57 protein-coding genes and 1 pseudogene (1 of these 58 running past the window's edge) are annotated in these 57,671 nt (G+C 39.3%); 33 read left to right on the top strand and 25 right to left on the bottom strand.

Translation table 11 applies throughout. The annotated features are described in order from the left end of the window. Nucleotides 1-85 precede the first annotated feature (85 nt). Nucleotides 86-655 carry a hypothetical protein gene (locus I6F49_RS04980; RefSeq protein ID WP_197178840.1) on the bottom strand — a complete coding sequence of 190 codons (570 nt, stop codon included), beginning with the start codon at nucleotides 653-655 and terminating at the stop codon, nucleotides 86-88. Nucleotides 656-901: 246 nt separating this feature from the next. Between I6F49_RS04980 and I6F49_RS20315 the strand changes: the two are divergent. Next, nucleotides 902-1,039: pseudogene (locus I6F49_RS20315) on the top strand (DUF6363 domain-containing protein); the annotation flags it as partial. Between the two features lie 9 nt (nucleotides 1,040-1,048). On the opposite strand, the gene I6F49_RS04985 reads toward I6F49_RS20315, so the two are convergent. Genes I6F49_RS04985 through I6F49_RS04995 form a run of 3 tightly spaced genes read right to left on the bottom strand, consistent with a single transcriptional unit; the run spans nucleotide 1,049 to nucleotide 3,170 of the window. Next, nucleotides 1,049-1,294 carry a hypothetical protein gene (locus I6F49_RS04985; RefSeq protein ID WP_197178842.1) on the bottom strand — a complete coding sequence of 82 codons (246 nt, stop codon included), beginning with the start codon at nucleotides 1,292-1,294 and terminating at the stop codon, nucleotides 1,049-1,051. Next, on the bottom strand, nucleotides 1,291-2,886 hold the full coding sequence (locus tag I6F49_RS04990) for a PepSY-associated TM helix domain-containing protein (protein ID WP_197178844.1): 1,596 nt from the start codon (nucleotides 2,884-2,886) through the stop codon (nucleotides 1,291-1,293). Before I6F49_RS04990 ends, I6F49_RS04985 begins: the two co-directional genes overlap by 4 nt. Beyond that, entirely contained in the window at nucleotides 2,883-3,170 is a 288-nt protein-coding gene (locus tag I6F49_RS04995) for a hypothetical protein (RefSeq protein WP_197178846.1), read from the bottom strand. Before I6F49_RS04995 ends, I6F49_RS04990 begins: the two co-directional genes overlap by 4 nt. Before the next feature lie 236 nt (nucleotides 3,171-3,406). On the opposite strand from I6F49_RS04995, the gene I6F49_RS05000 reads away from it, so the two are divergent. The 5 genes from I6F49_RS05000 (at nucleotide 3,407) to I6F49_RS05020 (ending at nucleotide 7,463) form a co-directional block, all read left to right on the top strand. Continuing rightward, nucleotides 3,407-4,177 carry an undecaprenyl-diphosphate phosphatase gene (locus I6F49_RS05000; RefSeq protein ID WP_166421771.1) on the top strand — a complete coding sequence of 257 codons (771 nt, stop codon included), beginning with the start codon at nucleotides 3,407-3,409 and terminating at the stop codon, nucleotides 4,175-4,177. A gap of 15 nt (nucleotides 4,178-4,192) precedes the next feature. Next, entirely contained in the window at nucleotides 4,193-4,414 is a 222-nt protein-coding gene (locus I6F49_RS05005; RefSeq protein ID WP_165729518.1) for a penicillin-binding protein, read from the top strand. A 215-nt stretch (nucleotides 4,415-4,629) separates the two neighbouring features. Beyond that, entirely contained in the window at nucleotides 4,630-6,651 is a 2,022-nt protein-coding gene (locus I6F49_RS05010) for a GAF domain-containing hybrid sensor histidine kinase/response regulator (RefSeq protein WP_197178848.1), read from the top strand. A 38-nt stretch (nucleotides 6,652-6,689) separates the two neighbouring features. Continuing rightward, nucleotides 6,690-6,950 carry a hypothetical protein gene (locus I6F49_RS05015; protein WP_197120134.1) on the top strand — a complete coding sequence of 87 codons (261 nt, stop codon included), beginning with the start codon at nucleotides 6,690-6,692 and terminating at the stop codon, nucleotides 6,948-6,950. Between the two features lie 57 nt (nucleotides 6,951-7,007). Continuing rightward, nucleotides 7,008-7,463, top strand: a complete 456-nt coding sequence (locus I6F49_RS05020; RefSeq protein WP_197178850.1) for a PH domain-containing protein — start codon at nucleotides 7,008-7,010, stop codon at nucleotides 7,461-7,463. A 126-nt stretch (nucleotides 7,464-7,589) separates the two neighbouring features. On the opposite strand, the gene ahpF is transcribed toward I6F49_RS05020, so the two are convergent. Both ahpF and ahpC read right to left on the bottom strand, forming a co-directional pair. Further along, complete coding sequence (gene ahpF / locus I6F49_RS05025) at nucleotides 7,590-9,170, bottom strand: alkyl hydroperoxide reductase subunit F (protein WP_197178852.1); 1,581 nt, start codon at nucleotides 9,168-9,170, stop codon at nucleotides 7,590-7,592. 154 nt (nucleotides 9,171-9,324) lie between these two features. Next, nucleotides 9,325-9,894, bottom strand: coding sequence for an alkyl hydroperoxide reductase subunit C (gene ahpC / locus I6F49_RS05030; protein WP_007581822.1), 570 nt, complete (start codon nucleotides 9,892-9,894; stop codon nucleotides 9,325-9,327). Nucleotides 9,895-10,176: 282 nt separating this feature from the next. On the opposite strand from ahpC, the gene I6F49_RS05035 reads away from it, so the two are divergent. The 3 genes from I6F49_RS05035 (at nucleotide 10,177) to I6F49_RS05045 (ending at nucleotide 11,881) form a co-directional block, all read left to right on the top strand. Then, entirely contained in the window at nucleotides 10,177-10,596 is a 420-nt protein-coding gene (locus I6F49_RS05035) for a DUF3429 domain-containing protein (protein WP_197178854.1), read from the top strand. Nucleotides 10,597-10,663: 67 nt separating this feature from the next. Then, entirely contained in the window at nucleotides 10,664-11,062 is a 399-nt protein-coding gene (locus I6F49_RS05040; protein WP_197142305.1) for a hypothetical protein, read from the top strand. A 3-nt stretch (nucleotides 11,063-11,065) separates the two neighbouring features. Continuing rightward, nucleotides 11,066-11,881 carry a class I SAM-dependent methyltransferase gene (locus tag I6F49_RS05045; protein ID WP_197178856.1) on the top strand — a complete coding sequence of 272 codons (816 nt, stop codon included), beginning with the start codon at nucleotides 11,066-11,068 and terminating at the stop codon, nucleotides 11,879-11,881. A gap of 27 nt (nucleotides 11,882-11,908) precedes the next feature. On the opposite strand, the gene I6F49_RS05050 is transcribed toward I6F49_RS05045, so the two are convergent. Next, a complete protein-coding gene (locus I6F49_RS05050; RefSeq protein WP_197119663.1) occupies nucleotides 11,909-13,513 on the bottom strand; it encodes a GMC family oxidoreductase in 1,605 nt (534 codons plus the stop codon). Nucleotides 13,514-13,615: 102 nt separating this feature from the next. On the opposite strand from I6F49_RS05050, the gene I6F49_RS05055 reads away from it, so the two are divergent. The 4 genes from I6F49_RS05055 to I6F49_RS05070 all read left to right on the top strand — a co-directional run bounded on the left by I6F49_RS05055 (nucleotide 13,616) and on the right by I6F49_RS05070 (nucleotide 18,200). Next, the gene (locus tag I6F49_RS05055) at nucleotides 13,616-14,635 is read left to right on the top strand and encodes an AraC family transcriptional regulator (protein WP_197178864.1); all 1,020 of its coding nucleotides are present in this window, start codon (nucleotides 13,616-13,618) and stop codon (nucleotides 14,633-14,635) included. Nucleotides 14,636-14,930: 295 nt separating this feature from the next. Continuing rightward, nucleotides 14,931-15,917: a Gfo/Idh/MocA family protein gene (locus I6F49_RS05060; protein WP_165725025.1), complete on the top strand. Its 987-nt coding sequence runs from the start codon at nucleotides 14,931-14,933 to the stop codon at nucleotides 15,915-15,917. A gap of 443 nt (nucleotides 15,918-16,360) precedes the next feature. After that, nucleotides 16,361-17,104 carry a FadR/GntR family transcriptional regulator gene (locus tag I6F49_RS05065; RefSeq protein WP_024591884.1) on the top strand — a complete coding sequence of 248 codons (744 nt, stop codon included), beginning with the start codon at nucleotides 16,361-16,363 and terminating at the stop codon, nucleotides 17,102-17,104. Nucleotides 17,105-17,336: 232 nt separating this feature from the next. Then, nucleotides 17,337-18,200 (top strand): EamA family transporter, encoded by an 864-nt coding sequence (locus I6F49_RS05070; protein WP_197178866.1) that lies wholly within the window; start codon nucleotides 17,337-17,339, stop codon nucleotides 18,198-18,200. 73 nt (nucleotides 18,201-18,273) lie between these two features. On the opposite strand, the gene I6F49_RS05075 is transcribed toward I6F49_RS05070, so the two are convergent. Then, nucleotides 18,274-19,470 (bottom strand): MFS transporter, encoded by a 1,197-nt coding sequence (locus tag I6F49_RS05075; protein WP_197178868.1) that lies wholly within the window; start codon nucleotides 19,468-19,470, stop codon nucleotides 18,274-18,276. A 73-nt stretch (nucleotides 19,471-19,543) separates the two neighbouring features. Next, nucleotides 19,544-20,638, bottom strand: coding sequence for an NADH:flavin oxidoreductase/NADH oxidase (locus I6F49_RS05080; RefSeq protein ID WP_166421440.1), 1,095 nt, complete (start codon nucleotides 20,636-20,638; stop codon nucleotides 19,544-19,546). A gap of 477 nt (nucleotides 20,639-21,115) precedes the next feature. On the opposite strand from I6F49_RS05080, the gene I6F49_RS05085 reads away from it, so the two are divergent. After that, on the top strand, nucleotides 21,116-23,539 hold the full coding sequence (locus I6F49_RS05085) for a TonB-dependent receptor (RefSeq protein ID WP_197178869.1): 2,424 nt from the start codon (nucleotides 21,116-21,118) through the stop codon (nucleotides 23,537-23,539). Nucleotides 23,540-23,642: 103 nt separating this feature from the next. After that, complete coding sequence (locus tag I6F49_RS05090; protein WP_197178871.1) at nucleotides 23,643-25,226, top strand: tetratricopeptide repeat-containing sulfotransferase family protein; 1,584 nt, start codon at nucleotides 23,643-23,645, stop codon at nucleotides 25,224-25,226. Nucleotides 25,227-25,695: 469 nt separating this feature from the next. Here the strand turns inward: I6F49_RS05090 and I6F49_RS05095 are convergent, their stop codons facing one another. From I6F49_RS05095 to I6F49_RS05110, 4 genes are all read right to left on the bottom strand, one after another. Further along, on the bottom strand, nucleotides 25,696-26,949 hold the full coding sequence (locus tag I6F49_RS05095; RefSeq protein ID WP_197142318.1) for a winged helix-turn-helix domain-containing protein: 1,254 nt from the start codon (nucleotides 26,947-26,949) through the stop codon (nucleotides 25,696-25,698). Nucleotides 26,950-27,005: 56 nt separating this feature from the next. After that, on the bottom strand, nucleotides 27,006-27,386 hold the full coding sequence (locus I6F49_RS05100; RefSeq protein WP_165728946.1) for an MmcQ/YjbR family DNA-binding protein: 381 nt from the start codon (nucleotides 27,384-27,386) through the stop codon (nucleotides 27,006-27,008). 81 nt (nucleotides 27,387-27,467) lie between these two features. Beyond that, nucleotides 27,468-27,860 (bottom strand): hypothetical protein, encoded by a 393-nt coding sequence (locus I6F49_RS05105; RefSeq protein WP_197178873.1) that lies wholly within the window; start codon nucleotides 27,858-27,860, stop codon nucleotides 27,468-27,470. A gap of 119 nt (nucleotides 27,861-27,979) precedes the next feature. Then, complete coding sequence (locus tag I6F49_RS05110; RefSeq protein ID WP_165728948.1) at nucleotides 27,980-28,588, bottom strand: TetR/AcrR family transcriptional regulator; 609 nt, start codon at nucleotides 28,586-28,588, stop codon at nucleotides 27,980-27,982. Nucleotides 28,589-28,741: 153 nt separating this feature from the next. On the opposite strand from I6F49_RS05110, the gene I6F49_RS05115 reads away from it, so the two are divergent. The 7 genes from I6F49_RS05115 to I6F49_RS05145 all read left to right on the top strand — a co-directional run bounded on the left by I6F49_RS05115 (nucleotide 28,742) and on the right by I6F49_RS05145 (nucleotide 34,076). Next, complete coding sequence (locus I6F49_RS05115; protein ID WP_165728949.1) at nucleotides 28,742-29,122, top strand: hypothetical protein; 381 nt, start codon at nucleotides 28,742-28,744, stop codon at nucleotides 29,120-29,122. A gap of 67 nt (nucleotides 29,123-29,189) precedes the next feature. After that, nucleotides 29,190-30,101, top strand: a complete 912-nt coding sequence (locus I6F49_RS05120; protein ID WP_110924242.1) for a haloalkane dehalogenase — start codon at nucleotides 29,190-29,192, stop codon at nucleotides 30,099-30,101. A gap of 10 nt (nucleotides 30,102-30,111) precedes the next feature. Next, nucleotides 30,112-30,852 carry an SDR family oxidoreductase gene (locus I6F49_RS05125; protein WP_165728950.1) on the top strand — a complete coding sequence of 247 codons (741 nt, stop codon included), beginning with the start codon at nucleotides 30,112-30,114 and terminating at the stop codon, nucleotides 30,850-30,852. An 80-nt stretch (nucleotides 30,853-30,932) separates the two neighbouring features. Beyond that, nucleotides 30,933-31,577 (top strand): SDR family oxidoreductase, encoded by a 645-nt coding sequence (locus I6F49_RS05130; RefSeq protein WP_165741145.1) that lies wholly within the window; start codon nucleotides 30,933-30,935, stop codon nucleotides 31,575-31,577. Between the two features lie 79 nt (nucleotides 31,578-31,656). Continuing rightward, nucleotides 31,657-32,355, top strand: coding sequence for a DNA alkylation repair protein (locus I6F49_RS05135; protein WP_165728952.1), 699 nt, complete (start codon nucleotides 31,657-31,659; stop codon nucleotides 32,353-32,355). Between the two features lie 20 nt (nucleotides 32,356-32,375). Beyond that, nucleotides 32,376-33,275, top strand: a complete 900-nt coding sequence (locus I6F49_RS05140) for a haloalkane dehalogenase (RefSeq protein ID WP_165728953.1) — start codon at nucleotides 32,376-32,378, stop codon at nucleotides 33,273-33,275. A 393-nt stretch (nucleotides 33,276-33,668) separates the two neighbouring features. Beyond that, complete coding sequence (locus tag I6F49_RS05145; protein ID WP_165742160.1) at nucleotides 33,669-34,076, top strand: hypothetical protein; 408 nt, start codon at nucleotides 33,669-33,671, stop codon at nucleotides 34,074-34,076. Nucleotides 34,077-34,456: 380 nt separating this feature from the next. Here the strand turns inward: I6F49_RS05145 and I6F49_RS05150 are convergent, their stop codons facing one another. After that, nucleotides 34,457-35,002, bottom strand: a complete 546-nt coding sequence (locus I6F49_RS05150; RefSeq protein WP_197178875.1) for a DUF7010 family protein — start codon at nucleotides 35,000-35,002, stop codon at nucleotides 34,457-34,459. Between the two features lie 57 nt (nucleotides 35,003-35,059). Next, complete coding sequence (locus I6F49_RS05155; RefSeq protein WP_197178877.1) at nucleotides 35,060-35,476, bottom strand: hypothetical protein; 417 nt, start codon at nucleotides 35,474-35,476, stop codon at nucleotides 35,060-35,062. Between the two features lie 202 nt (nucleotides 35,477-35,678). On the opposite strand from I6F49_RS05155, the gene uvrA reads away from it, so the two are divergent. Beyond that, a complete protein-coding gene (uvrA, locus tag I6F49_RS05160; RefSeq protein ID WP_197178879.1) occupies nucleotides 35,679-38,243 on the top strand; it encodes an excinuclease ABC subunit UvrA in 2,565 nt (854 codons plus the stop codon). 52 nt (nucleotides 38,244-38,295) lie between these two features. Here the strand turns inward: uvrA and I6F49_RS05165 are convergent, their stop codons facing one another. Further along, nucleotides 38,296-38,787, bottom strand: a complete 492-nt coding sequence (locus I6F49_RS05165) for a DUF2798 domain-containing protein (protein WP_197178881.1) — start codon at nucleotides 38,785-38,787, stop codon at nucleotides 38,296-38,298. A gap of 302 nt (nucleotides 38,788-39,089) precedes the next feature. Here I6F49_RS05165 and I6F49_RS05170 point away from each other — a divergent pair, with 302 nt between their 5' ends. From I6F49_RS05170 to I6F49_RS05190, 5 genes are all read left to right on the top strand, one after another. After that, entirely contained in the window at nucleotides 39,090-40,157 is a 1,068-nt protein-coding gene (locus I6F49_RS05170) for a hypothetical protein (RefSeq protein ID WP_166420349.1), read from the top strand. A 54-nt stretch (nucleotides 40,158-40,211) separates the two neighbouring features. Beyond that, nucleotides 40,212-41,048, top strand: coding sequence for a TonB-dependent receptor (locus I6F49_RS05175; protein ID WP_231615040.1), 837 nt, complete (start codon nucleotides 40,212-40,214; stop codon nucleotides 41,046-41,048). A gap of 67 nt (nucleotides 41,049-41,115) precedes the next feature. Continuing rightward, nucleotides 41,116-41,901, top strand: a complete 786-nt coding sequence (locus I6F49_RS05180) for an ETEC_3214 domain-containing protein (RefSeq protein ID WP_166420351.1) — start codon at nucleotides 41,116-41,118, stop codon at nucleotides 41,899-41,901. Nucleotides 41,902-41,910: 9 nt separating this feature from the next. After that, nucleotides 41,911-43,209, top strand: coding sequence for a transglycosylase SLT domain-containing protein (locus tag I6F49_RS05185; RefSeq protein ID WP_166420352.1), 1,299 nt, complete (start codon nucleotides 41,911-41,913; stop codon nucleotides 43,207-43,209). Continuing rightward, complete coding sequence (locus tag I6F49_RS05190) at nucleotides 43,199-43,759, top strand: LPP20 family lipoprotein (protein ID WP_166420353.1); 561 nt, start codon at nucleotides 43,199-43,201, stop codon at nucleotides 43,757-43,759. Before I6F49_RS05185 ends, I6F49_RS05190 begins: the two co-directional genes overlap by 11 nt. A gap of 61 nt (nucleotides 43,760-43,820) precedes the next feature. On the opposite strand, the gene I6F49_RS05195 is transcribed toward I6F49_RS05190, so the two are convergent. The 3 genes from I6F49_RS05195 to I6F49_RS05205 form a co-directional block, all read right to left on the bottom strand. Then, on the bottom strand, nucleotides 43,821-44,438 hold the full coding sequence (locus I6F49_RS05195) for a LysE family translocator (protein WP_197178883.1): 618 nt from the start codon (nucleotides 44,436-44,438) through the stop codon (nucleotides 43,821-43,823). Nucleotides 44,439-44,509: 71 nt separating this feature from the next. Continuing rightward, nucleotides 44,510-44,782 (bottom strand): alpha/beta hydrolase family protein, encoded by a 273-nt coding sequence (locus I6F49_RS05200; RefSeq protein ID WP_197178885.1) that lies wholly within the window; start codon nucleotides 44,780-44,782, stop codon nucleotides 44,510-44,512. Beyond that, nucleotides 44,783-47,245, bottom strand: a complete 2,463-nt coding sequence (locus I6F49_RS05205; protein WP_197178887.1) for a S9 family peptidase — start codon at nucleotides 47,243-47,245, stop codon at nucleotides 44,783-44,785. A gap of 166 nt (nucleotides 47,246-47,411) precedes the next feature. Between I6F49_RS05205 and I6F49_RS05210 the strand changes: the two genes are divergently transcribed. From I6F49_RS05210 to I6F49_RS05220, 3 genes are all read left to right on the top strand, one after another. After that, nucleotides 47,412-48,407: a LacI family DNA-binding transcriptional regulator gene (locus tag I6F49_RS05210; RefSeq protein ID WP_197178889.1), complete on the top strand. Its 996-nt coding sequence runs from the start codon at nucleotides 47,412-47,414 to the stop codon at nucleotides 48,405-48,407. Beyond that, nucleotides 48,404-49,633 carry a glycosyltransferase gene (locus tag I6F49_RS05215; protein WP_197178891.1) on the top strand — a complete coding sequence of 410 codons (1,230 nt, stop codon included), beginning with the start codon at nucleotides 48,404-48,406 and terminating at the stop codon, nucleotides 49,631-49,633. The genes I6F49_RS05210 and I6F49_RS05215 overlap by 4 nt, the downstream gene beginning before the upstream one ends. Before the next feature lie 116 nt (nucleotides 49,634-49,749). Next, nucleotides 49,750-50,976 carry a threonine/serine ThrE exporter family protein gene (locus tag I6F49_RS05220; RefSeq protein WP_197178893.1) on the top strand — a complete coding sequence of 409 codons (1,227 nt, stop codon included), beginning with the start codon at nucleotides 49,750-49,752 and terminating at the stop codon, nucleotides 50,974-50,976. A gap of 321 nt (nucleotides 50,977-51,297) precedes the next feature. Here I6F49_RS05220 and I6F49_RS05225 read toward each other — a convergent pair whose 3' ends face one another. Both I6F49_RS05225 and poxB read right to left on the bottom strand, forming a co-directional pair. Then, nucleotides 51,298-51,645, bottom strand: coding sequence for a hypothetical protein (locus tag I6F49_RS05225; protein ID WP_166420360.1), 348 nt, complete (start codon nucleotides 51,643-51,645; stop codon nucleotides 51,298-51,300). 233 nt (nucleotides 51,646-51,878) lie between these two features. Continuing rightward, nucleotides 51,879-53,603, bottom strand: a complete 1,725-nt coding sequence (poxB, locus tag I6F49_RS05230) for a ubiquinone-dependent pyruvate dehydrogenase (protein WP_197178895.1) — start codon at nucleotides 53,601-53,603, stop codon at nucleotides 51,879-51,881. A gap of 320 nt (nucleotides 53,604-53,923) precedes the next feature. Between poxB and I6F49_RS05235 the strand changes: the two genes are divergently transcribed. Continuing rightward, nucleotides 53,924-55,579: an RluA family pseudouridine synthase gene (locus I6F49_RS05235; RefSeq protein ID WP_197178897.1), complete on the top strand. Its 1,656-nt coding sequence runs from the start codon at nucleotides 53,924-53,926 to the stop codon at nucleotides 55,577-55,579. Between the two features lies 1 nt (nucleotide 55,580). Here I6F49_RS05235 and I6F49_RS05240 read toward each other — a convergent pair whose 3' ends face one another. Genes I6F49_RS05240 through I6F49_RS05250 form a run of 3 tightly spaced genes read right to left on the bottom strand, consistent with a single transcriptional unit; the run spans nucleotide 55,581 to nucleotide 56,398 of the window. Continuing rightward, entirely contained in the window at nucleotides 55,581-55,799 is a 219-nt protein-coding gene (locus tag I6F49_RS05240) for a DUF6500 family protein (RefSeq protein ID WP_166420362.1), read from the bottom strand. 29 nt (nucleotides 55,800-55,828) lie between these two features. Then, a complete protein-coding gene (locus I6F49_RS05245) occupies nucleotides 55,829-56,083 on the bottom strand; it encodes a hypothetical protein (RefSeq protein WP_197178899.1) in 255 nt (84 codons plus the stop codon). Between the two features lie 60 nt (nucleotides 56,084-56,143). Further along, nucleotides 56,144-56,398, bottom strand: a complete 255-nt coding sequence (locus I6F49_RS05250; protein WP_197178901.1) for a hypothetical protein — start codon at nucleotides 56,396-56,398, stop codon at nucleotides 56,144-56,146. A gap of 331 nt (nucleotides 56,399-56,729) precedes the next feature. Between I6F49_RS05250 and I6F49_RS05255 the strand changes: the two genes are divergently transcribed. After that, nucleotides 56,730-57,155: a hemerythrin domain-containing protein gene (locus I6F49_RS05255; RefSeq protein WP_197178903.1), complete on the top strand. Its 426-nt coding sequence runs from the start codon at nucleotides 56,730-56,732 to the stop codon at nucleotides 57,153-57,155. A gap of 116 nt (nucleotides 57,156-57,271) precedes the next feature. Here I6F49_RS05255 and I6F49_RS05260 read toward each other — a convergent pair whose 3' ends face one another. Further along, on the bottom strand, nucleotides 57,272-57,671 hold the 3' end of the coding sequence (locus tag I6F49_RS05260; RefSeq protein ID WP_197178905.1) for a plasma-membrane proton-efflux P-type ATPase. The gene runs 2,117 nt beyond the window's last position; only the last 400 of its 2,517 coding nucleotides appear in the window; its start codon lies beyond the right edge, outside the window — the gene reads right to left on this strand; it ends in the stop codon at nucleotides 57,272-57,274.

Here is a 57,671-nt window from a genome sequence, read left to right on the forward strand (position 1 = left end):
ATCAACGGATATTACAACAACGTTAGGCCGCATCATTATAATGCCGGTTTAGCGCCAAATGAATCTGAGGTTAGATATCAAGATTCTAAAACTGTGGCCAAATTTTATTGACCACTACAATCATATGCCAACCAAGTTCGCGTACTTTACTATACCAAGGCGTAAGAAAGCCGCCGTCTGTTACAATATAGACACTAGGATGTCGTCCAAGCACTTCATAAAGTTCATCTAAAAACAGGCTGTTGGTTGCTGGGCTATCAAAATCCTTCTGCTCAACAATCATGTTATAAATCACGATAGAGCGCCCATCCACAAGTAAGCTTGCTCTCAGTAAGTGATAGTCGTGACCACAGGCACCGCTCCAGTCAACGGCAATTGCAAGCATGGGTAAAGAGTCAATAATAGGATGAGCTAATGCTTTATAGATAGCGACCCTTTCATTGTAGAGGTGAGTATTTTTTAAGAAGCGATCAACGCGTTTTATTTTATGTTTTACATCCACAGCGCCAGACAAATTTCTGCCGATTTCAGTTAAGGTAAGTTTATTGCCCGAAATTAATGCATTGCTGCAGCTTAGTAATGTTTTTACTCTAGCATTATTGAATGGCGCTAATGCATGTTTAAAGTACTTATGGCAAACTGATGTCTCAGGCATAGCAGTTGTGACTTATGTGGGTTGTGGTGATTTACATAAGATCATAAATTGCTGTGCCTGTCACGTTTTGGGGATTCGTCAGCCCAAAGGGTTCTTTCTAGGGACGATTAACTCTTTGTTGCTCGGTTTTTACTTAGCCCACTAGGTTACAAACCTCGCGCCGCGATTTAATCGCCCCTAGATTGAACAAATTTCAATCCACAAAGATCAACACGCCCTAGTGACTGCTAAATCAATATTATTGCACCACCGGCNGACTGCTAAATCAATATTATTGCACCACCGGCTAATTTTAAAGTTGGGCGTACCACTAAAAAGTTTGAAATACTCAATAGTGGTTACAACATAGGAGTTGATACTGCTAAGGCCTTTTTAGCTAAATAACTGTATTCTTTACTCTAATAATTGCGGTGCTTTACCCGCAATAACTGCAGTTAGTAAACCCGCTAACATGGCTCCCACAACGGTGCATATTACACCGCCTAAAATACCATAAACACCTATAAAGCATATCAGTGCTAAACCAAATAGCGGCGCACTTAAAAGTATTTTGGTTGGTATTGCGAGTGTATTTTTTCGTATGTTAATCATCATTAATAATAAACTCACCATCGCAATTATAATTAGTAACTCGTTCATGCGGGTTGTACCTCAACTTGTAATTTTTGTGTGTTTTTTATTTTTAAGGCAACAAATAGACACGTAACACCCACCACCATAAAGCTTATATCGACCACCGCAACAAGCGAACTATTAAAGTTAACAACATTGCTCGCTCCAAATATAATGTTAAGCGGCAGCACTACAGCAAGCGAAGCGCCGCATAGAAAAAGAGTCAGCTTAAAATAGTTTTTATAATCGATAGGCAATGCACTTAAAAGTAACCATCCCAACCAGATATAAAAAAATACAGGACCAAAAAAGCTATTTTGCGCCACACCAACAACGCTATAATTAAGTACAACTTGCACAGGAAATAGCACAAAGCTTGCTAATACCAAACCGCCACAACTGCCAATAATAAAACGATTCCAGCGTGCATAGGCCTGCATACTCAGCGATGGGCTACTGCCACGCGTACGCTTTGTGAGCCACATCATCATGCCCGAAATAGGTAAAAGCGCAGTACTTAAGCCAAGTAATACCCAGAGCAGTTTTACAAACACTCCTGCAAAGTTCCCAAAGTGCAGCGGAAACATCAACTCAATTACTTTTATCGAAACACCTGAAATATCACCAAAACTACTCATCGACTGCACAAACTCACCATTGCCCTGATAATGCAGTAACTGAGAAGCAACAGCCTCGCCACCTAACAAACGCAAATATACCTGCGCGTTCGCATCGTTATGCGCCATTATTGTGACATCTCTAATTATTGCTTTAGGGTAACGGCTATGAGCATGCTCTAAAATAGTGTCTATTTTTGTAGGTTGCTTAATGTGGCTAACTACAGGCTCAGGAATGGCGGTAAACGTTTCTATTAACTTATCTTGATCGCCACCAAAGCTCACAAACGCAGCTGCTGGTAGTAAAATAATGGTCGCGAGCCCTAAAAATGATCCTGTAAAACCAATCACAATGTTAAATACGCTGCCCCAAATACCTATAACCTTATGAGCATCGCTCACTGCAATATCTAACCCTTTATCTCGCCTAAACGTAAAGAGCTCTTTTATCAATTTGCGATGAATAAACAAGCCTGTCACTGCACTTACTAAAAGCGTTAAACCTAAAAACCCAGTGAGTATTAACCCAATTGGTCGCCCTAAATGTAAATCTGCATGAAACTCGCCTATATAAGTTGGCGCATCCGTTTTTTTATTGGCGTAAAACTCTGTACTAGGTCCATAATAGGTATTTTCCAGTGCCAATGTATTGGGATGAAATTGAAATACTCTGGCCACCTCTTGGTCGTAATTTTCATCGCCATGGTGAGATTCAAATACCAACGTTAATAAATGAAAGTTATGCCCACTGGGTAAAAAAACATGAATATTTTCGCCAAATTCACTAGGCACCTGTTTATGGTATTCATTTACTAATCGGTTAATTTGCGCGCTGGCAACGTGTTGGCTAGATTGTAGTTCTGGATTAGCCCATATTTTTAACTCAGGGCGCGACAGCACCGCTAATGCCCCACTAAATGCGACAATAAATAGCAGCACAGCAGTAATAATTCCTACCCAGCTATGTAATAAAAATAGCTTTTTTAAAGTAATCGACTTCATCCCTGCCCCTGCGTTAACGCCCAAAAACTCAATAAACCATGTGATACACACAATGCAATCATCACAGCAAAAGGTTGCCATACTTTTTGCGCCAAATACGCATAAATAAACAACGCAGTCCAAATAACAGGAAAAAGTAAAATAGGCAGTAATATTTGTTCATTCATTTTAAACGGTAAATAGGTTGTCATACCCGGAATCATTATTACCACAGTAACTAGCGCTAATACACACGCAATTAAGTGCCTTCGGCGTGTAGCTGTAAACGTTTTTTTATTATTCATTATTCGCTCATTAAATTTGTCCAAACATATACAAAGCGGTACATGCAAATGATAACAATTATCATTATATTGTGCATTTAATATTTAATGCAATTTATTAAACAAATTAAGTCTAAAAACACTGTTGGTTTGCCTTAAGAGCTTTTATGCTACGCCTCGCAATTTAGGTACGCAGTAATGCGTCATTTCAGTTAAGCCGAGTTCGGGCTTTTTAATTTTTCAGGAAGCAGTAAACCGTGGATATAATTAACGCGATTATTTTAGGTATTATTGAAGGTATAACAGAATTTTTACCCATATCATCAACTGGACACTTAATTGTAGCGTCAAAGTGGTTAGGCATTGAATCAACAGACGCTAACCTCGCCTTCGAAGTAATTATCCAACTTGCCGCCATTTTAGCGGTACTTGCAAACTATAAAGACAAGTTCAGCCCTAAACATTTTAATTTATGGGTTAAAGTTGCCATTGCATTTATTCCCTTGGGTATTATTGGCTTTATATTTAGCGATGTAATAAAAACACTGTTTAGCGTACCAATAGTAGGTGTTATGTTTATTGTAGGCGGTGTGATTTTTTTACTATTAGAGCGCAGTTATAAAGAGGCTCACTGCACAACTACCGATGTAACCCAAGTTACTTATAAACAAGCTCTTTGGATTGGCGTAGCACAAGTATTTGCGTTAATTCCAGGGACTAGTCGTGCTGGGAGCTCTATTGTTGGTGCCATGTTATGTGGCTTAAATCGAAAAGCCAGCGCTGAATTTTCATTTTTACTTGGTTTACCTGTACTTGCAGCAGCCTCAGGGTACGACTTACTTAAACATTACCAACTGTTTAGCTTAGATGACCTAACTGCCCTTGCTGTGGGTTTTATTACCTCTTTTGTTGTTGCCTATTTTACTATTAAACTGTTTATTCGATTTTTAGAAAACTTCACTTTTGTAAGTTTTGGTATTTATCGTATTGTATTTGGTGTTATTTTATTAACCCTAGCTTACATTTAAAATTCGAGGAAAATCATGAGCGAAAAAATAAACGAAGAAGCACTCCACGCACTTAAAATAGCCTTTACGTATATGCCTAAAGCTATTGAAGTTACAAAGTACGAATATGGCGAACGCTACCAAACAGTGCTTGATCACATAGAAGCTGTACGCGAAACATTGCTTATTAACGATGTAGATCCAGAAGAAGTGGGCGGCGATATCAACCCGCAATATACCCCAAATTCAACGTATTAAAAGTATACCGCTGAGTATTACATGCTCGGCGATATATACTACTTATTAATAAACCACCAACTTAGTTCATAAAAACATATGGTTATAAATTTAAATACATATCAATTTTAGTTATTACTTATTAAAACTGCTAAACTGAATTTTAAACTAATAACAACGCCTTAACTGGCTTATGTATTATATATATTGAACAAAAGCTTACGGGGTGTTTTCTTTTGAATTTTTTACGACGTTTTCACGATATAGTTTCGAATCAATCGCTTGATTTTGAAAGTAAAATTAATAAGCTCTTAGTGTTTGGGTTAGAAGTGTTTGACCTAGAGCTAGGTATTATTAGTAAAGTAGATGAAAACAGCTATACCGTTTTACATGCCATAACCCCCGACAACTCGCTTTTGCCCGGTACCGTGTTTGAATTACAAGGCACCTATTGCGTACATACGCTCGCTGCAGGCTCTGCACTTGCCTTTCATAAAGCATCTCAAAGCGCAATTGCAAACCACCCCTGTTATATCAATTTTCAGTTAGAGTCTTATATTGGCGCGCCAATAAAAATTGGCGAAAAAATATTTGGTACCGTTAACTTTTCATCTGCAAAAGACTCCCTCGCTTTTAATGATGACGCATACGACTACATAGAACTTCTTGCACAATGGCTAGGCTCAGAATTTGCTCGCGCCCAAACTAAAGAACAATTAATAAAAAATAGTAATACACTACTAAAGTTAGAAAGCGTTGCAAATATAGGCACTTGGGAAGTTGATCTAATCTCCGATAAAATTACCTGGAGTGAACAAACCTACCTCATATATGAAGTGGGTGAACAATTTCAACCGCAAATGAATTCTGCAATCGAGTTTTATAAAGAAGGTCCAAGTCGTGAAGGCATAACACGCGCGGTAGAATTAGCCATAGAAAAAGGCAAAAAATGGAATCTAGAACTAGAAGTAGTAACCGCTAAAAATAAACATCTATGGGTAGCTACTTTTGGTGAGGCCGAATTTGATGAAGGCCGATGTGTCCGATTATTTGGCACTTGCCAAGATGTAACCGAATCAGTAATGCTCCGAGAAGAGCTTAAACAAAAACAAGCCCAAGCCGAGCGCCTACTTGAAGACAGAAGCATGCTATTTGCTAAAATCAGCCACGAATTAAGAACCCCTCTTAATGGCATTACAGGTATGCTAACTACATTAGTTGATGAACACAGTGAAGAAGTTCGCGCTGAAAAAATTAAAATAGGCCTTAGAAGCGCCGATATTTTACTTAGTATTATTAACGAAGTGCTCGATTTTTCTAAAATTAATCATGGTGAGCTAAAGCTAGAACCTACTGACTTTTTATTAAAAACAATTTTTACCGATTTAACGTCTTTGTATACACCTCTATTTAAAAATACGCATGTAACGCTGCAAGTAAATAATACAATTGATGATAACTGCTGGGCGTTTAGCGATAACACACGCCTTAGCCAGATTGCTTCTAACTTACTGAGTAATGCACTTAAATTTACTGAAAATGGTTCAGTTACACTAAACACCAGCCTTTCTAAAGTAAAAGCTAAGCTAATTTTAAATATTGAAGTGTCTGATACTGGCCGAGGAATGAGTAAAGGCTTTTTAGAATCACTGTTTTCTCCTTTTTCTCAAGAGGTCGACGCTAAAAACTCAAAAGGTGGCACAGGCCTTGGGCTTGCAATAGTAAAAGAGCTTGTTGAATATATGGGCGGTACAATAAAGGTAAACAGTACACCTAATAAAGGCACTACGTTTTTAGTAAATATTCCTATTGAACAAGGGGCAGAACAAAAACAAGAAAGTCTTAAATCAACGTTAGATATCAATGGCAGTGAATTATCAGTGCTTGTAGTCGATGATAACGACATTAATAGGTTGGTACTTCATGCCTCTTTAGGCAAACTTAATATTAAAGCAGACTCAGCAGTAGATGGCCAAGATGCTGTATTAAAATGTCGCCAAAAGCATTATGACCTTATTTTTATGGACTGCATAATGCCCATACTCGATGGATTTGAGGCAACAAAGCAGCTTAGATCAGAAAAAATCTGCTCGCATGAAGAAACCTACATAGTGGCTATAACTGCTAATACTTCATCACAAGACAAACTTGCCTGCAAACAAGCCGGTATGGATATGTTTATATCAAAACCGTTTAAACTACCCATACTTGAAAAGGCAGTTATTAACGCGCTTGAGCATACAGCTAAAGTTAGCTAACCTTTATAGCTAACTGATTGGTTAAATAAGGATATAAAATGAAAAACATAATTAGAACTGTATTACTAACAGTGCTTATTGTTGCAATATTTAAAGGCGTTTCAACTGACCAGTGGGATTCATCAATAACCGTTGTAATCGTATCGGGTATTTTGTTTTTAGTTACGTTCATAAGTGCTAAGTCATCACGTGGTTCATCTGCTTATACTGGGAGTGACTCTTCAGTTTATTCTAGTAGCAACTCATCTCATTCCCATACAGATTGCGGCGGTGGTGATTCTGGTGGTGGATGCGATTAGTTAATACGCTTCTTAATATTCGTATTTATATAGAACAATATTTATAGAGAGAGTATTTTGCCTAAGATTAAAATTGCTAAGTTCTGGCGCTCGATCGAAGCATTAGGAGAAATTGGTGCTCGAATCCTTGGCCTAGGATTAGTCTATCTGATTTTCTCATTTATAGGACAAGAATTAATCGGTGAGCAGTTCAAAAATGATGTCCTACTAAGCTTAGTCGTTTTACCTGCAATTTATGTCCTGAAAGATTCTCATAAAATATTGGAAGCAGTTTTTGTAAAAGTTCTTACTAAAGACAATTCTATAACCGTATTTAGTGGAATACTCACAAGAAGAGAAGACAAACTAGGTTTCAAAAGCGTTGAAAATGTAGAGCAAGTCACAACAATTTTAGGTTGTATTTTTGGTTATTCAACCATATTTTTATATGCCTACGGTAGCTGGGTTAGAATCCCTTTTATTAAAGATCCTGAAAACCTCAGAGCTTGGCTTGAAGAACGTATACCAGATTAACCTAGTTTATAACCAGACATAAAAAAGCCGCCTTTGGAGAAGGGCGGCTTGGGTTAACAAACAGCTATGGGTGTAGCCTTGCTGTTATATCAAGAGAGTTTTTACTAAATTTTTTATTAAATAATGTTAAGCAGCGCTTTGATCTTCTTCGGTTTCATCGCTGTGACGAATTAAATAATCAAATGCGCCTAAGCTTGCTGTTGCACCACTGCCCATTGCAATAATAATTTGTTTAAACGGAGTATTGGTTGCATCCCCTGCGCCATAAATGCCTGGTAATGACGTTGCGCCTTTAGTATCAATCAGTATTTCACCAAATTTGCTTAATTCAAGGTCGCTGTCTTTTAACCATTCTGTATTAGGTATTAAACCTATTTGTACAAATATACCGTCAAGTTCAAGCTCTTTGCTCTCTCCCGACACTCTATCTGTGTACATTAAGCCTGTTACTTTTTTACCATTGCCTAATACTTCAGTTGTTTGTGCACTTTTGATAATAGTAATATTAGCCATGCTTTTAGCTTTACGAATAAGTACTTCATCTGCACGTAGTGTGTCTGCAAATTCAAGTACTGTTACGCTTTGTACAATATTAGCTAAATCAATTGCCGCTTCTATACCTGAATTACCACCGCCAATTACGGCAACAGGTTTACCCTTAAATAAAGGACCGTCGCAATGTGGGCAATACGCCACACCATGGCCGCGATATTCTTGCTCGCCGGGTACGTTCATTTCGCGCCAGCGTGCGCCAGTGGCAAGTACGAGCGACTTAGCTTTAAGTACGGCGCCATTCTCTAGTGTAATTTCGTAGCCATTGTTATAACCAAGTGCTGCTGCGCGCTGATTATGCATTACATCCACGTCGTATTCTTTAACGTGCTCTTCTAGCTGGGCAACCAATTTTGGCCCTTCAGTGGCTTTAATTGAAATAAAGTTCTCTATGGCTAATGTGTCGGCCACTTGTCCGCCAAATCGGTCGGCCACAATACCGGTATTTAACCCTTTTCGTGCTGAATAAATAGCAGCCGATGCGCCCGCAGGCCCACCACCAATTACAAGTACATCAAATTTATCTTTTTTGCTTAGCGACTCAGCTTGGCGCTGCGCACCTTTGCTATCTACTTTATTAAGTATGTCGGTAAGACTCAGTGCACCTTGGCTAAATGGTTCGCCATTTAAATACACAGCCGGTACAGCTAAAATATTTCGCTCTTCTACCTCACTTTGAAATAATGCGCCATCAATCATGGTCGCTTTAATATTGCTGTTTGTCGCTGCCATAGTATTAAGTGCTTGCACTACTTGCGGGCACGTTTGGCAACTTAAACTTATATATACTTCAAAGTTAAGTTCTTGAGTAAGCGATTGTATTTGTTCAATGTCTTCGCTTTTAGCTTTACTTGCGTGTCCGCCAGTATGTAAAAGTGCTAGCACTAAACTTGTGAATTCGTGGCCCATAGGTACGCCTGCAAACGTAATATGAGTGTTTTTAATAGGTGAATGTACAACCATTGACGGGCGACGCGCGCTTGTATCTGGGTTGTTCATTACCGTAAATTTATCGCTCAGTGAGGCTAAATCGTTCGCTAAGCTTTCTACTTCTGCTGATTTTTTGCTGTCATCCAAGGCAATAAGCAGCTCAACAGGTTGAGTAAGCGATTCAAAATGGCTTTTTAATTGATTTTTTATGTTGTTATCTAACATGGCTTAACCCTTTTAGGAAAATTTAAACAGCAAGCCTCCCATGCCAAATAATTCATGTGCTTAAACAAGTATATTGATATAGGAGGCATCAACAAACGGATGTTCGTTGATTTAAGGGCAGTTACCTGCCCTTATAGTAGGAATAAATCTATACTTAGATTTTACCAACTAGGTCTAGTGAAGGTGCAAGTGTGTCTTCACCTGGCTGCCAAGATGCAGGACAAACTTCACCGTCGTGAGTTGCAATGTATTGTGCAGCTTGTACTTTACGAACAAGTTCTTTAGCGCTACGGCCAATACCTAAATCATGAGTTTCGATAATTTTAATTTCGCCTTCTGGGTTCATTACAAATGTACCGCGAAGTGCTAAGCCTTCTTCTTCAATCATTACGCCAAAGCTACGAGTAATACGTCCTGTTGGGTCGCCAATCATTGGGTAAGTAATTTTACCAATTGTGTCTGACGTATCGTGCCATGCTTTGTGAGTGAAGTGAGTGTCAGTAGATACTGAGTAAACTTCTACGCCCATTTCTTGAAGTTGTGCGTAATAATCTGCAACATCACCAAGTTCAGTAGGACATACAAATGTAAAGTCTGCTGGGTAAAAGAAGAAGATTGACCATTTACCTAGAACATCTTTTTCAGACAATTCTACAAAGTCACCGTTGTGGTAAGCGGTTGCATTGAATGGTTGTAATTTAGTATTGATTAATGAAGTGCTCATGGTATTTCCTCATCTATATTTAATGTATTTAAAAAGTAATCAACGCTCTCGTTTAAAACGACCTTCTGCGTTGGCTTGGTTAATACAATAAGGCTAATGGATAATTAAATAAAATTGATTGTTTAGATTAAAACAATCGGTTTTTTGGATTGAACTATATAATCCCTGTTATCGTAAGCATTATTTGGATTGTAAACGCTGGCGAATTATTAAGATCGCTAATCGCAATACTGCTACAATAGCCGCGCTTCAAATAAGTCATTAAATATAAGGCACGCCGTAATGGAAAAATTTTTTAACCACATACAACTAGGTTACTTAGGCTTAATACCGTTTTTAGGGTGTGTGGGTTGGCCGCTTATGTTTGGCAGTAATAGCCTTAACTTAGAGTTTTTTACTTTTTACAGTATCGCCATTTTAGCATTTATGGCAGGTAGCTTGTGGCGCGCCGGAGAGCAAAGCTATAGCAATGCAATTAAAGCGGTATTACCTGTTATCCCAGTTCCATTTTTATCATTTTTACCTGTAGAGTGGGCACTGGCTTGGCTAGGTGCTAGTTTTTGGTTAGTACTTATATTTGAAAAAGCCACGCCGCAATGGAAAACCTATCATAAAGATTATCAAAAAATGCGTGTAGTACTTACCTCTGTTGTGTTTGTGTGTCATGTCCTTACTATCGGTATGAGTATTTACCCTAAATAGTGGCTGCAAACTTAAATATTGCGTGGTAATAAGGTAATATCCGCGCACTGCTATTTGAGGACACACCATGATTGACCAACTACGCCAACAACTCGACGAACTTGGCGAAAACTACGTAGAAAAAAACGCTGCATTTAAAATCAAAGTGATCCCATTTTTTTGTGCTATACGCATTAAAAAAGATCATAAAAGCGAAGGTCGTTTAAGCTTTTATTCAAGTCAATTACTCGAAATTTTCTTAGTCGTCTTATTTTTGCTATTCGGTTTAACACTCTACGATACAGATGCAGGATTTACCCACGGGCCTATTCATATTGCCTTTGCCATTTTAATTACCTTTAATCTTATTATTAAACAAATCGCAATCGAAGGATTAAAAACACGCCTTGCGTTTCATCGTTTACTTGCAGCACAGTCTCAAAAAAGTACGCCTGATGCTGATAACACACCAACTAAACCGCTTTAATTTATGTATTTAGATCCTGATTGGCGAATACTCACTGTTGGCGATGGCGACTTATCATTTTCGAGCGCCATACATAACAACGTAAAGCCGCACACATTAGTGGCCTCTACCTACGATGATGCAATCACTATTGAGCAAAAGTACCAAGACAATGCGCTTAACGATTTAAAAGCGCAAAACGTTGCCGTACTTAATAGCTTCGATGTAACAAACCCTGCGTGTTGGCAAACTCTAAGTGCAAATCAGCACAGCTTTGATGTGGTTATTTTTCAGTTTCCGCTTATACCTGCGTTTGTTGGCCGTGAAGCATTTGAAAACAACACGCGCCAAACCAGCATGAATGTACTTAACCGCGCTTTACTGCACCAATTTATTAAATACGCGAACGAATTTGCGCTTGATAAAAAGGGCCCAATGCTTTGTTACATAACCTCTAAAGACGTAAAACCGTATCGCGAATGGAATATAGAAGGCAGTTTAAATAACGGTTTAACTGCTAATTATTTAGGCCAAATCCCATTTGATATTAGCCATTTTGAAGGTTATAAAATTCGTAATGTTGACCGTGATAAACACGTAAAAGACACCAGCGGTATCACTTATGTGTTTAGCCCAAAGGGTATTGATGCACACATTAGCGAATTAAGTTCACGCCTTACAAAGCCTGCATATTTAACACCTAACCACTGCCCCCTTTGCCGCGTTGGCCCCTATATGGCAAGCGAGGACGAAACCAAGCATCTAAACGCTAAAAAGCATCAGCAAATGCTGCACCTTGAAAGCGATTGGCAACAATGGCTAAATGAGTTTTATAGCTAATTAATAGCCCTACTACAGTTTATTTAATTACACCTTTTCGTGTTTAATTAAATCAGCTGCTTTTTCAGCAATCGCAATTACCGGTGCATTTGTGTTGCCGGTAATAATGGTAGGCATAATCGACGCATCGACTACGCGTAAGTTACTTACCCCGTGTACTCGCAAATTAGTATCCACCACTGCCATTGAGTCCTGACCCATTTTACATGTCCCGACTGGGTGATATTCGGTATCTGCAGTTTGGCGTATAAACTCAATTAGCTGATCATCATTATTTATATCAAGCGGGTAGACCATTTTACCGCGTATGTTATCAAAAGCTTTGCTTTGCATAATAGTGAGTGTTTTTCTAAGGCCTGCAAGCATTACAGTTAAATCATCTGGATGGCTTAAGTAATTAGGGTCAATAAGTGGAGCACTACGCGGGTTGTTATCGGCTAATGTAATAGTACCTCGGCTTTTGGGGCGCATAATACTGCTGTGTATACTGTAACCATGCCCAGTGTGTAATTTACGACTATGATCGTCCACCAGCCCAATTACAAACTCTAGCTGCACATCGGGCGCTGGCGAGCCTTCAAATAATTTAATAAACGCGTGCGACTCTGCAAAGTTACTGGTTAATCGCCCTTCTCGTTTACTAAACCAATTAACACAGCCTTTTATAATGCTGGCAATGCCTAACGGGCTTATACCAAATGTTCCCTTACTTGTTTTTGATTTATAAAGTGGCACTACCGTTAAATGATCTTGTAAATTAGCGCCAACACCTTCAAGTACGTGCTTAACCTTAATGTTATGTGCACTTAACTGCTCTTTAGGGCCAATACCTGAAAGCATTAATATTTGCGGCGAATTAATAGCGCCAGCACTAAGTATTACCTCTTTTTTAGCACGTAAATTAATAACCTCTTTATTACGCTCTATTTGCACGCCTTGCGCTATCTTTTTGGTTATATTTATTTTATTAACGTGGCTATGGGTTAATACCGTTAAATTTGGGCGGTTTAAATGCGGTGTTAAATATGCTTTTGCTGCACTACAACGCTCGCCATTGTGTTGAGTTACCTGCGATAGACGTGCGCCGCTTTGCTCTTTACCATTTATATTGTCGCTTAAGTTAACGCCCTGCTCAGCACAGGCATTTAAAAAATACTGGTTTACATCGCTTGGGTTACTTAGCTCTTGTACATGTAGCAGACCCTTTGTCCCGTGCAGCTCATTATTTATAAACGCTTTATTGTTCTCAGCTTTAATAAAGTACGGAAGTAAACTATCAAAATCCCATCCCGTGTTGCCATTAGCCGCCCATTGGTCGTAATCGTACTTATTACCTCTTATGTAAACCATTGCATTAGTCGAGCTTGAGCCACCCAATACTTTGCCACGCGGCACAAAACCGCATCGGTTATTAAGCTCTTTTTGTGGCACCGTATTGTAATGCCAGCTATTTATGCCATAAGGCACACTCGCTGCTATGCCTGCTGGCATTTGCACAAATACACTGTTATCACTGCCGCCAGCTTCAATTAAGCACACACTTACATTTTTATCCTCAGACAATCGCGATGCCATAACGCAGCCGCCACTACCTGCGCCAATCACAATGTAATCAAATGTTGTATTGTTCATGGTGTACCTTAATAAAAGTTTTAAACGGCTTTTGCAGTAATAGTGCATAGAAAAATTCAACAAAACTTGATATTTTTAGACATCGTTTATTTGAGGTTAACCATGAGCAGCCTAATCAGAGCCACGTCATTACAAGGTATAGATACCCTAATTAGCGAATTTGGCGGCGATCCGCATGAAATAATGCAAAACTGTAATATTAGTAACGTTGACTTTAAAAATCTCGACAACCAATATTTACCTTATCGAGATTACGCTGAGCTTTTAGAATACTGTGCTTGTAAGTTCAATTGCTCTAGTTTTGGCCTTAAGCTCGCTAGTAGACAAAATTTTGATATTTTAGGACATATTGCAATAGCTGCCAAAAGTAGTACTAATTTAGGTGATGCACTTAATTGGGTTATTAAATACCTTCACTTGCACAGCCCTGCACTTAGCTTAAACTCGCACCCTTTAGAGAATGATAAAAGCTTGTTTTTATCATTCGAAATTAATTTAAAACCATTACCGAACATCAACCAAGTGATTGAGCTAACCATTGGTTTAGCATTGGCTGTTATTAAAAAGCTGAGTAATAACCGCTGCAAACCAATTAATATATTTTTGCCAAAAAAATTAAGTACTAATACTCGTGCCTATAACACTTACTTTGGTTGTAACGTTATAGAGCATCGCAACAGCGCTGGTATTGTAATCTCAAAAAGTGATTTAACTCTTGAGCTTGATCACCCTGAACTAAATAAAGTACAAGCGGCGCTAAGCTTCTTGGCAAAAAACAAAGAACACACACAACCATTGCCCAACCAAGTTAGTGCACTAATTAGGCCTATGCTTCCTATTTATCAATGTAGTAACCAAACTATTTCAGCTGCGCTGGGTATGCACCCGCGTACTCTGCATCGAGAACTTATCAAACATAATACGAGTTTTGTAAAACTTAAAGATGCCACTCGTCGCGCTTTAGCTGCACACTATTTAGCGCAAAACCAATTTACAATCTCAACCATATCTGAGCTTTTAGGGTATCAGGAGCAAGCAACGCTAAGTGTTAATGTTAAACGCTGGTTTGGGTGTTCTCCTAGGGCGTGTCGAACTTTGTGGATTGAAATTTGTTCAATCTAGGGGCGATTTAATCGCGGCGCGAGGTTTGTAACCTAGTGGGCTAAGTAAAAATCGAGCAACAAAGAGTCAATCGTCCCTAGAAAGAACCCATAGGGCAGCGCATGTTTGGCCTTTATGCTGCGTTATCGCCTATTTATGGGGAATAACCACACTACATAGGCTCTGCCTTGCCTAAAAACCAAACATACTGCTGTAAATTCAACCACCAAAGGTCAACACGCCCTAAAGCATATAGAACTAAAAAAATGTTAAACTAAACGCTCTTATTATTTTTTATTTAAGCTAAGGAGTGAGCATGAACTTTGTTATTGTTGGCACCAATTTTATTAGCGACACACTGTTAGCCGCTGCAAATACGTTAAACGATTTTAATTTATATGGTGTGTGCTCGCGCGCAGTATCAAGCGGCGAAGCATTTTTAGCCAAACACCCACAAAATGCACAAGCAAAAATTTTCACCTCAATCGAGCAAGTATGCCAAGATCAAAATGTTGATGCTGTCTACATAGCCGCCCCTAACAGCTTACACAAACAATATGCCGTTATGTGCCTAGAAGCGGGTAAACATGTCCTTGGCGAAAAACCATCAGCAGCCAATTCTAAAGAGCTTGCAAGCATTATAGCTACAGCAAAAAAACATCAGCGCCTTTACATGGAAGCCATGATGACCACTCACTTACCTAACTTTGCACGGCTGCAACAGGCAATGGTAAAAATTGGCACACCACGTAAATATATTGGCCAGTACAGTCAATATTCATCGCGTTACGATAAATATAAAAATGGCGAGCGTCCAAATACGTTTTTACCCGAGTTTGCTAATGGTGCTTTAGTTGATTTAGGGATTTACCCACTGTATTTATTAATTGCACTTTGGGGAGCGCCGCAAAGCGTAAGTGCCAGTGGCGTATTACTTGATACAGGTGTAGATGGTGCGGGCGATGTATTACTAAACTACGCTGATAAACAAGCCGTTATTAGCTACTCTAAAATATCGCAAGGCGACAACATAACCGAAATACAAGGCGAGCTTGGACGCATACGAATAGAAGCCGTATCGCAACTCAAAAAGGTGGAGTTTATTGCTAATAATGGTGAGGTAGAGGTTATATCCCAGCCGTTTGATGAGCACTTTATGAAATACGAAGTTGAACATTTTATGGCGTTAGTGAAGCAAAATATTCTTGAGTCACCCGTTAATACACATATTTTAGCCAGTAACGTAATGAGCGTACTTGATGAAGCTCGCAAACAGCTTGGGGTTGTGTACCCTAACGACTAACTAAATAAAATATGGGCGTTAACCAACGACAGTTAACGCCCAGAAGAAAGCTTAAATAGCTCTCGTACAACGACACATTTTACAAAACACACTTTACAAACACATTTAAAAATAGCGATCCCCATCCATGGGCAATCAAATACTTCTACAACAAACTTAACACTAACAACCCAAAATCGGTTTATTACCTATATTTATTATTCAATAACCTTAAAACTAACCTAACGCATAAAAACATTACCAATCAAGCTAGCCAATTGCATTATTTTAAACTAAATTGGTAATACAACAATACAACCATTGGTGTATAGTGGTTTTTAACCATAACATCGCGTTAGAATTTTGACATAATAGTGAATTTTGAGGTAACCTCTGGTATTAACAGTTGGTTTTGACTTTTAGGCCCCAGAGGCCATTATTCCTTAAGGTAATGAAGGTAAAGTATGGGTAATCGTCGCTTATTTTGGCGCATAGTTGATAAAATTGAGTCTTTAATAAATCAAGGCGAATTTTCTGCTGGGAGTCGTTTACCACCTGAACGTGAACTTGCAGAAATGTTTGATGTAAGTCGCCCTACCATTAGAGAAGCTATTATCGCATTAGAAGTACGTGGCCGAGTTGAAGTTAAAACCGGCTCTGGTGTTTACGTAGTAGAACAAAAAAATGCATCTATAAAATCAAAAGAGATCAGTGCATTTGAACTTACTCAAGCTCGCGCATTAATTGAAGGCGAAATTGCCGCTTTAGCTGCTCAAAGCATTACAGAAGAAGAACTAGAGCAACTAAATAAAACATTAATTGCCATGGAAAAAGGCCTTTATGTTGAGCAAGCCGACCGTGAGTTCCACGAAATTATAGCTAGAGCAACGCGCAATAAAGCACTTGAATTTGCAGTGTCTAACTTGTGGGATTTACGTTTAACAAACCCACAAATTGTTGCTGACTATGGCAGTGTGTGTAAAAACAATAACGAGTGCGTTATGGACGAACACACCGCTATTTATACAGCCCTAAAGTCGCATGATGCAAATGCAGCGCGCACCGCAATGCACAAACATTTTAACCGCTTAATTAATGCTTTATTTGATGCCGTAGAATCGCGCGCACTTGAAGAAATTAAACGCAAAAATGATGAAAAACGAGGCCTCTACTCGCTTGATGGCTTAGTTAATAAAAGTGCCCACTAAGGCATTTTAACCAACTGATTAAAGTTAGCAAACGCCTGTTTGCTAACTTTACCTCTTACTTTATTTACCCGCCCTATTTAATATACTTTTAATTGCGCTATTTTTGGTCGCAAACACTTACCTATAAATTTAAAAAAAGATACTATGCCGCCATTAATATCGGGCGGGTTTAGCTTTTATACTCCCTGCATTACATAACTAATTGATAGAGTTACTCAACTCAAGGATTAAAATGCAAGCATCTTCAAAAAGTTATTTACTGGCTATAGTGTGTGTACTGCTTGCTATGATGACCATTCAAACGGGCGCGTCATTTGCAAAACAGCTTTTTCCTATTGTTGGTCCTGAAGGTACAACTGCCCTTAGGCTTGGTTTTTCTGCCTTTATACTTTGCTTAGTGTTTAAACCTTGGAAACACTTACCTACTTCTGGTAATCGTATTCCTATAATTGTGTATGGTTTAAGTTTAGGCGGCATGAACATTTTTTTTTATTACGCCATTGAACGCATTCCACTAGGCATTGGTGTAGCGCTTGAATTTACAGGCCCGCTTGCTGTTGCCTTATTTTCATCACGCCGCAAACGTGACTTATTTTGGGTTGCCTGTGCTATTGCCGGTATTTTGATTCTGCTTCCTGATATGAGCGGCCAAGACAGCCTTGATCCATTGGGTGTAGCGCTTGCGCTTGGTGCCGGTGCATGTTGGGCAGGTTATATATTATTTGGTAAAAAAACGGGCACACAAAGCTCTGGTGGAGCAACTGTCGCATTGGGTATGACCGTTGCCGCTATAGTGCTAGTACCATACGGCGGCATTATGCAAAGCGCCGCGTTTACGTGGGAAATTATCCCACTGGGTATTGGTATTGCTATTTTATCAAGCGCACTGCCTTACACACTTGAAATGGTTGCACTGCGTAACATGCCTTCACAAGGGTTTAGCGTAATGATGAGTTTAGAGCCTGCAATAGCTTCGCTCGCAGGGTTTATTATTTTAAGTGAGTTACTTACTTTATGGCAGTGGCTAGCTATTTTACTTGTGATAGTTGCATCTGTTGGTAGCTCGTTTTCAAACGCAAAAAAACAGGTTGCTTAAATAAAAACTGTAATCGACTAATTCTAAAAAATAAAGCCACCGCGTAAGCAGTGGCTTTTTTGTAGCAACGTAATTAGCTTACCGCCTTACTTTGCTTGTTAGTTGTAACCAAATACCCAATCAACGAAATAAGCGGCATACCCGTAGCAACCAGGGCAATACCTGTCCAACCACCTGCTTCATATAACGGGCTGGCAATAAGCGACCCCACTGCACCACCTACAAATATACTGGTCATGTAAATAGCGTTTAAACGTGCTCGGCTTTGTGGCTCTAGTGCGTAAACTGCGCGTTGCCCAAGTACCATATTGGCTTGCACAGCAAAATCAATAAACACACCCGTTAACGCTAAAATTACTATCCCGTAAGGTAAATCAAACAAACTGGGTAAAAAGCAACCAGCTGCTATAACTTTTGCAAGTAAAGAGACCTGATGTGTATAGCCTTTGTCGGCCAAACGCCCAACAATAGGGGCTGCTATAGCACCTGCCGCACCGACAAGTGCAAACAGTGCTATTTCTGATTGCGATAAACCATACTCACGGGCAAGCACAACAGGTACGCTCGTCCAAAATAAACTGAACGATGCAAACATTAATGCTTGAAAAAGTGAACGTTGGCGCAGCACTGGTTGGCTAATCATTAACTGTTTAAGCGATTTTAATAACTTAAAATACGTTGTTTTATGGGTAGGTTGCCTGCTTGGAATAGCAAAATAAATTACGCCTGCAATAAACACCATACACCCTGCTGCAAAGTAAAATACAGCACGCCAACCAAAGTGATCGGCTATTAAACTCGATATAGGTCTTGCCAGCAAAATACCTAGCAGGAGACCCGCCATAATATTGCCAAGAACCTGTCCGCGCTTCTCGTCAGACGATAAATGCGCAGCAAGCGGAATAAGCACCTGAACAGAAACCGAGCTCATACCTATCATTAAACATAAAATAAGCATTACATTAGGTGAATCAGCCAGTGCTGTACCTATTAAACTCAAAAACGACACAGCGAGCGTTATAAGCATTAAGCGTTTGTTTTCTATTAAGTCAGCTAAAGGCACTAAAAAAAACAAACCTAAGGCATAACCTATTTGTGTAAGCGATACGATAAGGCTGGCACTATGCGAGCTTAATCCCACCTCTGGTGCTAGTAACTCAATGATAGGTTGAGCGTAGTAAATATTGGCAACAATAAGGCCGCAACACAAAGCAATAATAGTGACGAGTGTATTGCTAAGTGGTTGCGCTGAAACGCCTGTTTGAGTCATGTGTGTCCTACTTTACAAAAATAATAAAACCCAACCAGCAAACGCGGGTTGGGTTTTGCTTAATAGCTATAATTTACTTTATTGGTGATGGCTGCCCATGTGGGCTTGAGCGTAAATACTGTTTAGGTGCAGTTACTGTAGCGCCAAGCTCTGCAGCTGCATGCCACGGCCAATGCGGATTATATAAAATGCCACGCGCCAGCGCTACACCATCGGCTTGCTGCTCACTAATAATATCCTCGGCTTGTTGCGCCTCAGTAATTAAACCCACCGCTATAACAGGCATATTCACAGCTTCTTTAATAGCTGTTGCAAACGGTACCTGAAAATTAGGTTTTACTGGTATTTGTTGCTCAGGACTTAAACCCGCAGTACTTACATGAATAAAGTCACAGCCGAGTTCATCAAGCGCTTTACTAAGCACTATCGATTGATCTAAATCCCAGCCGCCTTCAACCCAATCAGTTGCCGAAATACGCACACCTACCGCTTTTTCACTAGGAAATACCGCTCTTACCGCTTTAAACACATCAAGCAATAAACGCATTCTGTTTTCTAGGCTACCACCGTAGTTGTCATCGCGCTTGTTTGAAAGTGGCGACAAAAACTGGTGTAACAGGTAACCGTGCGCACCATGTAGCTCGATTAAATCAAGGCCGAGTTCATCAGCGCGTTTAGCTGCACTTACAAAATCTTTAATTAGTGAATCTATGTCAGATTGGCTCATTGCTTTTGGCACTGGGCTGCTATCGTCGTACGCAACTGCCGAAGGTGCAAGCGTTTGCCAGCCATTAACGTCATCAGGTGCAATAGCATCGCCACCGTCCCATGGTTTTTCAGTTGATGCTTTGCGCCCAGCATGCGCCAACTGAATACCAATAGGCATAGGGCTATATTGTCTTACTGCTTTTAGGCTTTTGCCCAGGGCTTGCTGGGTTTCGTTATTCCAAAGCCCTAAATCGCCGTAGCTAATACGCCCTTCTGGGTTTACTGCTGTTGCTTCTAAAATTAGCAATCCTGCACCACTCAAACTCAATTGGCCCAAATGAATAGTGTGCCAATCGCTAGCAGCGCCATTGTTTGCTGAGTACTGGCACATGGGTGCAATAATAATACGGTTATCTAACGTTACTTGCCCAAGTGATAAAGGCGAAAATAGTTGGCTCATTGTTAATCCTTAAAAACACGCACAAAAAAGTGCGGACAAAACAAAAAAGAGTATACGAAGCGGCAATCAAACACGCTCACTCAATAACTTACACAGTTACTTATAAATACGACTACCACTCTTAATGGGGATAAAAACACACTTTAATAGTGCTGATAAAAGCATAACTAATGACATTATAAACTATCAATTTTAATGTAATAATTTGTTTAACGAGCGCGTCATAAAGCCATCTTTAAAAAATGAATGACTATTTACCTTTAAACAAGGGTGTGATTTTTAACCTAACTGTACCTAATAGCACTAAGCTATTGCTTATATTGCCTATTAACTAAATAAAAACCCCACATACAAACCATATTTATTCTACAAAAGTGAATTAAAATTCAATTTAGATATTCCAAGCTACTTCACTCCCTGATAAACTGCTTAACTTAATTTACTAATGTAAAACATTTGAACTGGGGATCACTTTTTATGTTTAAACCAAGCTTGTTAACCTTGGCTATTTCGAGCGCTGTTTCTAGCGTATTTTTATTGCCTAATGCCGCACTTGCTCAAGAAGAAGTTGCAGCTAAAAACAAATCACTCGAAGTAATCGAAGTTACAGCAACAAGGCGCAGCGGCTCTGTGCAAAATGCACCGCTAAATATTACAGCCCTTGATGCAGATATTATGAAAGATCAAAATATCAATGAGCTTGCGGATGTAGCACGCTGGGTACCTGGTTTAACAATTACTGATCAAGGTGGCCGCTCAGGCTCGCCTATTATTGTTCGTGGTTTAAATACTAATTCATCTGGTCCATCATCAGATGGCGGCACAGTATCTACTTACATTAACGAAATTCCTGTTTCGGTAGATATGCGCCTAGTAGATATTGAGCGTGTTGAAGTATTAATTGGGCCACAAGGCACCCTTTATGGTGCAGGCACATTAGGCGGTGCAATTCGCTACATGCTTAAACAGCCTGAGCTTGATTTTACATCGCTTGAAGTATACGGCGACCTATTTCAAACAAAAGAAAGTGACTCTTTAGGTGGCGAAGGCGGTTTTATATTTAACCTTCCTATTATCGAAGATAAATTAGCAGTACGCGCCAGCTTAAACGTATATGAAGATCCAGGTTTTATCGATTACGGTTACGTAGTACGCGAGCCAGGCGTATCGTTGCCAGATCCAGATTGGAGCGATAGCTCAGCAGTTAATAACAACCTTAAAAATGTAAAAGACGCCAACGGCGAAACCACCACTACTGGTCGTATTTCTGTTCGCTTTAAACCAAATGAATCGTTTGAAGGTACGCTTAACTACTTTTACCAAAACCAAGACAGCGAAGGTCGCTCGATTGTTCATTACAACAGCCTTAATGCAAACAACGGCTTAAGCGACGTAATAGGTAAATACGAATCGGCTTATCGCTTTGAAGAGCCTCGCGAGAAAAAAGACCAATTACTAAGCCTTGAACTAAAAGCCGACCTAGGTTTTGCAGAGCTCGTATCAGCAACCGGTATTTCGAGCTTTGATGCCGACGGCCAACGCGACCAAACAGACTTACTTATTCGTCTTGATTACGGTTATGAAGAGTTTCCTTCGTTTTCAACGTTTACCCGTGAAATTGACGAAGAAGATACCTTCACTCAAGAAATTCGCTTAGTGTCGCAAGGCGACAGCGACTTTAACTGGATTGTGGGTGGCTTTTACAACAAAACAGAAACCGAAGCGTCAAGCCGAGAGTTTACGCCTGGGTTTGATCAATTTGCTGTCGATAACGAAGAGTTTGGCGGCGCGCAGCTAAGACCTGACTCATTAGAATACTTAGAGCTTACAAAAAGTACCGTCACTGAGTCTGCACTATTTGGTGAAGTTGGTTATCAAGTTACCGACAAATTAGATGTGACTATTGGTGCTCGTTTTTACAAGTACGATATAGAATCGCAAGCGGCTTTTGACTTCCCATTAGCCAATACATTATATAGTGGCGCAGGTCCTGACGACATCACCGTTGCATACGAAAAAGACGAAGCTGACGATAACGGTAACTTATTTAAATTTAATGCTAAATACCAGTTTACTGACTCTGTAATGGGTTATGTAACCGTAAGTGAAGGCTTTAGAATTGGTGGTTCAAACGGTTTAGTGTCTTGCCCAGATCCAATCCCTGAGGATCAACAAACAGGCTGTGGTAAACCTGACGAATTATTATATGAAGCCGACACCACGACAAACTACGAGCTAGGCTTTAAAAGTACGTGGTTTAGAAGCCAACTACACTTTAACGCCGCGTTATTTAACGTAGATTGGGATGATGCACAAATTACGGGCGCTACAGATATAGGCCAATTAACATATATTTCAAACGCAGGCAGCGCTAATGCAAAAGGGGTTGAAATTTCAACCCGCGCTATTTTATCTGACTCGTTTTCAGTTTATGCAACTTATGCCTACACAAAAGCAGAGCTAACATCAGACGCACCATTTTTGTTTAACGCCGATGGCACAGGCGGCGCAGAAGACGGCGACCGTTTACCGGGCTCACCTGAAAACCAATTTTCGATGGGTGTAAACTATCAAACAGACGTGTTTAACGACAAAACGCTTGATATTAACTACGGTTTAACCGCGCAAAGCGACGTGCTTTCAAGAGTAGGGCTTCGTGATAACGGCGAAATACTACCAGGTTACAGCTTAAGTAATATATCAGCTAAATTAACAGCCGATGCATGGTCAACTACCCTATATGTTGATAACCTATTCAACAAATACGCAGTTACCTCAGTTCGTCGTTCAGATGAAGACATAACATCAGCTAATGGCGCCGACATACAACGTAACTACGGCCATTACATTAATCGCCCGCTTACGGTAGGCGTTAAATTTAACTACAAATTTGAAATATAATTTAAGCGACTTTTAAACAGTCTCACTTTTTAAATACTGTTTTAAGGCTCAAATTTATTTGAGCCTTTTTATTTTCTTTTACAAAATAATAATTACCAAAACCATGCAGCCAAATTTAAAGCAACTTCATCAAAACGCAATACACTCCCTAAACCAAGGTAAAATAGAGCAAGCACACAAAGCCCTAGTGGAGTTAGTTACACAAAAGCCCGACTTTGCTGATGGCTATTTTTTGCTAGCTATGGTTAATTTAACTGTTGGGCAAATACACAAAGCAATAAAGCTCATCGAAAAAGCTCTTACCCTTGGCCAAAGTATTGAATACACCGCGCAACTTGCAAAGTGTTACGCACTAACTGGCGAATTAAAAAAAGCAAAAAACACCGCCTTAACTATACCCATTCAACAAATACAAAAACCGCTCGATGCCGACACCCTAGGCGTAGCCCTTACTCAAGCAGGCTTGTACGAACACGCACTTAACTATTTTGAATGCGCTATTAAACTGGCTACAGCAGCTAACAAAGCCCAGCCGCAGTTTTATTATAACTACGGTGTAAGCGCTAAGTTTTTAGGATTATTTGATAAAGCCCAACATGCGTTCGAACATGCCATAGCGCTTAATCCGCTGCATCATCAAAGTCATTTTGCATTAAGTGATTTAACTAAAGTAAGTACCCAAAACAATCATATTGAACGCTTAAAAAACGTGTTTGAACAAGTAACACACCCTAATGCAAAACTACATATTGGCCATGCTTTAGCAAAAGAGTATCAAGATCTTGGTGAGTTTACTCAGGCTTTTAACGCGTTAGAGCAAGGTAAAGTAGCAAAACGTGCTGTGCAGCCGTTTGATCATAAAAGCTCAATTAAATTATTTGAACATATTAAACGCTTAAGTGAACAGCACACACACGCGCGAGTACAAGGTAACCCAACGGCCGAACCTATTTTTGTATTAGGCATGCCCCGCTCTGGCACCACATTGGTTGAGCGTATAATATCGAGCCACAGCGACGTGCAGTCAGCCGGTGAATTACAAGACTTTGGCTTAAGTGTTAAAAAGCTCAGCCAAACACAAACACCTCACGTGCTCGACACTCAAACGCTCAGTAAAGCCTACGAGCTTGATTTTAATCAGCTTGGGTCAACCTATTTAAACGCAACACGCGTAATAACAGGCAGCCATAAACACTTTATTGATAAGCTCCCGTTTAACTTTTTTTATATCGACTTAATAACCAAAGCACTGCCAAACGCCAAAATAATTTGTATGCTGCGCGACCCAATGGACACCTGTATTGGCAACTATCGCCAGTTATTCACCATTAATAACCCCTACTACGCGTACTCGCTCGATTTACTCGACACCGCTAAATTTTACAGCCGTTTTTACAAACTAATGCAGCACTTTAGCGCCCTGCACAGCAATATAAAATTAGTAAAATACGAAGAGTTAGTCGCACAGCCCGAGCAGCAAATAAAAGACTTAGTGAGCTTTTGTAACCTCGAATGGCAAGAACAGTGTATAGATTTTCACTTAAACACCGCACCGGTTTCTACCGCAAGCAAGGTGCAAGTACGCCAACCACTTAACAATAAAGCAATTGGCCGCTGGAAAGCGTTTAAGCCGAATACTGATGAAATTGAAGATTACTTTTTAAAGCAAAATATCAGTTTTGAGTAAAGGTTTTATAGCTTAGGAGTTAGGTGTGTGAACCAAGAATAACCCGCTTGTGCAAGTGTAGGTCGGATAAGCGAAGCGCCATCCGACACAGTAAAACACCTGGCCAATTATTATCAATATTTTATGTTGTCGAGTGAATAGAGAGTGCCAATAGCGAACCTTCAAGGCGTAAATCTGAAACTCTGTTGGGTGGCGCCTTCGGCTTAACCAACCTACCTTTTGACGTAGGTCGGATAAGTGGCGAAGCCACGTCATCCGACAAAAATGATGAATTGACTAGCAACAACACGACTTACCGCGTTTATGTTGTCGAGTGGCCAGAAAGTGCCATAAACTGAAAGTGGCAAAAGGCAAGACGCGACCCCATTATCACTGCTTGATTAAAAGTGTAAATGAGTCAAACGAACAAAGTGTTACTGCACTTATAACCTTGATAGACGTTGATTTACAACAAGGACAAACAGCGCACTCATATTATGGGACCTATATTAACGTTAATAATAGATTTTAATGCACTTTGTAACTTTTCATTTAACGGTTTCGGGTAGACTTCAATTAAAGAAACGGAGTCACATTTCTGAAAACTACAAAATGGTATAATGGCGTCTACAAAGGCAGTAATGACTGACGCTTGATCAAAGTTATGCTGCTCAAAGTTATGTTGCTCAAAATGTAGTGATTTAATCTCTAAATGAGATGTTTTTCTATGCACTTTACAATCCATACGACCAACAAATTCACCGCGATAAAGTAGCGGTAAGCAAAAGTAACCATACTGTCGTTTCACTGCAGGAACATAACATTCTAGTTGATAGTTATATTGAAAAAGCAACTTGAGCCGATCACGTTGAATGACACTATTATCGAATGGCGAAAGGATCAACATTCGGTTATTCAGACGGGGAAGGGGCCGTTCAATCGCCTCGGTTTCCACTAACAATATTTCACCGCTACTCATTTGCACTTGTTGTAAAATGTTTTGCACTAATCGTTCATCTACCAAGTTTTTCACTGCGTTGCGCAATTCGTTATCTCGACGTAAATAAGTCAAGCCTTTAAGTGAGGTAACCCCCAAGCAGCGGAACTGTTGATCGACAATGTGCGTGGCCAACTCATCCATACTGGGCATTTTTAAGTTTACCTCAGAAGGTAATACCCGTTCAGTTAGATCATACGTTTTTTGGAAACCTTCTCGGTTACTAACCATCAGGTCACCTTCCATATACAACTGTTCAAGTGCCTTTTTCGCAGGTTTCCAATCCCACCAACCTGCACGCTTTGTAGCATTTGACTCTAAATCTCGAGATCGCAACGGACCGTCGATACGTATGCGAGTTAATAATTCTTGCATCAGCTTGCTATCACGCTCTTTATGCCAATGAATTTGACCATTTTTAATCGCGTGTTTGTAAGGTAATGAGAAGCGAAAATCTTTAATCGGTAAAAAGGCGGCAGCGTGAGACCAGTACTCAAAAATGTCTTTATTGAGTAATAACTGATTGGTCATAGCGGGTTTGAAATTAGGTACTCTAGAGTTAAGAATATGATGATGAGCACGCTCTACCACCGAAATAGCATCAATCTGTACGTAACCAATATGGTTAATTGCATTACACGCACCAGCCAAACCACTGCCAAAAGCTTGTGTTTGTAGCAAACCTTGTGCTGACAGGGCAAGGCGGCGTAAACGCGCTAGCTCTTGAGGGTGTTTAATTTTAATCATATTTTCCTAAGAGATAATTAACGAGTATCCGTGCAACGTGTAAACCTAAACCTATTTTAAGGGGTTTGGTTTAAACCGAGCTCTTTTTGTTTTTTCTTTGTCAGGCCTAATGAAACAAGCCGATAAGACTCTTTAAGGTAATATGATAAGTCGTTATCAGTATCATCGTTGCTTTCGTAGTGTTGTATCCATTTCATTCCACGAGAAGCAAAATACGGTGCAGGCTTATAGCCAGGTATTTCACTGAGAAAATGAAAATTCAGTTCAGATGTTTTAAAAATAAAGGCTGGTTTATCACCTTCTCCCAACCCTCCTCCCAATCCGCCGATAGCAAAAACCTTTCCGCCGACTTTCCATACATGAGAGTTATGCCATTGGACCACATATGAGGTTGCTTCTAATGCGCGACAGAAATCATTAAATTCTTTATAGTTCATATTGTCGATCTTCGTTTGTATAGTCTATTGGCTATAGAGCCCATTATATGGACTTATAAATATATGAGCTCGCTTTATATTTTAGCGATAACGCGCATATAACCTACTGGCTAAAAATACGCCAATAAGCATTTCAAACCATGCGATTGGGACCAAAGTAACTGCCATTTCCCACGTTCCTAATCCTGAGTTTACAGACCCTATCCAAAAAACACCCAGCGTTGCCATGCAAGTAACAGTGGCTGATATAACGATCGATTTTACATTCTGACCAAAGCTTTGAGCGCACAACCAGTAAATAAATACCAAGGTACTCGCCAGTATCGTGTCCCATATTCCCCATATCAATGCATTACTGACAGCCATTGGTCCAACGACTAACTTTCCGGCATAGAAGGCCTCCATCATAGGAAACGCGACTAAAATAGCTCTTGCTACCTCGGCAACGTGGATCCAAATACTCGTTAGTAACATAACGACGATAAATTGCTTAAATTTTAATGTGTTATTCATAAATATCGTGTCTATTCTGATTTTTTATGGCTAATTAAAAGATAGATTCTGTAATGCATGCAACAATCTAAATTATTGAACTAAGAGTAACCAAAAATAGAATTCAAAGCATGATCAAGGACTGACTTTAATTCATCTTCAACCAGACCTACTTTTGCTTGAACAGCCAGCCCATAACTTACTGATAAAAGATAGTTAGTCAGTTTTTGAGCTGTTTGGCCTTGGGGCATATCCGTCTTCGCAATGCCAGACGCGAATAAACCTGTCAATGTTTGCTGAGTTTCTGTTCCTAATTTCTTCATATAAACAACCGCATCTTCTGGAAACGCAACACTATCTGATTCATTAACACTCTTTACAAGCAAACATCCACGGGGCGTTTCATCGCTGGTGAATAGCTCAATAAGTCCATAGAAACAAGCTTGTAACCGCGCTTTTAATGTTGCATCTGAGGGCTCTACTAGGTGTCTGTAGTTAACTTCTACATATTGTTTTTGATAATGTGCCAAAGCATCTTTGAACAATTGCTCTTTATTGACAAACGTTCCGTACAAACTCGACGTATTAATGCCAAGTTCAGAAGAAAGATTAGCAACAGAAGTACCCGAGAACCCATTGGCCCAAAATAACCGCATCGCTTTATCTAAAACGACTTCTTTATCAAACGCTCTTTTTCGTCCTGCTTTCACTCTGTGGCCCTTAAAAATAATATTAATTAACTCTATTTTGAAGCAGTCACTTCAAAATGTCAATTCGCCCTATTGACATTACAAAGTGATCGCTTCACAATTAACTCAATTCTGAAGCGATCGCTTCATAAGTATAAAATAAGTGAACTAAAAATGTTTAAAAAATTCGTACAAATTACTGCTCTATTCAACTTTCCAATCGCACTAGGCATGATTATTTCAGCGCTGATGGCACCTCAAGCAGACACGTTAATTATCACGGTGGTATTGGGCGTATCTTTTATGCTTATGGGCGCTGCGTTACTTTGGGCTACTTCAGACATTAAAACCCGTGCCCCTCTTATTGTTTGGAACGGATTGGTAAGAATGGTCGGCTTTATCATTGTTACATATGCCGCTTCATTAGGCTTGGCACCAAAGATCTTTGTCTATATTTCTGTCATGGATCTTATTACCGCCTTTGTTTACATCATTGGCAGTATGCGAGCATCCGAGCAGCCCTTTAAATCCCTATTTTTAGGCAAAACTCAGTAACTTATAAATTAATAATTTTAGCATTGATAACATTAACTTAAATAAACTACTTTTCAGGAGAAATATTATGACGATTAAAGCATTAAGAACACCAGAAGAAAGATTCTCTGTATTACCGGCCTTTCCTTACCAACCTAACTACATTGATGATTTAGCTGGTTTTGAGTCTTTACGCATGGCCTACATCGACGAGGGTGATTCCTCATCTGAAAACACTTTTTTATGTTTACACGGTGAGCCTTCATGGAGCTACTTATATAGAAAAATGCTTCCTATATTTACGGGCGCTGGTCATCGTGTTGTTGCGCCTGATTTGTTTGGCTTTGGTCGTTCAGATAAACCCGTTGATGAATCGGTTTATACCTTTGATTTTCACCGTGATAGTTTAATGCGATTAATTGAACGCCTTGATCTGAAAAATATTACGTTGGTCTGTCAAGACTGGGGCGGAATTCTAGGGTTAACAATCCCAATGGATATGCAAGATCGATTCAAAAATTTGATTGTTATGAACACGGCAATATCGGTGGGTGAAACCGCCCCTGAAGGGTTTTATCAGTGGCGAGATTTCTGCGCAAATGCCCCTGAAATACCAGTCGGTGGTTTATTTGCCTGTGACGCAGGGCCAGCCGTATCTGTGATGGATGTTATAGCTTACGATGCGCCATTTCCAGATAACAGCTATAAAGCAGGCGTAAGACGCTTTCCCGCCATGGTGCCTGTCGAGCCAACGATGGATGGTGTTGAGCACGGAAAACGCGCAAGAGAGTTTTGGTCAAAAGACTGGAACGGTCAAAGTTTCATGGCGATAGGCATGAAAGATACAGCTTTAGGCGAAGGCCCAATGGAGTACTTAAGAAGCTTTATTAAAGGCTGCCCTGAGCCCTTAAAAATTGCAGAAGCAGGACACTTTGTTCAAGAATACGGTGTTGAAATTGCAGAAAAAGCGCTTGTTCACTTAGAAATGAATAATAAATAGGCTATATCCAATGAATACAAATATAGAAAATAAAGTGATTGTTATAACGGGTGCAAGCAGTGGTTTAGGTGAAGCAACTGCGCGTTTTCTGGCTCAAAAAGGTGCTAAAGTCGTATTGGGTGCGCGTCGTAGTGAAAAACTAGCAGCTATCGTAAATGATATTCGTGCTGAGGGTGGCGAAGCTGAATATGTCACGATGGATGTCACCAAATCCGATCAGGTTAAAATGCTTGTCGACAAGGCGATTGAGACTTTTGGACGCTTAGATGTCATGGTCAATAATGCCGGCTTGATGTCAATTGCTCCGATGGCTGAGGTTAAGGTTGATGAATGGGATCGCATGGTCGACATTAATATCAAAGGGGTACTTTACGGTATCGCCGCTGCACTTCCCGTGTTTACCAAACAAAATAGTGGTCACTTTATTAATCTCGCTTCCGTTGCTGCACATAAAGTTTCACCGGGTTCGGCTGTCTATAGCGGTACAAAATTTGCGGTTAAAGCGATAACAGAAGGATTGAGAGCGGAAGTGGGTGGCAATATACGTACAACGCTATTATCACCTGGCTTAATTGATTCTGAATTAAAATTCGGTAGTTCGGATGAAGCCACCTCTCAATTTGTTCAAGATATTTATAAAGTCGCTATTCCAGCGTTATCTATTGCTAAAGCTGTCGCCTATGCGATTGAACAACCAGATGATGTCGATATTAACGAAATTATTATCAGACCAACAATTCAAGACTTCTAATCTAATGTGAGTTGATCCTGCCTTTTTTGTATTTTGTTTGGCAGGTCAACGTGAAACAGTTGCTTTAAAAGGTATAAAAAATGAAAAAAACACTCATTATTGGCGCTAATGGCCAGATTGGTAAAATAGTGGTTGAGTTGCTTCACAATCAGGATCGCCCAGTGCTCGCAATGGTTCGTAGCAAACAACAAGCTGAGAAGTTAGAAAATATGGGTGTAGAGGCTGTTGTTGGCGATCTTGAAACTGATTTTGAACACGCTTTTAAGGACTGCGATAAAGTAGTATTTAGTGCAGGTTCTGGCGGTAATACAGGCGACGATAAAACACTTCTAATAGATTTATGGGCAGCAAAAAAAGCAGTTGATTATTCTTTAAAGGAAGGTATACAACATTTTGTAATGGTAAGTGGTTTAGGCGCACAAGACCCTGACGAATTTGAATCAGAAATAAAACCCTATTTGGTGGCAAAGTATTTTGCCGATCAGTACCTATTATCCAGTGGCCTAAATTACACCATTCTTAGACCGGGACTCCTTACTAATGATAAAGGCAACGGGCTCATAACAACCACGCGTTCGACTTCTACGAATGATTTATTCATTAGCAGAGAAGATGTCGCTAAATCAATAGAGTATTACATTAATCGTGACGAAGTCAGTAACCAGATATTTGAACTTTATCATGGTAATGAAGTAATTAGCTCGGCATTAACCGCTAGCAATTAATTTATAACCAACGATTCGCTAACCACTATAAAATAATATATTAGCGAAAGAAGCTATTAATATTAGAGTTTTAAATAATATGCAAAACTACCTTCAAGAAATAGAAACAATCACTTCTAAAGCAGGTGAAACCGTTCCTTTACAAAGAAAAGCTTTTGAAAGAGGTTTTTCTTTTAAACACATGTCTTTTTATGAACAACTAGCGATATGGAGTTATATCTGGACGAACACCAAAGTGTATAGAGCTGAAATGTTTTGTTTGTATTTCTTGGAGGAGCATATTAAAAACAAAGATGAAATGCTGGCCGCTTGGCCAACGATTAAATTATGGCAAGACAAAATTAATCGATGGGAAACAAGCGATGGCATTTCAAAAATATATGCTCAATTAGTAGAATATGATGCAGCATTAATTTTGCCAACGTATAAAAAATGGAATACGTCTACAAACCCATGGCATAGAAGACAAAGCATAGTGGGTTTACTTTATTACAGCGCTCATAGAAAACACTATTTACCTTTTCAAGTACTTATAGATTTGGTAGCACCTTTAATTTCTGACCACGCTTATTATGTTGAAAAAGGAGTGGGTTGGACACTTAGAGAAATAGGAAATATATACCCTAAAGAGCAGGAAGAATTTCTATTTGAAAACGCAACTAAAATATGTGCTTATGGATATAGTGCAGGTACAGAAAAATGGGATAAAACAAAACGGGAAAAACTGAAGCAAATTAGAAAAGCAGCAAGAGTTTTAAATCGCAAAAATTCAATTTAAACATTTAAAAAGGAATAAATATGTCAAACAACAAACCAATATCAGCAGCGTTTCCTTTTGAATCTAAATTTCAAGCTGTATTAGATTCTAAAATGCATTATGTCGATGAAGGAGACAAAAGTTCTAAAGATACTTTTTTACTCATACACGGAAACCCTACATCAAGTTATTTATGGCGAAACATCATTCCGCATGTAAGTCCGTTAGGTCGTGTAGTTGTTCCCGATCTTATTGGAATGGGTAAGTCTGACAAGCCCGATATAGACTATACATTTGAAGACCATATTACCTATTTAGATGCGTTTATTGAAAAGTTAGCCTTAAAAAATATCATTATAGTCATTCAAGATTGGGGTTCTGCTTTAGGTTTTAACTATGCCAATCAGCATAGAGAAAATATAAAAGGGATTGTTTTTTTTGAAGCTATGTCTCAAGTTTCTTATTGGAAAAATACGACTAAAGAGACAGAAACATTATTTAAAAAATTTCGTGACCCTGCAGAAGGGCATGAAATGATTGTTAAAAACAACTTCTTTATTGAGGCTATGCTACCCATGATGGCGGGCAGAGAATTAACTCAAGAAGAAATGGACCATTACCGAGCGCCTTATTTGGAAGAAAAGAGCCGTAAACCACTGCTTATGTGGCCTGGTCAAATTTCGTTTGATGGCGTCCCAAAATTTACCACTGACATTGTTAATTCATATAATGAATACCACAAAAATTCAGATGTGCCTAAGTTGTTATTTTATGCAGAGCCAGGACTAATTATTAATCGAGAATTAGGTGAGCATATCGCTGAAACGTGGAAAAATATTACTGCAGTAGATTTAGGTGAAGGAAAGCATTATCTACAAGAGTCGCATCCACACGAAATTGGTGAAGGTATTGTCGATTGGTATAAAAAAGTTATTAAATAAACACTAATTATAGGGCTAGTGGTCAAATAGAAAAAATGCTTAAGCGTTATATTGGGTAGACTACGGAACCATGAGCAGATTTATTTGACCGCTATAATTTGACACTATAATTTGACCACGACAAAGAAAGTACCGATGGCAGCTAAATTATCCACGTTTGAAGCAGTTGATGGCTCTGCTACATTATATACCGCCACCAAAAATAGCCTTAGATGCACGGCTATTAAACTGAGAACAGGTGGCGTTTGTTTATATAGTCCAGTGTCAGGCCTCAGTGAAGAGGCTAAAGATAGCCTAATCGAATTAGGCGAAGTCCAATATCTACTCGCCCCTATACCTACCATAATGCTGGTTTGATAGAATACTCAAAAGCCTACCCCAAAAGCTCATTTAGTGGCATCTGAGAGTGCTCATGCACGCTTGACTGACAGGACAGGGCTAACGTTCAAAGAATTATCATCGCTAGCCAATGCACTACCAGAAGGACTTACCCTAGAAGAACCCAGTGGTTTGAAAAATGGTGAGGTTTGGCTTATAGAGTCAGCGCAGATTGGCTATATTTGGCATGTTGTGGATGCCTTTTCGGGCCAAAAACATACTGAAGGCCCAATATGTGACATTGTAAAAATGGTTAAAGTATTTCCTAATTTTGGTATTAAAGATCGAAAAGTCTTTGCCAGCGCGGTAATGCAACTTATTGAAATTTCACCGCCTAAAATTTTACTTCCTTGTCATGGTGCTTTAATTAAGTCACCTGATCTAGCTGATAAGCTCCGTAATTTAATACTAGAACTTGGCTAGAGAAAAACGATACTTGTGTAATTTTAAAATAGTATCATTTGAATTAAATCATAGGTCTGGCTACTCATTTAGAGATGAATTTTCAAGTCGCTTTATGCCCATTTCCGCCTTAGGAAGCTAATCCACAGTCGCTCCAAAGCGCCTAAAAAACCAAAAAATTATAGCTAATATTAATTAGCTATAATAAAGACTACTTTTCCCAAGCAAATTTTTGAAAAGGTTTATCTACTGGCGTTTTTGCAATGTGATTTACCAGAAGAAGTGCACCTAAACCCTGAACGTGAAACCGTTAAAGTGGAGAGTGCATAACGAAGTGATCGCGACAACTAGTTTGACAAACACCGCCAACAGCACACTACTTTTACCATTATGACCGCTTGTTATTCAGTTTTTAAAACCAGCCCTTTCGATTGGGAAAATATCACTAGCGCAAATAGTATTTCGGTTATCCCGCCAATAAAGGCGCCAATTACAAAATTGGCATTTAATATAATACACAACATGCCAAAAAACATAAGCAAAGCACCCAAAATCCAATAGATTTTCATGCCATATAAGGTGTTAAAAATTAAATAACGAACACCAATTATCATCAGCATTATTGGATAAAACCATTCAGCTTGAAGTTTTGCTACGTAAAACGCTAAAAACAAACCAACAAATAAAATAATAGTGCTTTCTAAGGCCAATTTACCTAATGGGTTTTTAGGGTCGTGATTGCCAGAGCGTTTAAGCGCTTTTGAAAGTAATATGGCTAAAGGATGTATAAACATGCCACCAAAAAACAAAGTAAGCATACTTACTTGATTTGAATGCAGTAGTGCGACAAAGCCAGCTATACACCAAACCAAGCCAGACACTAATACGCCCGTTCCACCACCAAAATATGCGAGGTTCATATTTTGTTGCGCATCTTCAAATTTCATAGTAATTCCTTAACTTTAAAACAAGAACCTAAGGCAGCATGATCGCACTAATAATAATTACAGCTCGTTACTCGAATACACACTTAAAATAGGAAACTTATGCTCAGCAAACGAGACGGTGACTGATTGTGTTTCACTACCTTTAAAACCGAGCTTAAATTCTATTGGCGTTAATCTGCTGCCATCTGCAAACAATGCTAATATATGATCTTGATTGAGTTCGCGGTTGCCTGACGATAAATTATTTAGCGTAATAACGGCCCAGCGCTCGCCTTCGTTATTGCTCATAAGAACGTAATTTAAAATTGTGAAGTCAGATTTTTTAGGCGTTATATTATTATCGTTTGGAAACGATAAATGAATACTGCTGGGTATAGCACGATCAACATTTAATACATTATTGAGAGTGTTTGAGGTGTTGGCAGCAACTGCCGATGGAAACACGATAAAAATCAAAACTAAGGCTTTAAACACAGTGCAACTTCCTTTTATTAAATTGTGTTTTTAAAAACAATCGTTGAAAATTTATACTCTCAGTTTTTACCTATTATGTAAACGCACAATAATCATAATTTAATGCATATTTTGAATAAGCGCACATTCAGTGAGACTACTGTAAGGTTTATACCTTGAAAGGCTTGCATAATCATAAGGTTATTAAACAGGAGTAAACTACATGCCAACCACACCTAAAAGTCCCCAAGCGGTTAATAATGCACAATCGGCTTTATTAAACCCTGAGCACAGCATTCAAGTAAGAGGCGCACGTGTTCATAACTTAAAAGATGTGGATGTAGATCTACCCCGTAATTCACTTGTTGTTTTTACCGGTATATCGGGATCGGGTAAATCATCGCTAGCTTTTGGTACATTATTTGCCGAATCGCAGCACCGATATCTTGATTCGGTATCCCCATATGCACGCAGATTAATAGACCAAGTAGATGAGCCCGATGTTGATTCAATTGAAGGGCTACCACCTGCGGTTGCATTGCAGCAACAGCGCGGTGTGCCGTCGGTACGCTCATCTGTGGGCAGTGTAACTACAATATCTAACGCGCTGCGTATGTTGTATTCGCGCGCGGGTGAATACCCAAAAGGCCAAGGTATACTTTATGCCGATGCGTTTTCGCCTAATACCCCGCAAGGCGCGTGCCCAGAATGCCACGGTATTGGCCGTGTATTTAACGTAACCGAAGAGCTGCTAGTGCCCGACCCCACTAAATCAATTAGAGAACGCGCAATAGCCGCGTGGCCTCCAGCATGGCAAGGTAAAAACCTAAGCCGAATACTGACCTCGTTAGGTTACGATATTGATAAACCTTGGAATACTCTGCCTAAAAAAGCACGCGATTGGATTTTATTTACCGACGATACGCCTACGGTGCCGGTATTTCCTGAGTACACACTTGAGCAAACACAAGCGGCTATTAAAAATGAAGAAAGCCCAAGTTACATGGGTACATTCTCGAGCGCTAAACGCTTTGTTTTACAATCGTTTGCGAGCACTCAAAGCCCACGTACTAAAAAGCGCGTGTCGCAGTATATGCAAATATCACCTTGCCCACAGTGTAATGGCAAAAAGCTGAAAAAAGAGTCGCTGTCGGTTAAATTTTCTGGGCTTGATATTGGCGAAATCTCGCAGCTAACATTAAGTGAACTGGCTCAAACCCTTAGTATTGCTGCTAATAAAAAGCCTAAAAACAACGCTGCTAACCCAGAAAAAGCCATAGTAGCAAAGCGTATAGCCAGCGACATTCTTAAGCGAGTTGAAGCACTTACCAAACTTGGCTTAGGGTATTTATCGCTTGAACGCACCACCCCATCATTATCGCCTGGTGAATTACAACGCCTAAGGCTTGCTACGCAAATTCGCTCAAAGCTGTTTGGGGTGGTTTATGTATTAGATGAACCTTCGGCAGGTTTACACCCGGCAGATACACAAGCATTATTAGCCGCGTTAGATGAGCTAATAGCAGCCGGTAACTCAGTATTTGTGGTTGAGCACGACGTAAGTGTTATTCGCCACGCCGATTGGGTGGTTGATGTAGGCCCAAATGCGGGCACTCACGGCGGTAATATTGTTTATAGCGGCCCTGTTGAAGGTTTGCAAAAAGTGACCAGCTCGCACACTAGCCAATACCTTTTTAAAAATGATGAAAAGCTTTTAAAACAAAGTAACAAACCACAACGCAGCGCAAAAGCATGGCTAAAGCTTACCGGTATTGAGCGTAATAATTTACAAAAACTCGATGTAGAATTTCCGCTGGGCGTTATTACAAGCGTTACGGGCGTGTCTGGCTCTGGTAAATCGAGTTTAGTAAGCCAAGCTTTAGTTGAACTTGTTTACGATACACTTGGGCAAAAATCGCTGCCACAAATACCTACAGACGAAGCCGAACTGCTCGACCAAGAGCTCGATATAACAACCGAGGGCAAAATTACTCAAGGCATTGAGCATATAAAACGCCTAATAACGGTTGATCAAAAAGCCATTGGACGCACACCTCGCTCCAACCTGGCAACTTACACGGGGTTATTCGATCATGTTCGTAAACTGTTTGCCAATACCAAAGAAGCTAAAGCACGTAAGTACGATGCAGGTCGTTTTTCGTTTAACGTAAAAAAAGGTCGCTGCGAAAACTGCGAAGGTGTTGGCTTTGTAAGCGTAGAGCTTTTATTTTTACCTAGTGTGTATTCGCCTTGCCCTGTGTGTAACGGTAAACGCTATAACGAAAAAACACTTGAGGTTACTTACAAAGATAAAACCATTGCCGATGTGCTTAATTTAACAGTTGAGTCGGCGCATACATTTTTTGCCGATGAACCCGCTATTTTACGTGCGCTAAATGCGTTGCTGCAAGTGGGTCTTGGTTACTTACGTTTGGGGCAACCAGCTACAGAACTCTCGGGCGGTGAAGCCCAGCGCATTAAACTTGCCACTGAGTTACAGCGCACACAACGCGGCGATACCCTCTATATTTTAGATGAGCCAACTACCGGCCTGCACCCTAAAGATGTGGCCATGTTAATGGCGCAATTAAATGGGCTCGTTGATGCCGGCAACACCGTTATTATGGTTGAGCACGATATGCAAGTAGCCAGCAATAGTGATTGGGTTATTGATATAGGCCCTGGTGCAGGCGATGAAGGCGGGTTAATAGTGGCGCAAGGGAAACCTACCGATGTGGCTCAATCTAAAATAAGCCGAACAGCACCCTTTTTGAATGGCGCAATTTAGCTAGCAACTAAACACTAAATAATAAAAAAGAGCCAATGGCTCTTTTTTGTTATTAGCTTTTTAAAAAACGTTCTATTTTAGGTTTTACTGTAACCGACATTATCAGCATTATAGTTAAACCTATTGGTAATGCGGCTAATAACCCTTCAGTCCATCCAGTTACAAATACACGCATATCTGCATAGCCAATATTGTTAGTAGCGGTAACAAACGCCATCACCGACTCCATTATCAACGCCATAAAAACACTAATAACTAAATTACGTTTTAGCTCGCTACTAGTAGGCAATAACTTATTAACTAGCTTATGCATTAAGGTTATCATTACAAAACCAACAGGCGTCATAACTAATACTGCACTTATAAACGAGGTAAACCAGTCGGCATAAAAATGCTCTGTAACACCCACATTCACATAAGTCATAATGCCAGTTAGAGTACCGCCGATTAGAGTGATAATACTTACCATAACCAGTATTTTATAAATAAGAGGCGTTTTTTTAGGCTCAACTAGTGCTAGATTTACGGTTACAGGAGTACTCATTTAGGCATACCTTAGGCTTTAAATTAGATGACAAAGTCTACCATAGCAAATTGATTGACAATGTCAACCAACTATAAGGCCAAACTGTTTTACAAATAATGAATTAATAAATCTGATTATTAACTGTAGTTTCTTACTAACTTTATTTTGGGCTTTCTAAGTTAATTAACTGTAATATACTCATCTAAAAATAAGAATAAAGGCTTATTTAAAAGTATATATTCATCTATATGGTTGACCCTCACAGTAACAAATGTTAAAAACACTTTAAATGAACACTAACTTAATAAAGGACTAATTAGATGATAAAGGGAATAAAAATCGCTTTAATATCAAGCATAATGCTTTCTGGCTGTGTAGTTACTGACACTCTTAACAAAGGTATTACTAGTTTAAATAACTCCCTCACAACGGCTAAATTACCTATTATTTATACAGAAGCGGCAAAAGAAAGCGGCACTGAGAAAATGAAACGTATTGCGGTTATTTCAAGTAACAGAAGCGCGGCTACAAGTATAATTGAAACAAATCTTTCAAGCATTCGTGTGAATGGCCAATCTTACTTCACCTTTGTTGATAAAACTTCGCTTAGTAAAATTATAGAGCAACAACGGTTCAATGAAAGCGATATCACTAACTCAAAAAATAGAACCCGCTTAGGTAAACTTACAGGTGCAGATACACTTGTCACTGCTAGTTACACAGCAGATGTAGACACCTCTACTTACTACGAAAAAGACAGTGAATGTATACAAAAAGGTGATAAATGGTACAAGTGTGAAAAATCTAGAGAAGTAACGGTTCAATGCTCAGAAAAAATTGCGAAAGTATACTTTATGCCTAAGGCTGTATCTGTAGAAACAGGGCAAATTATTTTTACTAAACAATATTCACACCAATCTAGTAGTAAAGTATGTAAAGGTGACGACCCTCATCCATCTGATTCAGTGCTAAGAGGCAAAGCCCTCGCTGCTGTAATAGAAGAATTAAAACAAGATGTTGCACCACACCAAGTAACTAAAAACATAGAATTAATGGAATCTGATGATTCAGATTTAACTGATAAGGCAGAAGAGTTATTAGACCTAGCTATTGAGTTTGCAGAAAAAGACATGCCTGATAACGCTTGTAAAATCTTTGCCAAAGCCCAAAGCCAATATTCAGAATCATTAGCGATAAACTATAACAATGGTCTGTGTGCAGAAAGAGCAAACGATTTAGAATTAGCAAAAGCGTATTATGATAAAGCGAGCAACTTAACATTAGATGTTGACGAACTTAAGTTTGTTATTGAAGGCCAAGTAAGAGTTACTGAGCGTGAATCTGATAACGCAAAGCTAACTCTAGCAACAACCTCAAACCGTTTATAATTTAAGTTAAGGCCTATCATCTTTTTGTTAGGCCTTATTGCTATTGGTGAAACTATGACTACTAGAATACTCTCACTACTATTAGCGGCTATAGCATTAAGCCCTTTTTTTACTAATGCAGCATCACATTGTAGTTGCAGTTCATACTATTCAAAAAATACCCAACCTAAGTGGGTAGGAATCGATATTGTTGATGATGAAAAATTAGCTAGTTCAGGCTCCTCACAATGCTCTGGTTTAAAAACAATTGATGAACGTCGGTCAGCTAAAAATGCTCGTGAAGAGCTCGCAAAATTACTAAACACTGATATTTCAGTGAAAGAAATAATTAAAAACACCTCATCAAGCACAGTAAGCCATTCTGATTACAAATCGGTAATTGAGTCTCAAACCAATCAGCTATTAAAAAGCGCAAAAGTATATGATCGTTATGTAGACCCTATTAACTGTACTGTATATGCAGCTATTTCAATTAGTAAAGCCGATCTTGAAGAAGGCCAACAAGAAAAAATAAAACAACAACAAGCGATGCTAGGCGCAAAAAATAGTTGCTTAAAAGTAACGGGCGAAAATAGCTCTCAACTTACAGAGTTATTAACTGAGCAACTTTTACAGCATGGATATAAATTAACAAACTCGGCTTGCGAAGTGACCTATTTAGTTAAAAACTCGATAATAAAAGCACAAAGTAAACTTGTGATTACACAGTTAAAACTTCAAATAGATACACAAAGCAAAAAGTCTATTTGGCAACAACGTTTTGAAGGAAAAGGTTTGAGCTACTCTAAACGCTCAAAAACCGAGCTAACTCATTTAGCAAATCAAGACAGCACAACTAATTTAATAAATAGCATTGTAAAGTTAAAAAATACTGCAATCGATTCTTATTAGCGATTATGTTAAGCCATGTTTTAAACAATTATATTTAACACTGATAAACTATATTTTAAGGATGAAAATGTCTGTAGGAAATAACTTAGAGCCTGAGGCTAACACTGAAGAAAATAAATCTTTGTTAGCTAAATTGAAAGGTTACTTTATTTTACTTATGGTTACTTTAATGGGTCTTGGAAATTGGGCCGATAGTAAAGCACTCATAATTGAAGGGTACGACGGATTCGTTACTCACTTTACGAACCAAATCGAAGAAAAAAAGATTACTGCGCTAGATATTGGCAACTATTTACCTTACGCTGAAAAAAAAATAGGTATTCCGCAAGTAATTAAAACATCATCTTTGAATGCTGATTACGAATATAGGTATTACAAAAATACGAAATATTTACTCACACTTATTAATAAAAATACTCGTATAGTTGGCATCGCTGTGCACAGCTTAAAATACGATAAAGCTATGGTACCGGAGTTTACCCCCTTAATTCCTTTTAATAAAAAAATGCTCAGAGTTAATAGTCTAAGCGATGTTATAAAATCAAGTAACGAATTTTATTTTGATTCTCATAATATTAAATATTATATGCAGTCAAAGCAGTTAAATGCTCAAGGTATGTTTTTGAACCTTAGCGTTGGCTTTAGTAACTACGCACCATTACTTGATGAAACGCAAAAAGCTTTATTTAAACTTGATGAGTTAATGCTTACTCAAGACGATGAAAAAGCCTTAGCTAAAACAACCGAGATACTTGCTAACACTGCGGCTACATTTTATGCAGTTTCTGAGCTATCTAGTGAATACATCTCTGATTCATTACTGACCAAGTATGAATTTAACGCTTATTTTTAAGGATAAAAAATGCGTCACACTTTATTATTTTTTGCTTTATTTAGTGCTTACAGCGGGGCTACAACGCCGACGTTTGAAGAATTTAAAAAACAGCAACTTGTAAAACAGACCACTTTTAAAAACGATCATCAGTTGGAATATCAAGCATTCAGACAAGCATATCTCGAGGAATACGATAAATTTAGAGATGGATTATTGCAAAACTGGTCAAAACCAATACAAAGTTCATTATTAGAGCGTGTTGAATATAGTGCGGATAAAAAAACACGTATTATTATTGATGAACAAAATTCGACAGTGACTGTACAAACACTTGAAGACTCAAATGAAGCAGGGCTAAAAGAAAGTTCTCAAGAAGAATTATTAGCAACAAATCAACTGTTAAATAATGTTAAATTATCGCCAGTTCTAACTGATATTTTTAAGAGCCCTAGCTTACTCGATAAAGCAGTAAAAACAGCAAAAGTTGATATAAAAGCACAGCCAGACGAACATGAAAGTGAAGTCGCGTTAATTAATGAAATTACTTTTCAACATGAGCAATCATTGAGTAGTTTAGATAAAAACGAGCAATTACCTAAAGCACAAATTGATACCCAAAAAGAGCAACTTACCAAAGAAAAAAAACAACGTATTAGTAAGTTAAACAATGCGCTTAAAAAAACAAAAAAACAAAACCTTACCTACAAACGCATTAAGTCGCATACTTTCGCTTTACCCGATACTTATCTACAAAAAAAAGTAGCACCTTTTGTTACTTATTACAGCCAATTTTCTAAAGACCAATTATCTTTACTATTAGCTATTTCACATGCTGAGTCGTCATTTGATCCTAATGCAAAATCGCATATTCCAGCGTTTGGATTAATGCAAATAGTGCCAAATTCAGCAGGCTTAGATGTTGCTCGCAGACAATTTAAAAAAGATATAGCCCCAACAGCTAAAGAGTTATTCGACCCGAAAACTAATATAACTTACGGTGCCGGATACTTAGATATTTTAACTACCCGATATTTGCGCAAAATTAATAATCCTATAAGCCGAAGATATTGTGCCATTGCAGCTTATAATACTGGCGCTGGTAATGTAGCCAAGGCATTTAACTTAAATAAAAGTACGAATATAAATAAAGCGGTAGTCTTAATAAACCAATTAGATAGCGAAGGTGTGTACGCGCAACTTGTAAGTAATTTACCGTACGACGAAACAAAAAAGTATTTACAAAAGGTAAGTAAATTAGATATTCAATATCAAAAAAACTTAGAACAATGGAACCTAAACAATAAGGAAGTAAATCATGCGAAATAAACTTTTAATATTGGCAGTTGCTGGAGTTATTACAGCATGTGGTACAACGCCACAACAGTCTCAACCTCTTGCTGAAAACGATTCTGTTCCAAGCTGGGTTTTACAACCTACAGCACCCGAGGGCGGTTTGGCTTCATCTAGCTGTGTAGTCTGGACAGGAAATATGGCTGCAAGTAGAGCACAAGCTATTGCCAATGCACGTGCAGATCTAGCAACTCAAATTAGTGCTAAAGCGCAAGTAATGGATACACTAATAAACAAACAATCTCAACAGCAAGACTCAACGACGACTAATTCATCATTTACTCAAATAAGTAAACAGGTAGCTGAGCAAAGTTTAGTAGGAGCTATTGCTAAAGAAATTGGTTTTGCTCGCTTAGATGGAAAGAAGCAGTTATGTGCGCTTGTAACTATGGAAAATACTAAGCCTTTATTTGATAAATTAATCGAAACGTCAGGAAAGAATTTAAGCCCTAATGATGAAGATATGCTTTATCGTGAGTTCAGATTAAAAACAACAACTGATGAGCTTAAAGCGCTAGATAAATAAGCGTTTCATAACAACCCTAATATAAGTTAGGGTTGTTATATTAATTAGAGAACCTTAATAATTAGCCCAATGCTAACCACGCACCTACTACAGCCATTAAGCTGCCCGCTATTCGGTTCATCCATTTGATGTTATCGCCACGGGCTAAAAATAAACGTAGGCTTTTGCCACCTGTTGCATAAGCCAACATGCTTAAAAACTCGGTGGTCATTATAACGCCAAGCAGTGCTAAAAGCTGAGGGGCTACTGCGTGCTCAACACTAATAAAGGGCGGTAATAGTGAAATCATAAACGCCCACCCTTTAGGGTTAGCAATTGCGGTTACAAAACCTTGCGTAAATAACGACTTCCGACTTACGTCACTTGGTTTTGAGGTATCGACCGACATTTTGCCTTTGGCTCGCCACATGTTAACGCCAATATAAATTAAGTACGCACCGCCTACCCACTTTAAAATAGCGAACGCATCTGGGTAATTTAGCATTACGCTTGCAACGCCTAATACCGCAGCTATAGCAACGGTTGCTACGCCTAACAGCTCGCCTATCATCATCCATAATGTGCGGCGCACGCCAATGCTCATACCGAGTGTCATGGCAAGGGTCATACACATACCAGGCGTTATCGACACAAAAAAGAACGTAGGAATAAAAACCGCAAGTGCTGCTACATCAATCATTAATTTACTCTCATATTAAAAGCAAAAACGCGGCTATAAGTAGCCGCGCTGTTACTTACTCATGTTTATTACTATTGCCCAGTACTTACCACGGGTTCAGTAATGACCTCTACTGGCTCTGCTTTATCATTTAACAAGTACTTATCTAGCCACTGTTCTTGTTCCCACAACACATGTAATAAGCTTTTACGCGCGCGGTAACCATGTGCCTCGTAAGGGAGCATGACTAAACGCACGTCTTTACCTAAACCTTTTAGGGCTGCGTACATGCGCTCACTTTGCATTGGGAAAGTGCCGTGAGATTGAGGGTGGAGCTTCTTGCACCTCTGTGTATGTGTAAGCATCTATTCGCCTGCACTTGTCACTGGTTCGGTAATTACCTCTACTGGCTCTGCTGTATCATTTAACAAATACTTATCTAACCATTGTTCTTGTTCCCACAATACATGTAATAAGCTTTTACGCGCGCGGTAACCATGTGCCTCGTAAGGGAGCATGACTAAACGCACGTCTTTACCTAGCCCTTTAAGTGCAGCGTACATGCGCTCGCTTTGCATTGGGAAAGTTCCCGAATTGGGATCTTCTTGACCGTGGATCATCAGCATTGGTTCGTTAATTTTTTCAGCATGGAAAAACGGCGACATATTAGCGTACACGCTTTGTGCTTGCCAAAAATCACGCTCTTCTCCTTGAAAACCAAACGGCGTTAATGTGCGGTTATACGCGCCACTGCGGGCAATACCCGTTTTAAATAAATCGCTATGAGCCAACAAGTTAGCAACCATAAATGCACCGTATGAGTGCCCTGCTATGGCTATTTTATTTTTATCGGCAATACCTTTTTTAACTAATACATCAACTGCGGCTTGCGCACTTGATACTAACTGCTCTCTAAAATTATCGTTTGGCTCGCTGCCATCAATACCCACTATTGGCATTTTAGGGTCGTCAAACACGGCAATCCCTTTAGCAAGGTAAGGCATTGGGCCCCAATAGCCAATGTAGGTAAATGCATAAGGCGATTCGCGTACTTGCGATGCTACGGCTTTATCTTTGTATTCAAGTGGGTAAGCCCACATAAGTACAGGTAACGGGCCTTGTGTTTTATCGTACCCTGGTGGTAAATAAAGCGTGCCTGAAAGCTCAACACCGTCGTCACGTTTATAACGCAATTGCTCTTTTATTACGCCTTTAAATGCAGGGTATGGGTGAGCAAATGTAGTTAGCTGCGTTAGCGTGTCGTTGCCTAAATCGCGTATAAAAAAGTTAGGTTGCTCAGTTTTAGATTCACGAATAGTAATAAATCGCTCACCTTCGTCGTCAAGCAGTGCACGTACACGCTCATAGTATGGCGCTTTTGATTGCCATAAACGCTTGCTGCTATTTGTTTTAACATCGTACCTATCTAAAAACGGCACATTACCTTGCTCTGATGCGCCATTACCACGCAGGTAAATATAACGCCCACCTACAATTTTAATAACGTTTGCGCCTAAATCGTTGCGCTCGTAAATTGCATTACCAGGGTCTTTATACGCATCGTTATAACTACGCTCTGAAAATAAAACGCGGTTTCTGTCGGCATTTCGTGGTTGCACTATGTAAGTACGAACTTGCCGATCGCTAAAGCGCCAGTCTGTCAGCATGGCTACGTTTTCGTTGCCCCACTCTATTCCCGAATAACGACGTTCTACTTTGGCAAATAATTTAGGCTCGCGTTTAAAGGGTGCACGTAAGCTGTAAACATAATCATGATGCTCAACGTCGGTTTTTATGTCGCCGCCATCTTGCGCCTCGGCCCAAATAACTTCAGCACCTTGATCGGCTCGCCATTCAAAATCGCGGCGGCCAGTGCGAACACTGTCATAACCTTGTGGGATGTTATCGGCAAGTGGCTGTTTTGCCAGCTCTGCTAATGCATAGCCGCGCATGCCCCATATTTGCCATGTGCTTGCAAATCGGCTGTAAGGCACTTGATACGAAAACGGCTCATTAATACCGGCAACTAAAATATTGGTAGAATCAGGTGACACCGAAAACGATTTAAATAAAGAAGGGCTACCTATTGCTTGTGTATTGCCATCAAGTGTGACGTAAGCTAATTGCCCTTGGCCGTAAAACTTAAATTGCGCTTCATCAAACGGGCTTGTTAATAAATTTTGGTAAGTACGTGCTGGTGCTTTTTCGCCGGTACTTTGTTGAATAACAGGCACTACATTTTGGCTGTTATTTTCAAGCCTAGGCTTGCCAAAATTAACAGCGAGGTTTGCAACTATCGCGCTGCTATCTGGTAGCCATTTATAAGGTGATGATGTTAATACCGAATTTAATGCAGCGCTTGAAAGCTCTTTTGCTTGTTTGGTTTCAACACTGTAAAGCCATAAGTTGGCTTGGGTTGGTTGCTCAACAACAAAGGCTAAATATTTACTATTAGATGACCATTTAGGCGAGCGAATAATGCCATTAGGTAAGTTATTAATGCTAATAACCGTGCCGCTTTGCACGTGCTTTAGCTCCACCGCACTAAATTTGGCACTCACACGAGAGCGCGAAAAATTAGCGGGGTTCAACTTAATACCCGCAAGCTTAAGCTCTTCTTTTGCAAGTTCATCAAGGGTTACTACGCGTTTGCGTTCAAACAATGCTAGCCACTGGCCATCGCTCGATAAGTAACTAGTGGGTGCTAACTTAGCATCAACCAAAGCGGCAAGCTCAGGTGACGGGGTTTGATACCCTTGCTCTGCGTAACTTGTTGGCACTAATGCCGCACAACAAATAAAGGCAACTAACAGCCTAAAAGCGCTCATGTTTTTATCCTTTTGTTATTTTTTACTCTTATAGACGTATATAAACACGTTTTGCTTTGTTCATAAAGTATTAAGGTAAGTTAAACGGCTCTAAAAGATGACTTAATAGTGCTGATTAAGCTAAACTACAACGCTATTTATTCACCACTGCGGTACATAAAATACAATGTATAACAAAGCTAAATCCGTCACTATTTTTGATGTTGCAAAGCGTGCTGGTGTATCAAAATCAACCGTATCTTTAGTGCTTACCCAAAGCGATAAAGTGGGTAATGCCAGCAAACAAAAAATATTAAAAGCGATTGATGAGTTAGGTTACGTTTATAACCGTGATGCTGCAGCTATGCGATCAAAGCGTTCTAACTTAGTGGCCATAGTTATAAATGATTTAACAAACCCAACTATGGCGCAACTTGCTACCAGCCTACAACTTTTGTTAAACGAAAATGGCTTACAAGCCATGATTGTAAGCAGTAATAATAGCCTTGAACTACAAGCAAACGCAGTTAAAAACTTAAAAGAATACAACGCTGCTGCATTTATTATTTGCCCTGTTGCTAATACGTGCGCCCAATGGCTTGATACGCTCAGCGCACAACACAAAGTCATTACTCTTATGAGTGAGGTGCCCTTTAGCTCAGCTCCTTGTGTGTTACCCGACTATAAAAAAGCCAGCCATGTAGCCAGCATGCATTTGCTCGCACAAGGCGTGACAGACATTGCATTTATAGGCAGTGAACTTACTTTAAATGATTCACAAGCACTGCAAAGTGGCTTTAATACAGCGTGCGCGCAGCATAGCATTACACCCTTTGCGCCCATTCACTGCGAAGTAAACACAGCACTTAGCGCTAAGCATGCCTTTATAGAAGCGTATAATCACAACCCAGTATTAAACGCGGTTGTGTGTGCAAACGATATAATTGCCCAAGGTGTTATTGCCGCTATTAACTCATTAACACATCACTGTATTAAAGTAGTGAGCTGCCACCACATTCCTAATAGCGCGGTTATAAATAATCACTTAACCACCGTGGCTATTAGTACAACTGATATAGCTAAGCGGTGCCTTTTAATACTGCAAGAGCTACTACAAAATACAGCCCCGCCAGTAAAAACACTGGTAAATGTAAACTTACAAATTAGAGATTCTAGCCAATGAAAAAAGTGCTGGTAATTGGCTACGTATGGCCAGAGCCAAATTCGTCTGCTGCGGGAACGCACATGATGTCGTTATTAAATACATTTAGAGCGCAAAACTGGGACGTTGAATTTGCAACGCCCGCGCAGCGCACCGATCACATGGTAAATCTTGACGACTTCGGCATAACCAGTCAAAGCATTGCACTAAACTGTGATAGCTTTGACGAATACGTTAAAGCCTATAATCCAGATATAGTAATGTTTGACCGTTTTATGATGGAAGAACAGTTTGGCTGGCGCGTCGATAAACATTGCCCACAAGCAATTAAAATTTTAGATACCGAAGATTTACAATGTCTGCGTAACGCTCGCCACGAAGCGTTTAAAGGTGAGCGTGAGTTTACAACCAGCGATTTACACTCAGACATAGCAAAACGCGAAATTGCCGCTATTTTACGCTGCGACCTAAGCTTAATTATTTCAAGTTATGAAATGAGCCTACTAAACAGCGTATTTAAAATAGAGCCAAGCTTATTACACCATTTACCGTTTATGGTTGATTTAAGCTCACTCCCTGCAAGTACAAAAACGTTTGAGCAGCGCCAGCACTTTATGACCATAGGTAACTTTAGACACGCGCCAAACTGGGATGCTGTACTTTACCTACAAAAAATATGGCCACTTATTCGCAAGCAGCTACCAAAAGCAGAACTACATATTTATGGCTCTTATCCACCACCAAAAGCCACGGCACTAAATAACCCTAAAACAGGGTTTTTAATAAAAGGTTGGGCCGATAATGCATTTGATGTAATGCAAAGCGCACGCGTATGTTTAGCGCCACTTCGCTTTGGTGCCGGCATTAAAGGTAAATTACTTGAAGCCATGATTATGCAAACACCCAGCGTTACCACCAATATTGGCGCAGAGGGTATGCATAACGATTTACCATGGCCTGGTAAAATAGCCAACACCGCCGATGATTTTGCAAGTGCAGCTGTTGAAATGTACGACAATCAAAGTGACTTTGATCAAGCACAGCAAGATGGCAATACACTCCTTAATACACTGTACAACAAAGCCCAATTAAGCACTGCGTTAATTAAAAAAGTTGATTCAATAAGTAGCGATTTAAACGCCCATCGCGAAAAAAACTTCATAGGCCAAATGCTCAAACATCATACAATGCGCAGCACTCAATACATGTCGCAATGGATAGCTGAAAAAAATAAAAAATTAGATTAAAAATGACTAGACACACACCAATTAGTGTTTAAAATCGCGCCCATCAAACGTGGGCAGTTTTAGCTGTATTGTCTATATTTTTAGCTTAGTTATCGCAATATTTGGTCCAAAAAGATTTGAAAACTGCAACCTTTACAGAAAAACGCAAATTTATCGTTAAATTGGGTAAGATGCTTCATAAATATGGTACGCCTGCTTACCGCCTCGAAGCGCACTTAATGGAAGTAGCTACGTACTTAGGACTTAAATCGTCGTTTGTTATGTCGCCAACCTCTGTAACGTTTGTTATTTGGACCGATGGACACGAAGACGAGTACACCCACGTTGCACGCGTAGACCCTGGCGATCACGATTTAGGCTCACTTGCCGACACCGACGATTTAGTAAATCAAATGCTTGACGACAAGCTAAGCTTGCAAGAAGTCGATGCACAACTCGACGCTATTTTTGTTATGCCAAACCCATACAATAAACTTATTACGGGCGTTGCGTTTGCAACCTCTGGTGGTGCGTTTGCAATGTTAATGGGTACTAGCTGGACTGATGTTATTTGGTCATCGCTTCTTACTTTAGTGGTTTATGTGTTTGTGCTTTGGTCGGGGCGCTCAAGGCGTGTAGCTCATATGCTTGAGCCACTAGTGGCCATAATATCGGCGGTACTTGCCTGCGCCGTAAGCGTGTATATAACGCCCGAAATAAACATACGTTTGGTGGTACTTTCCGCCATTATTGTATTTATACCCGGTTTAGCACTTGCACTTGGTTTAGCAGAGCTGGCAGCGCGGCATTTAGTCTCTGGTACTGCGCGAGTAATGGACTCGTTTATGCTGCTATTTAAACTGTATTTTGGCGGTTTTATTGGCATAGGTATTGGCTTTGCACTCTTTGGGCAAGCCGATTTTGTACAACCTGAACCATTACCAAAGTGGACCGCATGGCTGGCTATATTTTTACTTTGTAGCAGCCTAATCGTTATATTTAGAACCAAACTTAAACACGCAGTTTGGTCTATTGCATCAGGCTTTATAGCGTATGGCACCAGCATTGGCTCAGCTATGTACCTTGATTACACATTAGGTACGTTTGTGGGTGCTTTATCGGTAGGTATATTTAGTAACTTGTTTAACCGTGTGGCTAATGCGCCCGCCTCTATTGTGGCTATGCAAGGCTTAATAGTATTAGTACCAGGTAGCAAAACGTATATTGGCTTAAACTCACTTATTGAAGGCCAAGACTTTGTATACGCAGAGCACATAGGCCAACAAACGTTTTTAATATTTATGTCGCTTGTAGCAGGGCTAATATTTGCAAACGTAGCCTTACCGCCTAAAAAGAGCTTGTAAATCATATTGATAACTCGCTTTACTTCGATTGAGTAAAGCGAGTACTTAATTTTAAGTATTACATTGCACTTGAGTCAAACTCAAAAACCTCATAATGATTCCAGCGTAAAAATAGTTCGCCGCTTTCTAAATAACCTGAACTTCTGGATAATAAATCTATCTCAAGCAGCTATTTTCAGCGCTAACTGCGTTGAATTTACTTGCAATAGACCAGCTATTGACGCGTAAATTCGCCTTGTTTTCACTAAAAATCTCTGGCTAGAGAAAATAAATTTAAATATCACTATGATTCAATACTTTAGTAAATCTCTTAACCAGAGTTCAGGTTAAATACAGATTTATATCATTACTTGATGGATAGCAAAAATCATCCCAGTGATCACAAAAAGTTAGCCAAGGAAGGGTTAATGCTGTTTCTTGATCCCAACAAATTGTTACTGTTTGCGAATCATTCACTAAGCTTATTAACCATTGGCGGGTTAATTCATTTCCTTCTGTGGAGTCGAATCTTTTTGCGCCAACCGGAAAGTTAATGGGAGTGGTGGCAATTAATGCCCTTGCTTGCTCTTCACTCAACGGAATAAGTTTGTTTAATGTATCTTTAGAAAAATCACCATGGGATGCGCTAATCCAGCGCCATGCTAAAGAAAAGTCTTCAATTTTAATCAACGCTCTATACCTACTTTTACAAACACTTAATTGACTCAACAGCTAAACTGTAATGCCCTATTAGTTTACCATTCTTATAGCCAATCTAATGATCTACTTTAATACTTAAAATCTTACCTGTAAGCCCTATTTTTACGTTCATAAAATAAGTAATAAGACTCCAAATGGAGTCTTAATATTATTAATTCATATTTTCCTAAAGGGCTAACCAGCTCAATAGGAAAATTACTTAATTAGCGTGACCAGTTAGTTTTGGCAAGCTCTATAATTTCGTTTCCTTTGCCGTTTATTAACGCTTTCATCATGTAAACACTAAAGCCTTTTGCTTGCTCTAATTTGATTTGCGGCGGCATTGAAAGCTCTTGCTTTGCAGTATCGACTTCTAAAACAACAGGCCCTGAATGGTCCATCATTTCGTCCATTGCCGATGGTAATTTTTCAGGGTCGTCCACATGAATCCCTTTTAAGCCACAGGCTTCTGCAATTTTAGCAAAGCTTGGGTTTTCTAAATCAGTATCGCTTGATAAAAACCCACTGGCTTTCATTTCCATCGCCACAAAACTAAGTGAGCGATTATTATAAACAACTATTTTTATAGGTAAATTAAGCTGTTTAAGCGAGATTAAATCACCCATTAACATCGAAAATCCGCCATCACCACACATTGCAATTACTTGGCGGTCTCTATCTACAGATTGAACGCCCATTGCCTGCGACATCGCATTTGCCATAGAGCCGTGGTTAAACGAGCCTATTAAACGGCGCTTACCGTTCATTGATAAATAACGCGCAGCCCACACTGTTGGGGTACCTACATCACAAGTAAACACAGCATCTTGGGCTGCTTTATCGTTTAGTAAACGCGTTAGATATTGCGGGTGAATTAAATTTTGCGTCGTTTTTCCACTGGCAAGTTCATCGAGATCTTGTCTCGACTCTTTGTAATTTTTAACACTCTTTTGTAAATGCGAACTTGTGCGTTCACCTTTAATATAATCAAGCAGTGTGGTCACTGAATTTTTTGTATCGCCTAATACGCCACAATCAATTTGAACGTGTCGCCCGAGTGACGCTGCCTGATTATCAATTTGCAATATGGTGGTATTTTCGGGATAAAACGCACGATAAGGAAAACTCGTACCAATCATAAGTAACGTATCGGCTTCTTGCATTGCATGATAGCCCGACGCAAAACCAATAAATCCGGTCATTCCAACATCGTAAGGGTTATCGTATTCAATAAATTCTTTACCACGCATGGCGTGCACAATCGGTGCTTGTAATTTTTTGGCTAGCGCAACAATTTCGTCGTGGGCATCCTTACAACCAGCACCACATAATAAGGTTACTTTTTTACTTTTATTAAGATGAGTCGCCATTGCTTCAATATCAGATAAAGCGGGAGTATACGTTGCTGATTTTGGCACGTTCCATTTTGGCTTGATAGCTTTAGGCATATCTTTTAATGCAATGTCGCCAGGTAATACAAGTACGCTTACACCTTTTTTTAATATTGCTTGTCGCATTGCGGTTTCTAGCAGGTACGGCATTTGCTCAGGGCTCGACACCATTTCACAATACACACTGCATTCTTTAAATAATTCTTGCGGATGGGTTTCTTGAAAATAACTACTGCCAATTTCAGATGAAGGAATGTGTGCGGCAATAGCTAATACCGGTACATTATTACGCTGACAATCAAATAAGCCGTTAATTAAATGAAGATTACCTGGCCCGCAAGAACCCGCACACACCGCAAGCTCGCCTGATAAATGCGCTTCGCCACCGGCTGCAAATGCGGCAACCTCTTCATGGCGAGTGCCTAGCCATTCAATTGTGCCCATTTTTCGCAGGCTTTCACTAATGCCGTTAAGTGAATCGCCAGTTACTCCCCAAATGCGCTTTACGCCTGCTTGTTCAAGGGTTTTAGTGATAAAACTTGCAATATTTTGACTCATAATAAAGAACTCCTAAATATTCAGCTATTCTGTAAATTGATTTTTGCCTCTGATCTACCCGGTAAGTTTTCGCTTCGAAATGCGCTTAATTAGTGAGAAGCAATAAGCTTAAATATTTTGATAATGATAGATATATTACTACTGAGGCTTTACTAACAAACGATACTCCTAGGTTTGCTGCGCACCCATACTGATACATAACACATGAATGTCCGCTTTAAAGTGTTTATGAATATGCGGGTGCGAGATTTTTAGTGGCTTAACTATGAATATGTTATTATGCGCTCAATTATTTTACTGAATGCTTTTCTCTTACTTCTATGTCAAATTCTGCTTCGTGCTTTACATTATTTTCTCAAAATATTGATTCTCTCGCGCTTCCTGAAAAGTTTACTTTCCCTTTTTATTACGAGCCGCAACCATTAGCTGTAGCAGCCACAAAACAATTACAGCAACAACTTGAAACGTTAACGCATTTAAAAGCAGAAAATGCCGGTAAAATGTTTGGGGTTTTAGTGGTGCAAAATACTAAGCAACAATTAGGCTTTTTAAGTGCTTACTCGGGGCAAATTGAAGGTGATAAAGCCAATATTAACTTTGTACCGCCAGTTTCTAGCATGCAGCTGCAGGACGATAGCTATTTGGCTCAAAGTAAAATAATTAACGATATTAATGCTCAAATTGAGCAATTAGAAAATAGCGAACAACTGCATGAAGTTAATAGCAAACTTGATGATGCAACACAAAGCTACCAACAAGCACTATTAGCCCAACAGGCAGTAATGCAAGCCGGTCGCCAGCAACGTAAAATACAACGTACCGAAGGCGAATTAGAGCTTAGCGAAAGTGATTTTGAGCAGTTAAAAAATAAGCTTGCAGGACAAAGCATCGTAGAAAAAAAGCAACTACTGGCACTTAAAGCCTATTGGCAAAATATAATCGAGTCACTGCAGCAAACACACACTAATATTACTGATGAAATTGCTCATTTGAAAAAACGCCGTAAAACGCTTTCTAAAAGCTTACAAAAAAAGTTATTTGCGCAGTACCAATTTTTAAATGCAAATGGTGAAACTACAGATTTAAATGCTATTTTTGCAGCACTACCAGAGCACACTCCACCTTCGGGTGCTGGCGATTGTGCAGCGCCTAAATTATTACAATACGCCTATAAGCACGATTTAAAACCAATTGCTATGGCAGAGTTTTGGTGGGGAGCCGCGCCTAAGTCAGCAATTAGGCAGCATAAAAACTACTACCCTTCTTGTTACAGTAAATGTCAGCCAATACTCGGGCATATGCTAAAAGGCTTAAATGTTGAAAACAACCCGCTACTTATCAACCCAGCCCAAGGTAAAGATTTAAGTATTATTTATAAAGATGATGACTTACTTGTGGTAAATAAGCCTGCAGAGTTTTTATCGGTACCTGGCGTAAATATTGAAGACTCAGTATATATGCGCATAAAAACGCAATTTCCAGAGGCTTCAGGGCCGCTAATTGTACACAGATTAGATATGTCGACTTCTGGATTATTGATGATCGCACTTAATAAACGCGTGCACAAAGCACTGCAAAAGCAGTTTATTGACCGCACCATAGATAAACGTTATGTCGCATTAGTTAATGGTAATGTAGCTGAGGATAGCGGAGTAATTGATTTACCCTTAGTGCTCGACTTTGATGATAAACCGCGCCAAATGGTGTGTTACAAGCATGGTAAGCCATCACTTACTACCTGGCAGGTTTTAGAGCGTAACAACAATATTACCCGATTACAGTTATACCCTAAAACAGGGCGAACTCATCAATTAAGAGTGCATTGCGCGCACAGCTTAGGTTTAAACATGCCAATTATAGGCGACACACATTACGGGCAAAAAGCCGAACGATTACATTTACATGCAGAATACTTAGCATTTACTCACCCAATTACGCTTAAACGATTAGAGTTTGAAGTAGCCGCAGATTTTTAAGCTAAAGCCTATCTAAGATCATTTGTTTGATGGTCTTTGCTTTTACAAAATGATCTAATTTATGAATGTGTATCCACCAAGTAGCTGCTTCCATGAGTAGCTCTGGGTTGTCGTTTTTATTGGCAAAAAATGCATAAAAAGAAAGCCCAACGTTTTCGCCTTTGCTGGCTATTTTTTTATCGCATACGGTAATTATTTTTGCTCTTAGTTCTTCCCTCATACATACCTTATTTAATTATATTTTTACTATTAAAATACGCTATTTAAAAAACTAACCATTAGCTGTAAAAGGCTTCGATCAACCAAGCCATGATTCTCAAGCTCTTTATTAGGCGTATTTACTTTTGTAGCTTTGCATTCATTATCTAATGGCTCATTTTTAAGTGTGTCGGTTTCGTATGCAATATCAGCTTGTTCCATGCACTTTGCTGAGCCCGCATAAGGTTGCGCTGCACAGCCGTTTAATAATAATAAAAGTGAAATTGTTATCAAAAATTGCTTCATAACTAATCCTATTTTTACGCAACTTATTTGCTTTAGACTATAGCTGAAAGTTAGCCGTATTTACTTTTCTACCACCATTACAAAAAATTCAAAAAAGAACGCCCCCACTGCATCAAAGAAAGTGTCGTTTTTTTCATCTTTTTTTATTTGCGCGCTTATGCATTGATTATAAACCTCTGTGCTTGTTTGAGCGTCATTTCGATCAACCATTTCAGCCTCTTCAATGCAAAAGTTAGGGTCTGAACGCGGGGCTGTACTACATGCACTTAATAAAGCGCACAGTAATAATGCAGCGACGGGGCTTTTTATGTTCATCCTTAAACTATCCTCTGAATTAAAACTCTATAAGGCACATAAGTATGGGGTAATCGTTATAAGTTGTACCTAAATAATGCTGCTACTTTATCACTACAATAAAATATGCAGCCAGTAAATATTTGTAAGCATCTGTAGAGGCCTTGCCTGTGCCTATAAATTCGCTATTTAAAAACCTGAAATTATTGCACTCACATCACTGTAAAATTTACAGTACCAACACTGAAAAACAAAAAATTAAAATAAAAAGCGATAAAATACAATAATTTAAGGTTTGGCATTTAGTTTGCTTGTTAAAGGTATAAGCAAATAAATTGTAAAAGGATTAGTTATGAATATTTTTGAAGCACTACGTCACGATCATGACAAACAACGAGAATTGGTAGATGCACTTATTCAAACACACGGCGACACAGAGCAGCGCCACAAGCTAATGGATGAGCTAAAAACAGAATTAGAAGATCACGCAAAATTTGAAGAACGTTACTTTTATAACCCCCTTATGTTTGATGACTTAACACACGAAAAAGCGCGCCACAGCGTAGCTGAACATCACGAAATTGATGAATTAATTGAACAACTTGAAGATACCGAAATGAGCTCGTCTGCATGGTTAGTTGCAGCTAAAAAGTTGCATCATTTAGTGCACCATCATCTGAGTGAAGAAGAACATGAAGTATTTCAATTAGCGGGTAAAGCATTAACCGAAGGGCAAAAACAAAGCTTGGCAAAGCAGTATAACGATGCAATGCACTAATACTTTTTATTTGTGAGTAACTCTACTCACACATAATTGAACTATCTTATATACACTCCCTGTGTACTTATTGGTTATAAGCCACTTGGCTTATAACCATTTTTTAAGCCTATGTGCTAACTCTTCTCTAGTAAGGGAGCTTCTGTTGGATCAAAAACTTTATAGGCAATTAGTTTTAAGCCATCATTAATAAAAAACCACACCAAGGCATATGCCCATACAGCAAATGCCCATCCCCATCCTAGTGGAGTCATAAACACGCCGTAAACAGCAATCAACGTTGCTATTATTTGCGTACCAAATACCGCTGCCATTAATATATTTGACGGCTTAATTGACCAAAATGGACCGCGAGTACGCGCAGAAAATATAGTTAAATGCCCTGCTACAGAAAGTAATAAATACATTAATGTTTGAAGATGAGGGCGGTCAAATTCAAATACTTTATCGCCTAAATAAAACAAACCAAAGGCAGCTATTGGCCCTACAATCCCCAGTACTGAAGAGATCCCTAAA

This window comes from Pseudoalteromonas sp. SWN166, from assembly GCF_015864485.1.
Taxonomy (GTDB): domain Bacteria; phylum Pseudomonadota; class Gammaproteobacteria; order Enterobacterales; family Alteromonadaceae; genus Pseudoalteromonas.

Bases quoted from the DNA above. Each gene is read 5' to 3' on its own strand.
- I6F49_RS04980 (WP_197178840.1), bottom strand. From the start codon at position 655: ATGCCTGAGACATCAGTTTGCCATAAGTACTTTAAACATGCATTAGCG.
- I6F49_RS04985 (WP_197178842.1), bottom strand. From the start codon at position 1,294: ATGAACGAGTTACTAATTATAATTGCGATGGTGAGTTTATTATTAATG.
- I6F49_RS04990 (WP_197178844.1), bottom strand. From the start codon at position 2,886: ATGAAGTCGATTACTTTAAAAAAGCTATTTTTATTACATAGCTGGGTA.
- I6F49_RS04995 (WP_197178846.1), bottom strand. From the start codon at position 3,170: ATGAATAATAAAAAAACGTTTACAGCTACACGCCGAAGGCACTTAATT.
- I6F49_RS05005 (WP_165729518.1), top strand. From the start codon at position 4,193: ATGAGCGAAAAAATAAACGAAGAAGCACTCCACGCACTTAAAATAGCC.
- I6F49_RS05015 (WP_197120134.1), top strand. From the start codon at position 6,690: ATGAAAAACATAATTAGAACTGTATTACTAACAGTGCTTATTGTTGCA.
- ahpF (WP_197178852.1), bottom strand. From the start codon at position 9,170: ATGTTAGATAACAACATAAAAAATCAATTAAAAAGCCATTTTGAATCG.
- ahpC (WP_007581822.1), bottom strand. From the start codon at position 9,894: ATGAGCACTTCATTAATCAATACTAAATTACAACCATTCAATGCAACC.
- I6F49_RS05035 (WP_197178854.1), top strand. From the start codon at position 10,177: ATGGAAAAATTTTTTAACCACATACAACTAGGTTACTTAGGCTTAATA.
- I6F49_RS05040 (WP_197142305.1), top strand. From the start codon at position 10,664: ATGATTGACCAACTACGCCAACAACTCGACGAACTTGGCGAAAACTAC.
- I6F49_RS05045 (WP_197178856.1), top strand. From the start codon at position 11,066: ATGTATTTAGATCCTGATTGGCGAATACTCACTGTTGGCGATGGCGAC.
- I6F49_RS05050 (WP_197119663.1), bottom strand. From the start codon at position 13,513: ATGAACAATACAACATTTGATTACATTGTGATTGGCGCAGGTAGTGGC.
- I6F49_RS05055 (WP_197178864.1), top strand. From the start codon at position 13,616: ATGAGCAGCCTAATCAGAGCCACGTCATTACAAGGTATAGATACCCTA.
- I6F49_RS05060 (WP_165725025.1), top strand. From the start codon at position 14,931: ATGAACTTTGTTATTGTTGGCACCAATTTTATTAGCGACACACTGTTA.
- I6F49_RS05065 (WP_024591884.1), top strand. From the start codon at position 16,361: ATGGGTAATCGTCGCTTATTTTGGCGCATAGTTGATAAAATTGAGTCT.
- I6F49_RS05070 (WP_197178866.1), top strand. From the start codon at position 17,337: ATGCAAGCATCTTCAAAAAGTTATTTACTGGCTATAGTGTGTGTACTG.
- I6F49_RS05075 (WP_197178868.1), bottom strand. From the start codon at position 19,470: ATGACTCAAACAGGCGTTTCAGCGCAACCACTTAGCAATACACTCGTC.
- I6F49_RS05080 (WP_166421440.1), bottom strand. From the start codon at position 20,638: ATGAGCCAACTATTTTCGCCTTTATCACTTGGGCAAGTAACGTTAGAT.
- I6F49_RS05085 (WP_197178869.1), top strand. From the start codon at position 21,116: ATGTTTAAACCAAGCTTGTTAACCTTGGCTATTTCGAGCGCTGTTTCT.
- I6F49_RS05090 (WP_197178871.1), top strand. From the start codon at position 23,643: ATGCAGCCAAATTTAAAGCAACTTCATCAAAACGCAATACACTCCCTA.
- I6F49_RS05095 (WP_197142318.1), bottom strand. From the start codon at position 26,949: ATGATTAAAATTAAACACCCTCAAGAGCTAGCGCGTTTACGCCGCCTT.
- I6F49_RS05100 (WP_165728946.1), bottom strand. From the start codon at position 27,386: ATGAACTATAAAGAATTTAATGATTTCTGTCGCGCATTAGAAGCAACC.
- I6F49_RS05105 (WP_197178873.1), bottom strand. From the start codon at position 27,860: ATGTTACTAACGAGTATTTGGATCCACGTTGCCGAGGTAGCAAGAGCT.
- I6F49_RS05115 (WP_165728949.1), top strand. From the start codon at position 28,742: ATGTTTAAAAAATTCGTACAAATTACTGCTCTATTCAACTTTCCAATC.
- I6F49_RS05120 (WP_110924242.1), top strand. From the start codon at position 29,190: ATGACGATTAAAGCATTAAGAACACCAGAAGAAAGATTCTCTGTATTA.
- I6F49_RS05125 (WP_165728950.1), top strand. From the start codon at position 30,112: ATGAATACAAATATAGAAAATAAAGTGATTGTTATAACGGGTGCAAGC.
- I6F49_RS05130 (WP_165741145.1), top strand. From the start codon at position 30,933: ATGAAAAAAACACTCATTATTGGCGCTAATGGCCAGATTGGTAAAATA.
- I6F49_RS05135 (WP_165728952.1), top strand. From the start codon at position 31,657: ATGCAAAACTACCTTCAAGAAATAGAAACAATCACTTCTAAAGCAGGT.
- I6F49_RS05140 (WP_165728953.1), top strand. From the start codon at position 32,376: ATGTCAAACAACAAACCAATATCAGCAGCGTTTCCTTTTGAATCTAAA.
- I6F49_RS05150 (WP_197178875.1), bottom strand. From the start codon at position 35,002: ATGAAATTTGAAGATGCGCAACAAAATATGAACCTCGCATATTTTGGT.
- uvrA (WP_197178879.1), top strand. From the start codon at position 35,679: ATGCCAACCACACCTAAAAGTCCCCAAGCGGTTAATAATGCACAATCG.
- I6F49_RS05165 (WP_197178881.1), bottom strand. From the start codon at position 38,787: ATGAGTACTCCTGTAACCGTAAATCTAGCACTAGTTGAGCCTAAAAAA.
- I6F49_RS05170 (WP_166420349.1), top strand. From the start codon at position 39,090: ATGATAAAGGGAATAAAAATCGCTTTAATATCAAGCATAATGCTTTCT.
- I6F49_RS05175 (WP_231615040.1), top strand. From the start codon at position 40,212: ATGACTACTAGAATACTCTCACTACTATTAGCGGCTATAGCATTAAGC.
- I6F49_RS05180 (WP_166420351.1), top strand. From the start codon at position 41,116: ATGTCTGTAGGAAATAACTTAGAGCCTGAGGCTAACACTGAAGAAAAT.
- I6F49_RS05185 (WP_166420352.1), top strand. From the start codon at position 41,911: ATGCGTCACACTTTATTATTTTTTGCTTTATTTAGTGCTTACAGCGGG.
- I6F49_RS05190 (WP_166420353.1), top strand. From the start codon at position 43,199: ATGCGAAATAAACTTTTAATATTGGCAGTTGCTGGAGTTATTACAGCA.
- I6F49_RS05195 (WP_197178883.1), bottom strand. From the start codon at position 44,438: ATGATTGATGTAGCAGCACTTGCGGTTTTTATTCCTACGTTCTTTTTT.
- I6F49_RS05200 (WP_197178885.1), bottom strand. From the start codon at position 44,782: ATGCTTACACATACACAGAGGTGCAAGAAGCTCCACCCTCAATCTCAC.
- I6F49_RS05205 (WP_197178887.1), bottom strand. From the start codon at position 47,245: ATGAGCGCTTTTAGGCTGTTAGTTGCCTTTATTTGTTGTGCGGCATTA.
- I6F49_RS05210 (WP_197178889.1), top strand. From the start codon at position 47,412: ATGTATAACAAAGCTAAATCCGTCACTATTTTTGATGTTGCAAAGCGT.
- I6F49_RS05215 (WP_197178891.1), top strand. From the start codon at position 48,404: ATGAAAAAAGTGCTGGTAATTGGCTACGTATGGCCAGAGCCAAATTCG.
- poxB (WP_197178895.1), bottom strand. From the start codon at position 53,603: ATGAGTCAAAATATTGCAAGTTTTATCACTAAAACCCTTGAACAAGCA.
- I6F49_RS05235 (WP_197178897.1), top strand. From the start codon at position 53,924: ATGTCAAATTCTGCTTCGTGCTTTACATTATTTTCTCAAAATATTGAT.
- I6F49_RS05240 (WP_166420362.1), bottom strand. From the start codon at position 55,799: ATGAGGGAAGAACTAAGAGCAAAAATAATTACCGTATGCGATAAAAAA.
- I6F49_RS05245 (WP_197178899.1), bottom strand. From the start codon at position 56,083: ATGAAGCAATTTTTGATAACAATTTCACTTTTATTATTATTAAACGGC.
- I6F49_RS05250 (WP_197178901.1), bottom strand. From the start codon at position 56,398: ATGAACATAAAAAGCCCCGTCGCTGCATTATTACTGTGCGCTTTATTA.
- I6F49_RS05255 (WP_197178903.1), top strand. From the start codon at position 56,730: ATGAATATTTTTGAAGCACTACGTCACGATCATGACAAACAACGAGAA.